Annotated in this window: 52 protein-coding genes and 1 pseudogene (2 of these 53 running past the window's edge); 19 read left to right on the top strand and 34 right to left on the bottom strand. The window is 72.5% G+C overall.

Translation table 11 applies throughout. From position 1 onward, the window contains the following. From HUN58_RS09030 to HUN58_RS09020, 3 genes are all read right to left on the bottom strand, one after another. On the bottom strand, positions 1–4,838 hold the 5' portion of the coding sequence (locus tag HUN58_RS09030) for a tandem-95 repeat protein (RefSeq protein WP_180225706.1). 82 nt of this gene lie to the left of the window's left edge; 4,838 of the gene's 4,920 nt are visible here — the first part of the coding sequence; it begins with the start codon at positions 4,836–4,838; the stop codon falls past the left edge of the window. Between the two features lie 180 nt (positions 4,839–5,018). After that, positions 5,019–5,807 carry an SOS response-associated peptidase gene (locus HUN58_RS09025; RefSeq protein WP_254631656.1) on the bottom strand — a complete coding sequence of 263 codons (789 nt, stop codon included), beginning with the start codon at positions 5,805–5,807 and terminating at the stop codon, positions 5,019–5,021. Between the two features lie 40 nt (positions 5,808–5,847). Continuing rightward, the gene (locus HUN58_RS09020; protein ID WP_180225705.1) at positions 5,848–6,492 is read right to left on the bottom strand and encodes a hypothetical protein; all 645 of its coding nucleotides are present in this window, start codon (positions 6,490–6,492) and stop codon (positions 5,848–5,850) included. 225 nt (positions 6,493–6,717) lie between these two features. Here HUN58_RS09020 and HUN58_RS09015 point away from each other — a divergent pair, with 225 nt between their 5' ends. Next, complete coding sequence (locus HUN58_RS09015) at positions 6,718–7,104, top strand: YchJ family protein (RefSeq protein ID WP_180225704.1); 387 nt, start codon at positions 6,718–6,720, stop codon at positions 7,102–7,104. A gap of 32 nt (positions 7,105–7,136) precedes the next feature. On the opposite strand, the gene HUN58_RS09010 is transcribed toward HUN58_RS09015, so the two are convergent. Beyond that, complete coding sequence (locus HUN58_RS09010; RefSeq protein ID WP_208745461.1) at positions 7,137–8,003, bottom strand: shikimate dehydrogenase; 867 nt, start codon at positions 8,001–8,003, stop codon at positions 7,137–7,139. A gap of 58 nt (positions 8,004–8,061) precedes the next feature. On the opposite strand from HUN58_RS09010, the gene HUN58_RS09005 reads away from it, so the two are divergent. Beyond that, positions 8,062–9,078, top strand: a complete 1,017-nt coding sequence (locus HUN58_RS09005) for an iron-siderophore ABC transporter substrate-binding protein (RefSeq protein WP_167509999.1) — start codon at positions 8,062–8,064, stop codon at positions 9,076–9,078. A 395-nt stretch (positions 9,079–9,473) separates the two neighbouring features. Here HUN58_RS09005 and HUN58_RS09000 read toward each other — a convergent pair whose 3' ends face one another. After that, positions 9,474–9,881, bottom strand: coding sequence for a DUF1304 domain-containing protein (locus HUN58_RS09000; protein WP_180225702.1), 408 nt, complete (start codon positions 9,879–9,881; stop codon positions 9,474–9,476). 92 nt (positions 9,882–9,973) lie between these two features. Here HUN58_RS09000 and HUN58_RS08995 point away from each other — a divergent pair, with 92 nt between their 5' ends. Genes HUN58_RS08995 through HUN58_RS08985 form a run of 3 tightly spaced genes read left to right on the top strand, consistent with a single transcriptional unit; the run spans position 9,974 to position 11,879 of the window. Next, a complete protein-coding gene (locus HUN58_RS08995; RefSeq protein ID WP_114850236.1) occupies positions 9,974–10,315 on the top strand; it encodes a chorismate mutase in 342 nt (113 codons plus the stop codon). A gap of 29 nt (positions 10,316–10,344) precedes the next feature. Next, the gene (locus HUN58_RS08990) at positions 10,345–11,433 is read left to right on the top strand and encodes a beta-propeller fold lactonase family protein (RefSeq protein ID WP_180225701.1); all 1,089 of its coding nucleotides are present in this window, start codon (positions 10,345–10,347) and stop codon (positions 11,431–11,433) included. A 56-nt stretch (positions 11,434–11,489) separates the two neighbouring features. Next, a complete protein-coding gene (locus HUN58_RS08985; protein ID WP_231050140.1) occupies positions 11,490–11,879 on the top strand; it encodes a GNAT family N-acetyltransferase in 390 nt (129 codons plus the stop codon). A 124-nt stretch (positions 11,880–12,003) separates the two neighbouring features. Here the strand turns inward: HUN58_RS08985 and HUN58_RS08980 are convergent, their stop codons facing one another. The 4 genes from HUN58_RS08980 to purS form a co-directional block, all read right to left on the bottom strand. After that, positions 12,004–12,921: a 2-hydroxyacid dehydrogenase gene (locus HUN58_RS08980; RefSeq protein ID WP_180225700.1), complete on the bottom strand. Its 918-nt coding sequence runs from the start codon at positions 12,919–12,921 to the stop codon at positions 12,004–12,006. Between the two features lie 61 nt (positions 12,922–12,982). After that, positions 12,983–15,364: a phosphoribosylformylglycinamidine synthase subunit PurL gene (gene purL / locus HUN58_RS08975; protein WP_254631655.1), complete on the bottom strand. Its 2,382-nt coding sequence runs from the start codon at positions 15,362–15,364 to the stop codon at positions 12,983–12,985. A 38-nt stretch (positions 15,365–15,402) separates the two neighbouring features. Then, positions 15,403–16,098: a phosphoribosylformylglycinamidine synthase subunit PurQ gene (gene purQ / locus HUN58_RS08970; protein ID WP_058742209.1), complete on the bottom strand. Its 696-nt coding sequence runs from the start codon at positions 16,096–16,098 to the stop codon at positions 15,403–15,405. Positions 16,099–16,103: 5 nt separating this feature from the next. Next, entirely contained in the window at positions 16,104–16,358 is a 255-nt protein-coding gene (gene purS, locus HUN58_RS08965; RefSeq protein WP_114850231.1) for a phosphoribosylformylglycinamidine synthase subunit PurS, read from the bottom strand. 220 nt (positions 16,359–16,578) lie between these two features. Here purS and HUN58_RS08960 point away from each other — a divergent pair, with 220 nt between their 5' ends. Together HUN58_RS08960 and HUN58_RS08955 are read left to right on the top strand one after the other, a co-directional pair. Further along, positions 16,579–17,184 carry a PadR family transcriptional regulator gene (locus HUN58_RS08960; RefSeq protein WP_114850230.1) on the top strand — a complete coding sequence of 202 codons (606 nt, stop codon included), beginning with the start codon at positions 16,579–16,581 and terminating at the stop codon, positions 17,182–17,184. Continuing rightward, positions 17,181–18,809 carry a DHA2 family efflux MFS transporter permease subunit gene (locus tag HUN58_RS08955; RefSeq protein ID WP_180225699.1) on the top strand — a complete coding sequence of 543 codons (1,629 nt, stop codon included), beginning with the start codon at positions 17,181–17,183 and terminating at the stop codon, positions 18,807–18,809. Before HUN58_RS08960 ends, HUN58_RS08955 begins: the two co-directional genes overlap by 4 nt. A gap of 119 nt (positions 18,810–18,928) precedes the next feature. Here the strand turns inward: HUN58_RS08955 and HUN58_RS08950 are convergent, their stop codons facing one another. Both HUN58_RS08950 and HUN58_RS08945 read right to left on the bottom strand, forming a co-directional pair. Then, entirely contained in the window at positions 18,929–19,849 is a 921-nt protein-coding gene (locus tag HUN58_RS08950) for a cytochrome c oxidase assembly protein (RefSeq protein WP_180225698.1), read from the bottom strand. A 54-nt stretch (positions 19,850–19,903) separates the two neighbouring features. After that, the gene (locus tag HUN58_RS08945; RefSeq protein ID WP_114850227.1) at positions 19,904–21,172 is read right to left on the bottom strand and encodes an acyltransferase; all 1,269 of its coding nucleotides are present in this window, start codon (positions 21,170–21,172) and stop codon (positions 19,904–19,906) included. A 162-nt stretch (positions 21,173–21,334) separates the two neighbouring features. Here HUN58_RS08945 and HUN58_RS08940 point away from each other — a divergent pair, with 162 nt between their 5' ends. Both HUN58_RS08940 and HUN58_RS08935 read left to right on the top strand, forming a co-directional pair. Then, the gene (locus tag HUN58_RS08940) at positions 21,335–21,811 is read left to right on the top strand and encodes a Fur family transcriptional regulator (protein WP_114850226.1); all 477 of its coding nucleotides are present in this window, start codon (positions 21,335–21,337) and stop codon (positions 21,809–21,811) included. A 140-nt stretch (positions 21,812–21,951) separates the two neighbouring features. Next, positions 21,952–23,390, top strand: a pseudogene (locus tag HUN58_RS08935) (catalase). Between the two features lie 66 nt (positions 23,391–23,456). Here HUN58_RS08935 and HUN58_RS08930 read toward each other — a convergent pair. The 3 genes from HUN58_RS08930 to HUN58_RS08920 form a co-directional block, all read right to left on the bottom strand. After that, positions 23,457–24,023, bottom strand: coding sequence for a GNAT family N-acetyltransferase (locus HUN58_RS08930; protein ID WP_180225697.1), 567 nt, complete (start codon positions 24,021–24,023; stop codon positions 23,457–23,459). A gap of 143 nt (positions 24,024–24,166) precedes the next feature. Beyond that, complete coding sequence (locus HUN58_RS08925; RefSeq protein ID WP_141860285.1) at positions 24,167–25,039, bottom strand: VOC family protein; 873 nt, start codon at positions 25,037–25,039, stop codon at positions 24,167–24,169. Between the two features lie 68 nt (positions 25,040–25,107). Further along, complete coding sequence (locus tag HUN58_RS08920) at positions 25,108–25,944, bottom strand: SDR family oxidoreductase (protein ID WP_180225696.1); 837 nt, start codon at positions 25,942–25,944, stop codon at positions 25,108–25,110. Positions 25,945–26,022: 78 nt separating this feature from the next. On the opposite strand from HUN58_RS08920, the gene HUN58_RS08915 reads away from it, so the two are divergent. Beyond that, entirely contained in the window at positions 26,023–26,562 is a 540-nt protein-coding gene (locus HUN58_RS08915; protein ID WP_180225695.1) for a hypothetical protein, read from the top strand. 30 nt (positions 26,563–26,592) lie between these two features. Here the strand turns inward: HUN58_RS08915 and HUN58_RS08910 are convergent, their stop codons facing one another. Genes HUN58_RS08910 through HUN58_RS08890 form a run of 5 tightly spaced genes read right to left on the bottom strand, consistent with a single transcriptional unit; the run spans position 26,593 to position 30,603 of the window. After that, positions 26,593–26,913: a hypothetical protein gene (locus HUN58_RS08910; protein ID WP_180224569.1), complete on the bottom strand. Its 321-nt coding sequence runs from the start codon at positions 26,911–26,913 to the stop codon at positions 26,593–26,595. Positions 26,914–26,922: 9 nt separating this feature from the next. Further along, a complete protein-coding gene (locus tag HUN58_RS08905; protein ID WP_058741533.1) occupies positions 26,923–27,546 on the bottom strand; it encodes a response regulator transcription factor in 624 nt (207 codons plus the stop codon). After that, the gene (locus HUN58_RS08900) at positions 27,543–28,790 is read right to left on the bottom strand and encodes a sensor histidine kinase (RefSeq protein WP_180225694.1); all 1,248 of its coding nucleotides are present in this window, start codon (positions 28,788–28,790) and stop codon (positions 27,543–27,545) included. Before HUN58_RS08900 ends, HUN58_RS08905 begins: the two co-directional genes overlap by 4 nt. A 29-nt stretch (positions 28,791–28,819) precedes the next feature. Next, positions 28,820–29,653 (bottom strand): ABC transporter permease, encoded by an 834-nt coding sequence (locus HUN58_RS08895; RefSeq protein WP_180225693.1) that lies wholly within the window; start codon positions 29,651–29,653, stop codon positions 28,820–28,822. Next, positions 29,650–30,603, bottom strand: coding sequence for an ABC transporter ATP-binding protein (locus HUN58_RS08890; protein ID WP_180225692.1), 954 nt, complete (start codon positions 30,601–30,603; stop codon positions 29,650–29,652). Before HUN58_RS08890 ends, HUN58_RS08895 begins: the two co-directional genes overlap by 4 nt. A gap of 193 nt (positions 30,604–30,796) precedes the next feature. Between HUN58_RS08890 and HUN58_RS08885 the strand changes: the two genes are divergently transcribed. Next, positions 30,797–31,993 carry a PP2C family protein-serine/threonine phosphatase gene (locus tag HUN58_RS08885; protein ID WP_114850216.1) on the top strand — a complete coding sequence of 399 codons (1,197 nt, stop codon included), beginning with the start codon at positions 30,797–30,799 and terminating at the stop codon, positions 31,991–31,993. An 11-nt stretch (positions 31,994–32,004) separates the two neighbouring features. Here HUN58_RS08885 and HUN58_RS08880 read toward each other — a convergent pair whose 3' ends face one another. Beyond that, positions 32,005–32,874, bottom strand: coding sequence for a phosphoribosylaminoimidazolesuccinocarboxamide synthase (locus HUN58_RS08880; protein WP_058741529.1), 870 nt, complete (start codon positions 32,872–32,874; stop codon positions 32,005–32,007). Further along, the gene (purD, locus tag HUN58_RS08875; RefSeq protein ID WP_141860293.1) at positions 32,871–34,139 is read right to left on the bottom strand and encodes a phosphoribosylamine--glycine ligase; all 1,269 of its coding nucleotides are present in this window, start codon (positions 34,137–34,139) and stop codon (positions 32,871–32,873) included. The genes HUN58_RS08880 and purD overlap by 4 nt, the downstream gene beginning before the upstream one ends. 57 nt (positions 34,140–34,196) lie before the next feature. Between purD and HUN58_RS08870 the strand changes: the two genes are divergently transcribed. Then, entirely contained in the window at positions 34,197–34,559 is a 363-nt protein-coding gene (locus HUN58_RS08870) for a sterol carrier family protein (RefSeq protein WP_114850424.1), read from the top strand. Positions 34,560–34,852: 293 nt separating this feature from the next. Here HUN58_RS08870 and HUN58_RS08865 read toward each other — a convergent pair whose 3' ends face one another. Continuing rightward, on the bottom strand, positions 34,853–37,393 hold the full coding sequence (locus tag HUN58_RS08865; RefSeq protein ID WP_208745460.1) for a LuxR C-terminal-related transcriptional regulator: 2,541 nt from the start codon (positions 37,391–37,393) through the stop codon (positions 34,853–34,855). A 146-nt stretch (positions 37,394–37,539) separates the two neighbouring features. Here HUN58_RS08865 and HUN58_RS08860 point away from each other — a divergent pair, with 146 nt between their 5' ends. After that, on the top strand, positions 37,540–37,968 hold the full coding sequence (locus tag HUN58_RS08860; protein WP_180225690.1) for a hypothetical protein: 429 nt from the start codon (positions 37,540–37,542) through the stop codon (positions 37,966–37,968). A gap of 121 nt (positions 37,969–38,089) precedes the next feature. Here the strand turns inward: HUN58_RS08860 and purF are convergent, their stop codons facing one another. Continuing rightward, a complete protein-coding gene (gene purF, locus HUN58_RS08855) occupies positions 38,090–39,547 on the bottom strand; it encodes an amidophosphoribosyltransferase (RefSeq protein WP_141860299.1) in 1,458 nt (485 codons plus the stop codon). Positions 39,548–39,618: 71 nt separating this feature from the next. Between purF and purM the strand changes: the two genes are divergently transcribed. Further along, the gene (gene purM / locus HUN58_RS08850; RefSeq protein ID WP_180225689.1) at positions 39,619–40,719 is read left to right on the top strand and encodes a phosphoribosylformylglycinamidine cyclo-ligase; all 1,101 of its coding nucleotides are present in this window, start codon (positions 39,619–39,621) and stop codon (positions 40,717–40,719) included. 435 nt (positions 40,720–41,154) lie between these two features. On the opposite strand, the gene HUN58_RS08845 is transcribed toward purM, so the two are convergent. The 4 genes from HUN58_RS08845 to HUN58_RS08830 form a co-directional block, all read right to left on the bottom strand. Next, positions 41,155–41,367, bottom strand: a complete 213-nt coding sequence (locus HUN58_RS08845) for a DUF3073 domain-containing protein (RefSeq protein ID WP_180225688.1) — start codon at positions 41,365–41,367, stop codon at positions 41,155–41,157. 157 nt (positions 41,368–41,524) lie between these two features. Then, entirely contained in the window at positions 41,525–41,965 is a 441-nt protein-coding gene (locus HUN58_RS08840; protein WP_180225687.1) for a DoxX family protein, read from the bottom strand. 124 nt (positions 41,966–42,089) lie between these two features. Next, positions 42,090–42,356, bottom strand: a complete 267-nt coding sequence (locus tag HUN58_RS08835) for a DUF3072 domain-containing protein (RefSeq protein ID WP_114850423.1) — start codon at positions 42,354–42,356, stop codon at positions 42,090–42,092. Between the two features lie 155 nt (positions 42,357–42,511). Continuing rightward, on the bottom strand, positions 42,512–43,267 hold the full coding sequence (locus tag HUN58_RS08830) for a hypothetical protein (protein ID WP_180225686.1): 756 nt from the start codon (positions 43,265–43,267) through the stop codon (positions 42,512–42,514). 117 nt (positions 43,268–43,384) lie between these two features. On the opposite strand from HUN58_RS08830, the gene HUN58_RS08825 reads away from it, so the two are divergent. Beyond that, the gene (locus tag HUN58_RS08825; RefSeq protein ID WP_180225685.1) at positions 43,385–45,466 is read left to right on the top strand and encodes an acyltransferase family protein; all 2,082 of its coding nucleotides are present in this window, start codon (positions 43,385–43,387) and stop codon (positions 45,464–45,466) included. 74 nt (positions 45,467–45,540) lie between these two features. Here the strand turns inward: HUN58_RS08825 and HUN58_RS08820 are convergent, their stop codons facing one another. The 5 genes from HUN58_RS08820 to HUN58_RS08800 form a co-directional block, all read right to left on the bottom strand. Further along, a complete protein-coding gene (locus HUN58_RS08820) occupies positions 45,541–46,122 on the bottom strand; it encodes a PadR family transcriptional regulator (protein ID WP_114850206.1) in 582 nt (193 codons plus the stop codon). After that, positions 46,119–46,979 (bottom strand): DUF4097 family beta strand repeat-containing protein, encoded by an 861-nt coding sequence (locus HUN58_RS08815; protein ID WP_114850205.1) that lies wholly within the window; start codon positions 46,977–46,979, stop codon positions 46,119–46,121. The genes HUN58_RS08820 and HUN58_RS08815 overlap by 4 nt, the downstream gene beginning before the upstream one ends. Before the next feature lie 133 nt (positions 46,980–47,112). Beyond that, on the bottom strand, positions 47,113–48,420 hold the full coding sequence (locus tag HUN58_RS08810; protein ID WP_058743232.1) for an ABC transporter substrate-binding protein: 1,308 nt from the start codon (positions 48,418–48,420) through the stop codon (positions 47,113–47,115). 77 nt (positions 48,421–48,497) lie between these two features. Then, entirely contained in the window at positions 48,498–49,400 is a 903-nt protein-coding gene (locus HUN58_RS08805; protein WP_180225684.1) for a carbohydrate ABC transporter permease, read from the bottom strand. 9 nt (positions 49,401–49,409) lie between these two features. Next, entirely contained in the window at positions 49,410–50,366 is a 957-nt protein-coding gene (locus HUN58_RS08800; RefSeq protein WP_083520143.1) for a carbohydrate ABC transporter permease, read from the bottom strand. A 139-nt stretch (positions 50,367–50,505) separates the two neighbouring features. Between HUN58_RS08800 and HUN58_RS08795 the strand changes: the two genes are divergently transcribed. Genes HUN58_RS08795 through HUN58_RS08780 form a run of 4 tightly spaced genes read left to right on the top strand, consistent with a single transcriptional unit; the run spans position 50,506 to position 54,945 of the window. Next, entirely contained in the window at positions 50,506–51,726 is a 1,221-nt protein-coding gene (locus tag HUN58_RS08795; RefSeq protein WP_114850204.1) for an ROK family transcriptional regulator, read from the top strand. Continuing rightward, on the top strand, positions 51,723–52,904 hold the full coding sequence (locus HUN58_RS08790) for an ROK family protein (RefSeq protein WP_180225683.1): 1,182 nt from the start codon (positions 51,723–51,725) through the stop codon (positions 52,902–52,904). Before HUN58_RS08795 ends, HUN58_RS08790 begins: the two co-directional genes overlap by 4 nt. Continuing rightward, the gene (locus HUN58_RS08785) at positions 52,901–53,917 is read left to right on the top strand and encodes a Gfo/Idh/MocA family protein (RefSeq protein WP_114850202.1); all 1,017 of its coding nucleotides are present in this window, start codon (positions 52,901–52,903) and stop codon (positions 53,915–53,917) included. The genes HUN58_RS08790 and HUN58_RS08785 overlap by 4 nt, the downstream gene beginning before the upstream one ends. Beyond that, complete coding sequence (locus tag HUN58_RS08780; RefSeq protein WP_180225682.1) at positions 53,914–54,945, top strand: Gfo/Idh/MocA family protein; 1,032 nt, start codon at positions 53,914–53,916, stop codon at positions 54,943–54,945. The genes HUN58_RS08785 and HUN58_RS08780 overlap by 4 nt, the downstream gene beginning before the upstream one ends. A 71-nt stretch (positions 54,946–55,016) precedes the next feature. Here HUN58_RS08780 and HUN58_RS08775 read toward each other — a convergent pair whose 3' ends face one another. After that, positions 55,017–55,886 carry a sugar phosphate isomerase/epimerase gene (locus HUN58_RS08775; RefSeq protein ID WP_141860315.1) on the bottom strand — a complete coding sequence of 290 codons (870 nt, stop codon included), beginning with the start codon at positions 55,884–55,886 and terminating at the stop codon, positions 55,017–55,019. Next, a protein-coding gene (locus HUN58_RS08770; protein ID WP_217488593.1) for a YitT family protein crosses the window boundary here: on the bottom strand, positions 55,829–56,357 show its 3' portion. 200 nt of this gene lie beyond the right edge of the window; only the last 529 of its 729 coding nucleotides appear in the window; its start codon lies beyond the right edge, outside the window — the gene reads right to left on this strand; its stop codon occupies positions 55,829–55,831. Before HUN58_RS08770 ends, HUN58_RS08775 begins: the two co-directional genes overlap by 58 nt.

Genomic DNA, 56,357 nt, shown 5'->3' with positions numbered 1-56,357 from the left:
CCGGGCCACAGCACGTCGCTGCCGGTGAAGGCCAGGCGGTCGCCGCTCGGGGTGGTGACGATGACGCCGCCGCCCTTCGCCGGGTTCTGCGTGATGCCGGGCACGACCGGGATCGTGACCGAGACCGTCGCGGTGGCGCGGCTGCCGTCCTCGCCGGCGACCGAGTAGTCGACGTGCGCGGTGCCGGCGTAGCCGTCGACCGGGGTGAAGGTGACCGTGCCCGAGGGCTGGACCGTGAAGGTGCCCTCGCCGGCGATCGTCACGGTGTCGACGAGCTTGCCCGTCTTCGGGTCGACCAGACGGACCGACGCGGGGTCGATCGGCGCGGTGCCGGGGCCGTCGTTGCCGAGGACGTCGACGACGGTCGCGGTGCCGGGCTTGCCGTCGCGGTGGTCCGCCTTCGCGGTCGGCGGGGTGCCGACGACGACGGTCATGACGGCGTCGCTCGTGTGCCCGTCGGTGTCCGTGATCCGGTAGTTCCCCTGCGTCGGACCCGAGAACCCCGGTTCCGGCGTGAAGGTCACGGTCCCGTCCGCGTCGTTCACCGACCAGACACCGTTCCGGGGCACCGCGATGCGGGACACCGAGGCGCCGGAGCCGTCGATCAGCCGGACGGTGGTCCGGACGATCGGCGTCGCGGCGTTCCCGGCGTCGTCGTTGCTCAGGACCGACATCGTCACCGGGGTGTCCATCGCGGTGCTCGCCCAGTCGTCGTGCGCGGCGGGCGCGACCGAGGTGACCGTGACGGTGATCGTCGCAGCAGCGGACACCCCGCCCGTGTCGGCGACGCGGTAGGTCACCGGTGCGGCAGCGCCACCGAAGCCCTGCGCCGGGGCGAACGTCACCTTCCCGGTCGCCGGGTCGACGGTGTAGGTGCCCTGGCCGGCGACGGTCAGCTGCTTGCCGTCCGTGCTGACCGCGGCGCCGTCCGGCTGGCCCGTCGCCGGGAACACCACGCTGGCGGGATCGAGCGGCGTGCCGTCCTCGACGCCGGGGCCGTCGTTGCTCAGGACCGTGATCGAGACCGGGGTGTTCTGCTCGGTCGTCGCGCTGTCGTCCTTCGCCGCCGGGCCGACCGGGGTGACCGTGGCGGTGATCGTCGCCGTGGCGGTGTGCCTGTCGACGTCGGCGACCTGGTAGGTCACCGGCGACGCGGTGCCGCGGAACGTCGGCTCGGGGGTGAAGGTGACCGTGCCCGACTCCGGGTCGATCACGTACGTGCCCTGGCCCGGGACGGTGAGCTGCTTCGCGCTCTCGGTGCCGACGGCGCCCGCGGGCTGGCCGGCGGCCGGGAAGACGACGCTCTCCGGGTCGAGCGGGGTGGCCGCGTTGCCGCCGTGGTCGTTGCCGAGCACGTCGATCGTCGCGGAGTCGCCTTGCGCGAGGGTGGCGGTGTCCGGCTCGGCGGTCGGCGAGACCGCGGTGACCGTGGTGGTCAGCTGACCGTTCGACGTCTGCCCGCCGGTGTCGCTCACCTGGTAGGTCACCGGGGTGGTGGTGCCGGAGAACCCGGGCGCCGGTGTGAACGTGACCACGCCCGTCTTCGGGTCGACCGTGTAGGTGCCCTCACCGGGGACGGTGAGCTGCTTGCCGTCGTCCGACACCGTGGCGCCGGTCGGCTGGCCGTCCTTCGGGAAGACGACGCTCGTCGGGTCGACGGGCGTGCCGCTCTTGACGCCGGGGCTCGCGGCACCGGCGACGTCGAAGGTCGCCGGGGTGTTCTGCGACGTGGTCGCGGTGGTGTCCTTCGCGACCTTCGGGCCGACCGGCTTCGCCGTCACGGTGATCGTCGCCGTGGCCGTCGTGCCGTCGGAGTCCGCGACCTGGTACGTCACCGGGGTGGCGGTGCCGCGGAACGTGGCCTCGGGCGTGAAGGTGACCTTGCCGGTGGTCGGGTCGATCGTGTACGTGCCCTCGCCGGGGACGGTCAGCTGCTTGCCGTCTGCGCTCGTCGTGCCCGTCTTGGTGCTGGGGAACGTCACGGTGGTGGGGTCGAGCGGGGTCTGGGCGTTGCCGGCGGTGTCGTTCGCCAGGACGTCGACGGTGGTCGCGCTGCCCTGGTCGGTCGTCGCGGTGTCGTCCTTCGCGGTCGGGCTGACGGCGCTGACCGTCACGCTGATCGTCGCGGTGCCCGTGGCCTTGCCGGTGTCGGCGACCTGGTAGGTCACCGGCGCGGTGGTGCCGGTGAAGCCCTGCGCCGGGGTGATGGTGACCTTCCCGGTGGTCGGGTCGATCACGTACGTCGCCTGGCCGGGGACGGTGAGCTGCTTGCCGTCCGTCGACACGGTGGAACCGTTCGGCTGGCCGGAGGTCGGGAAGACCACGCTGGTCGGGTCGACCGGGGTGCCGTTCGCGACACCGGGCTGGTCGTTCGCGGTGACGTCCACGACGACCGGAGCGTTCTGCTCGGTCTTCGCGGTGTCGTCCTGCGCCGCGGGGCCGACCGGGGTGACCGTCGCGGTGATCGTCGCCGACGCGGTGTGGCCATCGACGTCGGCGACCTGGTAGGTCACGGGCGTCGTCGTGCCGCGGAAGGTCGGCTCGGGGGTGAAGGTGACCTTGCCGGACTTCGGGTCGATCGCGTACGAGCCCTCGCCCGGGACGGTGAGCTGCTTCGTGCCGTTGCCGGGGAACGTCACGCTGGTGGGGTCGAGCGGGGTCGCCGCGTTGCCCGGGGTGTCGTTGCCCAGGACGTCGACCGTCGCCGTGTCGCCCTGCGCGAGCGTGACGGTGTCGTCCTTCGCGGTCGGGGTGACGGCCGTGACGGTGACGGTCAGCGTGCCGGTGCCGGTCGCGCCGCCGGTGTCACCGACCTGGTACGTGACCGGGGTGGTCGTGCCGGTGGAGCCCTGCGCCGGGGTGAACGTGATCTCCCCGGTGGTCGGGTCAGCGGTGTAGGTGCCCTGACCGGGGACGGTCAGCTGGCGGCCGTCGGTGCTCGTGGTGGCACCGGCGGGCTGGCCCGTGGTCGGGAAGGTGACCGTCGTCGGGTCGACGGGGGTGCCGCCCTGCACGCCCGGGGCGGTGTCGCGGACGACGTCGACCGTGGTTGGGGTGTTCTGCTGCGTCGTGGCGGTCTCGTTCTTCGCCGTCGGGCCGACCGCGGCGACCTGCACCGTGATCGTCGCCGTGGACGTCGCGCCGTCGGCGTCGGCGACCTGGTAGGACACGGGCGAGGTGGTGCCGCGGAACGCGGGGTCCGGGGTGAACGTGACCTTGCCGGTGCTCTGGTCGATCGTGTACGTGCCTTCGCCGGCGACCGTGAGCTGCTTGCCGTCGGTGCTCACGGTGGCGCCCTTCGGCTGGCCGGAGGTCGGGAAGACGACGCTCGAGGCGACGGTGCCGCCCTCGTCGTTCGCCAGGACGTCGACCGTCACGGCCGTGCCCTGCGTGGTCTTCGCGGTGTCGGGCTGCGCGTTCCCCTTGTACGTCACGGCGATCTGGCCGGAGGTCTGGTTGCCGCGGGTGTCGTCCACCGTGTACGTGACCGGCGTCGGGTTCTTCGTGGAGCCGCTCTCCGGCGTGAAGGTGACCTCGCCGGACTGCGGGTCGACGGTCCAGGTGCCCTCACCGGGGACGGTGAGCTGCTTGCCGCCGTTCGACACGATCGAGTCCGGCGTGTTCGGGGTCAGCGTGACGGTGGTCGGGTCAATGGAGCCCGTTGAGCCCGCGAGCGGGTCGACGGTCACCGGCTGGCCGGGTGCGTTGCCCGTCGACGAGGTGTTCGTCACGGTCGGCTTGAGCGGGTTCGAGAACACGCACTGCACGTCGCCGCCACCCGCGGGGACGGTGAACGGCGCCGAGGTGCCCGTGCCCTGTGCGACGACCGAGCCGTCGACCAGGTTGATGCACTTGTACGTCGTGTCGTACGCGTTCGGGTCGGTCGTGGTGTTCCCCGGGGTCTGGTCGACCGTGTAGCTCTGCCCGGGCAGCAGGATGATCGGGCCCACCGTGACGGTGTCCTTGCCGGTCGACGTCGTCGCGCTCACCGGGGTCGGGATGTCACCGCCGCTGATGGTCGTCGTGAGCTGGTCGCTCGGCTTCGCGCGACCGTCGGTGAAGCCGCCCTGCGACTGGCCGGTCGACGGCACCGCGTTCGACGCCATGTCGGTGATCGAGACGCCGACGGTCTTGGTGTCGACGGTCTTGCCGTTCACCGGGTTGACCTTGAGGAACGAGTTCGTCCCGTTGCCCGCGATGTACAGGTAGCCGTCGTCACCGAAGGCCAGCGAGTTCAGGATCGGGGTGTTGCTGATCAGCGGACCGACCGCGGTCGCCGTCGTGTTGCCACCGCCGAGGTCGGATGCGTTGACGCGGTAGAGCTGCGCGGTGTTCGAGTTGTTGTTCGCGCCCGAGCTGGACACGAAGTACAGGTTGCCCTGCCGGTCGAACGCCAGGTCGCCGCTGCCGCCGGGTGCTCCCGCCGCGGAGACGGTGACCGGGGTGGTGGAGATCTTGTTCGTCGCCGGGTCGTACGAGTCGAAGAGGAACTTGCCGTTGGTCTGCCCGCCGAAGAAGAACAGCTGCGTCTTCGGATTGACGCCACCCATGGTGGTTCCGACGGTCGCGCCCGTGGAGCGCTGCGTCGACTCCCAGGTGTTCGTCGACGCGGTGTACTCGCGGACCGTCGCACTGTCGGTCATGTAGAGCTTGTCGCCGTCGGCGGAGATGCCGAGCTGGTTGAAGCTGCCGTTGTTCGCCGGACCGGTGGGGGCGGTCAGGACGGTCGTCGCCGCCCCGGTCGTCCGGTCGATCGTCACGACGTTCGACGACGAGCTCTGGACGGCGTAGAGCTTCGACGCGTCGAAGGCCGGGGCCGCGAACGCGGCGTGCGGCAACAGGAGCGCGGCGCTCCCTGCGACGAGTGTCGTTGCGACGGATCCGGCGACCAGCCGGAGGGTTCGACGGCGCGGTCGAGCGCGGTGCAATGAGGGCACGGGTGTCCTTCGGGAAGAGCGGTCGTGTCGGGTACACGGCCGTTGATCACGATATTGGGGACACCGGTTCCCAGCTGCGACTCAGACGGGGGGTTCTTTGTCCCCAAAGAGGGGGACCGGTTCGTCCGCTCGGTCGGCTCGGCGCACGGGGTCGATGAGCTGCGGGCCCTGGTTCCGCACGTTGTTGACCGCCCGCGAGACCTCGTACTGCTCGAGCCCCGCCGCGACTGCGAGCGACTCGTGGTCGAGCAGTGCGAGCAGGTCGTCCGTGCCCAGGCTGCCGTCGAGCCAGTCGTCGTAGCCGTCCGGGGTCAGGAACGCCGGCATGCGGTCGTGGACCTCGCCCGGAGCGACGTGGGCGTCCCGGGTGATGATCGCCAGGGATAGCCGCCACTTGTCCGGGTCGTCCTCGGGCTTGGTCGGGTCCGGCCAGGCGCTCACCACCCCGGCCATCGCCAGGGCACCGCCCGGCTCGTGCACGAAGTGCGGCTCCTTGCCGTCCTCGCGCACCACCCACTCGTAGTACCCGAGCGCGGGGACGATGCACCGGTGCGTCGCGAACGCCCGCTTGAACATCCCGCTCGTTGCGACCGTCTCGATCCGGGCGTTGATCGGCTTCGGGCGCTGCTTCTGGAAGTCCTTCGCCCAGCTCGGCACGAAGCCCCAGCTGATCTGCGGGAGCTCGCGCTGCCCGTTCCGCTGCCGGACGGCGTACACGGGGTCCGTCGGGGCGACGTTCCAGCTCGGGGCGAGGCCGGCGTGCACCTCGCCTGTCTCCTGGTCGACGTGCTCGGTGCGCGCGGCGAGCTCACCGACGAGCTCGGGCAGCAGATCGGCCGTGGTGTCGGAGACGACGAACCTTCCACACATGCGCCCAGTGTGCCCGCCCGGACCGACACCCGGCCGGCGGTCACTCCCCGGGCAGGCCCAGCTTCGAGCCGCTCGGGTCCCGACGCCACTGCGGCCGCTGCTCCGGGGCCGCGGGCGGCGTCGCGAGGGCGTCCCGCCGTGCCCGTTCGGATCGTCCGATCCGGAGCACCATGTCGGGCAGTGTGAAGAGGTACACGAACGGCCACAGGACCGCGAACACCTGAGCGCGTCCTGTCGTGAGCACCACGGCTGCGCCGATCGCCACGGCGAGCAGCAGCGGGGCGAGCCGGGTCAGCCGGCGCACCAGGCCGCGCTGCAGCAGGGGCACGTCGTTCAGGATCGCCTCGCGGTGCTCCGGGTGCACCGGGCGCCGGACGCGGTCCAGGTAGGGGCGGACCTCCCACCGGACCGCCAACGCAGTGTTCGGCCGGACCTGCCGTCCGTTGATCCGCAGCTCCGGGCCGACCTCGCGCGCCGTGGGGCAGCAGGCGTAGACGAGCAGGAACACGCTGGCCGTCACGGCCGCGACCACGAGCCCCGGTCGCAGGCTCCCCGTCCCGGCCCAACCGTTCACCAGGTGCAGGGCGACGAGCGCGCCGAGCACCACGGCAGCGACGGCACCGGCGATCCACAGGGCACGGCGGACCCGCGCGAGGTCGACGACCTGGCCGAGGAGCCCCCGCATCACCTGCCACCCGAGCCGCAACACTCCTCACTCTTACCCCCACGCCCTGCGTGCGCGGACGTGCTGCGCCCTCAGAACGCCCTCGCCTCACTCGTGCACCGCCTTCGATGGAGCAGAGGCCGTCGCGTCGGGGCCGGGCACCCGACGTCTTCTGCTCCATCGACCGACGGACGGGCGGACGGGCGCGGGCAGTCAGTGCGAGCGCACCGCTGCTACCGTGCCGGGGTGCTCCCCGACGACCAGCGCTGCCCCTGCCTGAGCGGCAACCCCTACGGCGAGTGCTGCGGCCCCCTGCACGCCGGCGCCGCGGCCCCGACCGCCGAGCGGCTCATGCGCTCCCGGTTCAGCGCGTTCGCCCTCGGCCTGCCGGAGTACCTGCTGCGCAGCTGGCACCCGAGGACCCGGCCGGACGAGCTGACGCTCGACCCGGCCCAGCGCTGGACCCGGTTGGACATCGTCGCGACCCGGTCTGGAGGCCCGTTCGACTCCGCAGGTCAGGTCGCCTTCCGCGCGTGGTGGCGCACCGACGACGAGCGCGGGACGCTCGAGGAGACGAGCGAGTTCGTCCGCGAGCAGGGCCGCTGGTTCTACGTCGACCGCGTCGTCGCCTGATCGGTGCGACGGCTGATGTCCCCGTCGTGCGCTCAGCCCGCGATCGCGTCCGGCAGCCCGACGGAGCGCCGCATCGCCCGGCGCACGGCAGCCTCGTCGGGCAGCAGCTCGTCCTGGTCCCCGGTCAGGAAGAACCGGATCTGCCCGATCGCCTGCTCGGTGAGCATGTCGAGCCCGTTCAGCACGCGCCCGCCCGCGGCCGCCCATCGACTCGCGGCGACGGTCGGCCACGGCTCGTAGGCCACGTCGAACAGCACGGCGTCCGGGCCCGACGGCAGCAGGTCGAGCGAGTCCGCCGCGCCCCCGGGGAGCGTCGACACGAGGAACCCGTGCCGGGTGCCGGGCAGCGCGGACACGGGCAGGACCTCGAGTGTGACGCCCAGCCGCACCGCCAGGTCGACGAGGGCGCCGGCCTTCGCGGTGTCCCGCAGGAACAGCCGGACGTCGACGGCCCCGAGCCGGACGGCCGCCGTGAGGGCGCTCGCCGCGGTGGCGCCGCCGCCGAGGATGCTCGCCTGACCGGGCACGTGCCCGAGGGCCTCGACGGGTCGGACGATCCCCTCGACGTCGGTGTTCGCGCCCGCGAGGACGACCCGGTCGCCCTCCTGCCGGAACGCGACGGTGTTCGCGACGCCGAGTGCATCGACGAGCGGGGTCGTGCGGTCGAGCATCGGCACGACGTCCCGCTTCAACGGCATGGTCAGGCTCAGCCCGCGCCACTCCGGACCCAGCCCCGCGACGAACGCGTCGAGCCCGCCGGACGCGACCTCGTGCCTCCCGTACGTCCAGCCGACCCCGAGCACGTCGTAGGCCGCTGCGTGCAGGGTGGGCGAGAGCGAGTGCGCGATGGGGGAGCCGAGCACGGCGAGGCGGGTGCGGTGGGGGTCCGAGTACTCCACGCACGCGAGCCTATCCACGGCGCGGCGCCCGGTCAGCGCTTAGGGTAGCCTTACCTACGTGATCCGTACCTCCCCCTCCTCGCGTCGCGTCCGGCGCGTGCTCGCGGCTGCCGGCGTCGTCGTCGCCGCGTCCCTCGTCCTCGCCGGCTGCAGCGGCGGCTCCCCGTCCGGCTCGGCCTCCGGCGACGCGTCCGGTTCGTCCGGCGCCTTCCCGGTGTCCATCACCACCGCGCTCGGCACCACCGAGATCCCCTCGCAGCCGAAGCGCGTCGTCGCCCTCGGCTGGGGTGACGCCGAGACGGCGCTCGAGCTCGGTGTGCAGCCCGTCGGCGCCAGCGACTGGCTCGCCTTCGGTGGTGACGGCGTCGGGCCGTGGCTCAAGGACGCCTACACGAAGAAGCCCGAGATCATCCAGACGCTCGAGCCGAGCTACGAGCAGATCCTGAAGCTCAAGCCGGACCTGATCCTCGACACCAAGAGCTCGGGCGACAAGGACCGCTACAGCAAGCTCTCCGCGATCGCCCCGACCGTGGCGATCCCCAAGGGCGGCGCGAACTACCTCACCACCACCGAGCAGCAGGTCGACATGATCGCGAAGGCGCTCGGCAAGGAGTCCGAGGGCAAGAAGCTGCTCAGCGGCCTCGACGACGCGTACGCCGCCGCGAAGAAGGCGCACCCGGAGTTCCAGGGCAAGACCGCCGTCGTCGGCTCGTACACGTCCGAGGGCTTCGGCGCCTACGCCTCGAGCGACAGCCGCTCCGAGTTCCTCAAGAACCTTGGGTTCACGATCCCGAAGGCCATCGACGAGCAGGCCGGGGACGCCTTCTCGGTCAAGCTGTCGGAGGAGAACCTCGACCTGCTGAACGCCGACCTGACGCTGATCCTGCCGATCTACGTCGACGCGTCCAAGGCCGAGGCCGACCCGCTGTTCCAGAAGGTGCCGTCCGTGCAGGAGGGCCACTCCATCGTCGTCAGCGACGCGAACGTCTCGTCTGCGTTCTCGCTCGGGACGACCGCGGCGATCGAGTGGGCACTCGAGCGGCTGCCGGACGAGATGGCGAAGAAGGTCGGCTGAGTCCGGTTCGTCGTACCGCTCGGCTCGGTGCTCCCCCGGATTCCTGGGTGAGCAGAAGACGTCGGGTTGCCTCGTGCGACCCGACGTCTTCTGCTCCACGGAAGAGGGGTGCCGGAGGTGACCGGCTGACGGACGGGAGGCGCGGTGCCAGCCGGCACCGCGCCTCCCGTCCGTCTCGGGGTGCGCCCGGCGCTCTTCCGGGCATGGGTGCTCGGGGTGCCGATCCGCGCGTGGGGTGCCGATCCGCGTGTGGGAGGCCGATCCGCTCGAAGGAGACCGTTCCTTCCTGCTCCCGATGCGCGTTCCGTCCTCCGATCGCACGCGCGATGGGACGGAACGACGCCGGCGTTCGGCGAGCCGGGGGTGCGTCGGGCGTGCGTCCGGCGTGCGTCGGGCTAGGACGCGGGGAAGGTCGAGCCGAGGAACGCGAAGATGAGGGCGATCAGCGGCAGCGAGCCCTGCACGAACGCCGAGTTGAGGTACCGGCGCCCCGTTCCCGCGAGGACCACGGCGGCGCCGAGCATGCTCACGGTCGAGAACACGACGAGCGGCCAGCCGGTGGCGCCGTTGCCGACCGCGACCAGGGCGACGCCGACGATCGCACCGATCGCGAGGAACAGGTTGTAGAAGCCCTGGTTGAACGCGAGGGCGCGGGTGGCCTGCGCCTCGGTCTCGCTCGCGATGCCGAAGGCGCGGCGCACGCGGGGGCTGGTCCAGGCGACGGACTCGAGGAAGAAGATGTACACGTGGACGAGGCCCGCGAGGACCGCACACACGCTCGAGATCACGAGCAGGACCGACATGGCCTCCATTCTCGCAGCCCGGGAGTGGTGCTCCGTCCGCTGGGGCGCTCCGACCGCTGGGGACCCGTGGGCCTCGCCGGTAGGCTCGGGACATGAGCGCCGTCGAGCCCGAGTCCGTGCCTGCCGCCGTCGATCCTGCCGCTCCGGATCCCGTCGCCGAGCTGACGAGCATCCGGCAGAGCATCGACAACATCGACGCCGCCGTGATCCACATGCTGGCGGAGCGGTTCAAGTACACGCAGCGCGTCGGGTACCTCAAGGCCTCGGCCGGCATGCCCGCCGCCGACCCGAACCGTGAGCAGGTGCAGGTCGCCCGGCTCCGGCAGCTCGCGGCGGAGTCGCACCTCGACCCGGCGTTCGCGGAGAAGTTCCTGAACTTCATCGTCGCCGAGGTCATCCACCACCACGAGCGCATCGCGGGCGGCGCGAAGTGAGTGGGGCGGGGTCGCTCGACGAGCTGGCTGTGCTCGACGACCTACACGTGCTCGTGGGGTCCTACACGGCGACGGGTGGCGGGTCGGCGACCGGCATCTCGATCGTGCACGGCACCACCGCCCACACCGCGGCCGTGATGGACGATCCGTCGTTCCTCGCCCTCGACGGCGATCGGGTCTACGCCGTGTCCGAGACCGCCGACGGCAGCGTCTCGGCCTTCCGCCACGCCGACGGCGCACTCGAGCACCGCTGGGACGCGAGCGCCGGCGGCGACGCCCCCTGCCACGTCCGGGTCGACCCGTCCGGCGCGCTCGTCGTCACGAACTACGTCTCCGGGACGGTCACGGCGATCGGGCTCGCGGCAGCGGAGGCGCACGCGTCCGCAGTGCTCGACGGCAGCTCCGTCGGTTCCGGCGCCGCCGAGCCGCACGGGCTGGGCGACCGCGTCGTCGTGCCGGACTCCGCGATCGTCACCGGCGTGCTGCCCGACGTCGAGGGTCCCGTCGAGGACCGGCAGGAGGGGCCGCACGCACACCAGTCCATCGGGACGCCCGACGGCACCGTGCTGGTGGCGGACCTCGGCGGTGACGCGCTGCACGAGTTCCGCGTGACGGACGAGCCCGCGATCGACCTGGTCCGCGTGCACCACCTCGGTCCCGGCATCGGGCCGCGGCACATGGTGTGGCTCGGCGACGACCTGATCGTCGCGGGCGAGCTCGACGGGCGCGTGTACCGACTCCGCCGGGACGACTCCGGGTCGCTCGTGCCCATCGCCTCGGCCGCGACCTTCCAGGGCCCGGTGGGGGAGTCGCTCCTGTCCCACATCGAGGTCGACGACGCCGGGCGGGTGCTCGTCGCCGTCCGTGGCCGGGACCTGATCGTCGTGCTGGACACCACCGGGGACGAGCTGGCCGTGGTCGGCAGCGCATCCTCGGGCGGGGTGTGGCCGCGGCACTTCGCGCAGGTCCCCGGGTTCCTGCTCGTCGCCAACCAGATGTCGGACGCCGTGGCGGTGCTGCCCGTGGGCGAGGACGGCGTGCCCGGCGGACCCGTGGCGCAGATCGCCGTCGGGAGCCCGGCGTGCGTCCTGCCGATCGCACCGTCGGCGAAGGGCTGACCGTGTCCGGGGGAGTGCTCGCCGACGGGCCCCTCGCCGACGGGTACGGGCTCGTCGTGGGTCCGCCCCCGCTCGACGACTACCTGCGCCTCCGACGGGACTCGGGACTGTCGCCGAAGGAGCCCGAGCAGGGTGCCGGGGCGATCGCCGGGTCGTGGTCGGCGTGCCACGTCGTGGACCCCGAGGGTGTGCCGGTCGCGATGGGCCGCACCATCGGGGACGGCGGGTGGTACTTCCACATCGCGGACATCGCCACCGATCCCGCGCACCAGCGCCGCGGGCTCGGACGTGCGGTCGTCGAGTGGCTCGTCGCGGACGTCCGTGCCCGAGCGCCCCGAGGGGCCTACATCACGCTCGTCGGGGATCCGCCCGGGCAGCGGCTGTACCGGTCGCTCGGGTTCGAGGACGTGGCGCCGAGCCTGGGCATGGCGCTGCCGATCGACTGAGCGGTGCGCGGTGCGGCGCGGCCCGAGACTCGGGTCGGCGGACGCTTCCGCTGTCGCCGACCCACGGAACCGCCCGCGGGGACGAGTCTCGCGACGCCCGCCGGCCCGACGGCGGCCTCGCCGGTCAGCGGGGGATGACGTTCCGGAAGGGGCTGCCCTCGGCCAGCGCGGTGACCTGCTGCCGCATCAGCTCGAGGGTGCGCGGCACGCTGAGGTCGGTGTTGCCGCCGACGTGCGGCGTGAGCACGGTGTTCGGCGTCGTCCACAGCGGGTGTCCGGCCGGCAGCGGTTCGGGGTCGGTGACGTCGAGCGCCGCACTCAGACGGCCCGAGGTGAGTTCCGCCACCAGGGCGTCGGTGTCGACGACCTTGCCGCGGGCGACGTTCACCACGAGGGCACCGTCCGGCAGCGCGGCGAGCAGGTCCGAGTCGACGAGCCGTTCGGTCTCGTCGGTCAGCGGGGTGATGAGCACGAGGACGTCCGTGTCGGCGGCGAGGGACGGCAGGTCGCCAAAGGCGTGCACCTGCCGACCGTCCTGCTCCCGAGCCGTCCGTGCGACGACGGTCACCGGGCACCGCATCGCCTCGAACCGGGTCGCGATCGCGGCGCCGATCGCCCCGTAGCCGACCACGGTGACGCGACGGTCCGCGAGGGAGCGGGTCTGCCGTGCATCCCACACCCCGGCGGCACGGTCGGCCTGGAACGCCGCGATCTCCCGCAGCGAGGTCAGTGCGAGCCCGACCGCGAGTTCGGCGGTCTCGTCGTCGTGGATGCCGCGGCCGTTCGCGAGCTCGGCGTGCTCCGGGACGTGCGGCACCGCGTGCTCGTAGCCGGCGCTCGGGAGCTGCAGCAGCCGCAGGTTCGGCAGTTCGTGCACGTACTGCCAGCGGTGCCGTCCGCCGAAGTAGAACGGCAGCAGCGTGAGGGCCACCTCGTCGGGGCGGCCGTACGGGCCCTCGACGTCCCACACGTCGAGCTCGACGCCGTCCGGCACGGGGCCGAAGCGGTCGACGAGCTCGGCGAACGGCAGGGTGACGATCACCGCGCGACCCGGGTGACCGGGCCGGAGGCGACCACCGCCGCTGCCGTCCGCCGGATCGACATCAGCTGTCGGTCCGCGGCGAGAACGCGCCGTCGGTGTCGAGCGGGCCGCGGCCGACGTAGCCCTCGGTCACGTCCTCGGTGATGACGTCGCCGAAACGCGCCGGCAGCGTCGCGGCGTGCGTGCCGCGGAGCTCGTCGAGCGTTGCCTCGAACGCGCCCTGGACCTCGAGCGTGCCCGACGCGGCGTCGGTCACGCCGATGCGCAGCACCGGGAAGCCCCGGCCCTCGCACAGGCCCTGGAAGCGCACGTCGTCCTCGCGCCGGACGGTCACGATGACGCGGCCGGTCGACTCCGAGAACAGTGCGGTCGCGGTGTCGACGCCGTCGCGGGCCTCGAGCTCGTCGAGCACCACCCGGGCGCCGAGGCCGAACCGCAGCACCGACTCGGCGAGGGCCTGGCCGAGGCCGCCGTCCGCCAGATCGTGGGCGCTGGTCAGCAGCTGCTCGCCGGAGGCCGCGTACAGCAACTCCGCCAGGGCCTTCTCGCGCTCGAGGTCCACCGCCGGCGGGCGTCCGCCGAGGTGCCCGTGCACCGTGCCGGCCCACGCCGACCCGTCGAGCTCCAGGCTCGTCGTGCCGAGCAGGTAGATGTTGTGGCCGTCGTCCTGCCAACCCGAGGGCACCCGCAGCGCGACGTCGTCGATGATGCCGAGCACGCCGACGACGGGGGTCGGGTGGATCGGGGTGGTGCCGGTCTGGTTGTAGAACGACACGTTGCCGCCGGTGACCGGGATGCCGAGCTCCATGCAGCCGTCCGCCAGGCCCTCGACCGCCTCGGAGAACTGCCACATGACCTCGGGGTTCTCGGGGGAGCCGAAGTTCAGGCAGTCGGTGACCGCGGCCGGGACGGCACCGGTGACGGCGACGTTCCGGTACGCCTCGGCCAGGGCCAGCCGTGCGCCCTGCTTCGGGTCGAGCTGGCAGTACCGGCCGTTGGCGTCGGTCGCGATGGCGACGCCGAGTCCGGTCTCCTCGTCGACGCGGATCATGCCGCCGTCGTCGGGGAAGGACAGCGCGGTGTTGCCGAGCACGTAGGTGTCGTACTGGTTGGTGACCCAGTTCTTCGACGCCAGGTTCGGCGAACCGAGCAGCTGCAGGAACTGCGCCTTGAGCGCCGGGCCGTCGGTCGGACGGTCGAGCGAGGCCGCGGTGTCGGCCTGCAGGGCGTCGATCCACGTCGGGTAGGCGACCGGGCGGTCGTAAACGGGCCCGTCGACGGCCACGGTGCGCGGGTCGACGTTGACGATCTCCTGGCCCTGCCAGTCGATGACGAGACGGCCGGTGCCGGTGACCTCGCCCAGGACGCTGGTCTCGACCTCCCACTTGCCGACGACCGCGAGGAACTCGTCGAGCTTCTCGGGACGGACGACGGCCATCATGCGCTCCTGGCTCTCCGACATGAGGATCTCCTCTGCCGTGAGCGTGGGGTCGCGGAGCAGCACGTCGTCGAGCGAGATGTGCATGCCACCGTCGCCGTTGCTCGCGAGCTCCGACGTGGCGCACGAGATCCCGGCGGCGCCGAGGTCCTGGATGCCCTCGACCAGTTCCTTCTGGAACAGCTCGAGGCAGCACTCGATGAGCACCTTCTCGGCGAAGGGGTCGCCGACCTGGACCGCCGGACGCTTGGTCGGGCCGCCCTCGGTGAAGGTGTCGGACGCCAGGATCGACGCGCCGCCGATGCCGTCGCCACCCGTGCGGGCACCGAAGAGCACGACCTTGTTGCCGGCGCCGGAGGCGTTCGCCAGGTGCAGGTCCTCGTGCCGCAGGACACCGACCGCGAGGGCGTTCACCAGCGGGTTGCCCTGGTACACCGGGTCGAAGTAGGTCTCGCCGCCGATGTTCGGCAGACCGAGGCAGTTGCCGTAGAACGAGATGCCGCCGACGACACCGTGCACGACGCGGGCGGTGTCCTCGTGGTCGATCGCGCCGAAGCGGAGCTGGTCCATCACGGCGACCGGACGCGCGCCCATCGAGATGATGTCGCGGACGATGCCACCGACACCGGTCGCGGCGCCCTGGTACGGCTCGACGTAGGACGGGTGGTTGTGCGACTCGACCTTGAAGGTCACCGCCCAGCCGTTGCCCACGTCGACGACACCGGCGTTCTCGCCCATGCCGACCATGAGGTTCTTGGTCATCTCCGGCGTGACCTTCTTGCCGAACTGCCGCAGGTAGTTCTTGCTCGACTTGTACGAGCAGTGCTCCGACCACATCACGGAGTACATCGCGAGCTCGCCCGAGGTGGGGCGGCGCCCCAGGATCTCGCGGATCTTCGCGTACTCGTCGGCCTTGAGCCCGAGGGCCTCGTACGGCTGCTCCTTGTCGGGCGTCGCGGCGGCGTCCTGGACGGTGTCGGGCTTCGGGCGAACGTGGGTCGTCACGGTGTTGTCGTTCCCTGTCACTGGAGTCGTGGCCGCGGTCACTTGACCAGCGTCGACTCGATCACGGAGGTGAAGAAGGTGAGGCCGTCCGTGCCGGAGGCCATCGCCGCGGGGGTGTCCGGGCCGAACCCGGGCTCCGTCGCGTGCTCGGGGTGGGGCATCAGCCCGACGACGTTGCCGCGCTCGTTCGAGACGCCCGCGATGTCGTCGATCGACCCGTTCGGGTTCACGCCGACGTAGCGGAACACGACCTGACCGTTGTCCTCGATGCGCTTGATCTCGTCGGCGTCCGCGACGAAGCGGCCGTCGGCGTTCTTCAGCGGGATGGTGATCTCCTGCTGGGCGTCGAAGCCCGAGGTCCACGCGGTGCCGGCGTTCTCGACGCGGAGCTTCTGGTCGCGCCGGATGAACTGCTGGTGGGCGTTGCGGGTGTGCGCGCCCGGCACCAGTCGTGCCTCGGCCAACATCTGGAAGCCGTTGCAGATGCCGAGCACGGGCATGCCCTTGCCGGCGGCGTCGATGACCTCGGCCATGATCGGGGCTTTCGCCGCGATCGCACCGGCACGCAGGTAGTCGCCGTACGAGAACCCGCCGGGGAGGATGATCGCCTCGACCCCCTGCAGGTCGTGGTCGCCGTGCCAGAGCGCGACGGGTTCGCCGCCGGCCAGCCGGACCGCGCGCTGGGCGTCGCGGTCGTCGAGCGAGCCGGGGAAGGTGATGACGCCGATCCGCATGCGGCTCACGCCTGCTCGGCGACGGTGACCGAGACGACGTCCTCGATCACGGCGTTCGAGAAGACGTCGGCCGCGATCTCGCGGACCTCGGCCAGCTTCGCGTCGTCGACGGGGCCGTCGACGGCGATCTCGAAGCGCTTGCCGATGCGGACGTCGGTCAGGTCGGCCTTGCCGAGACGGGCGAGCGCGTTGCCCACCGCCTTGCCCTGGGGATCGAGGATCTCTGCCTTGGGCATGACCTCGACGACGATGGTTGGCACGTGTTCACTCCAGCGCTTGGGTGGGTTGGGTGGGACGCGACCAGTCTACGGTCCGCGCGCGACGCGCCGGGACCGCACCGTGCCTCCTGTGCGGAACTGCACGCGCGGTGCGCGCCTGTGGAGGACGCGCCCGTCTGGTTGCCGATGGCTGCTCCAAGGCGTACATTCCAAGTCGAATGATCGGGACGGAGTAATCCGTCATGTCGGACTGGAGGCACGGATGGCGTCGCTCACGCCGCTCGCGTTCGCCGCGCTCGGGCTCCTCGCAGAGGGCCCCACGCACCCGTACGAGATGTTCCAGACGATGACCCACCGGCGCGACGGGCGGAACGTCAAGGTCCGGCCGGGCACCCTCTACCACCAGGTCGGCCGCCTCGTGGAGCTCGGCCTCGCCGAGGTCGTCGGCACCGACCGCGAGGGCAACCGACCGGAACGCACCACCTACGCGATCACGGAGAGCGGGTGGACGGTGCTGCACGACGGCCTGGTCGGCATGCTCGCCGACCCTGCCGACGAGTACCCGGTGTTCCACCTGGCGCTCGCCGAGGTCGAGAACCTGCCCCTCGCCGAGGCCGTCGACGCGCTCGGCCGGCGGGTGCACGCGCTCGAGCGGCAGCGGGACGAGGCCGACGAGATCCTCGACGTCGTCCGCGGCAAGGACCTGCCCGAGCGGTACTGGCTGGACGTGTCGTACGTCCGTGCCATGCTGACCGCCCAGATCGAGTGGCTCCGTGCCACGACGGAACGCCTCCGGAACGGCGCCGTCCCCTGGACCGACCCGGTCCTCCCCGACACCACCACCAGCAGCAAGGAACACACTCGATGACCTCCGCCACCACCACTGGCGCCCCGACCACGCACGAGAAGAAGCCCTGGCCCGCGCTCTGGGCCCTCGTCGTCGGGTTCTTCATGATCCTCGTCGACTCGACCATCGTGTCGGTCGCGACCCCCACCATCGCCTCGGCGCTCGACGCGGACATCAACGCCGTGATCTGGGTGACCAGCGCCTACCTGCTCGCGTACGCGGTGCCGCTGCTCATCACGGGCCGGCTCGGCGACCGCTTCGGTCCGAAGGTGCTGTACCAGGTCGGGCTCGTCGTCTTCACGCTCGCCAGCCTGTGGTGCGGCCTGGCCGGCTCGATCGAGGTGCTCATCGTCGCCCGCGTCGTGCAGGGCCTCGGCGCCGCCATGATGACCCCGCAGACGATGGCCGTCATCACCCGCATCTTCCCGCCCCAGAACCGCGGCGCTGCGATGGGCCTGTGGGGTGCCGTCGCCGGTGTCGCCTCGCTCGTCGGCCCGATCGTCGGCGGCCTGCTCGTCGACGGCTTCGGCTGGGAGTGGATCTTCTTCGTGAACGTCCCCGTCGGCGTCGTCGCGTTCGTGCTCGCGCAGCGGTTCGTCCCGACCTTCGAGCGCCGCCGGCACCGCTTCGACTACCTCGGCATCGTGCTGTCCGCCGTCGGCATGTTCCTGCTCGTCTTCGGCATCCAGGAGGGCGAGACCTACGACTGGGGCACCATCACCGGGCCGATCTCCGTCTGGTCGCTGATCATCACCGGGATCGTCGTCCTCGCCGCGTTCGTCGTGTGGCAGGGCACGCAGAAGGGCGAGCCGCTGCTGCCCCTCGGGCTGTTCAAGGACCGCAACTTCACGCTCGCGAACATCGCGATCACCGCGGTGGGCGTCGCGATCTCGTCGTTCGCGCTCCCGATCATGCTGTGGGCGCAGGACGTGCTCCGCTTCACCCCGACCCAGGCCGCGCTGCTCCTCGTGCCGCAGGCCGTCATCTCCGCCGGGCTCGCGCCGCTCGTCGGCAAGAACCTGAACAAGTGGAGCCCGCGGTGGGTCGGGGCGTTCGGTCTCGCCTGCTTCTCCGGCGCCCTCTTCTGGTTCGGGTCGCTCCTGTGGTCCGGTGCCGACTGGGGCTGGACGCTGCTGCCGAGTGCGCTGCTCGGGCTCGCGAACGCGTGCATGTGGGGGCCGCTCTCGGTCTCCGCGACGCGGAACCTGCCGCCGGCGCTCGCGGGTGCCGGGTCGGGCGTCTACAACACCACCCGGCAGATCGGTGCGGTGCTCGGCTCCGCGGGGATCGCGGCGCTGATCGAGGCCCGGATCACGGCGAACTTCCCGTCCGGAGCGGGCTCGTCGTCGGGCGGCGGCGCCGAGCAGCAAGTCGGTGCGCTGCCGGCGTTCCTGCAGCAGCCGTTCGCCACGGCGATGGGGCAGTCGCTCGTGCTGCCGGCCCTGGTGCTCGTCGTGGCGATCGTCGCGGCCCTGTTCCTGGCGAAGCCGAAGCAGACCGTGCAGTGGCAGCAGACCGGGGCGGTGCCGACGCAGCCCGAGGCCGAGCGGGTCGGCGCGGGTGCGCATGCTGCGGTTCCGGCGCCGGCCACCGCGGAGGAGGAGCTGGCAGCCACCGACCACCACGGTCGTCACGCGGACGCCTGACCCGCGCTGCGCCGATCCCGGCCCAGCCCGGCCCCGCGCCGCCCCCGATCACGGGGCGGTGCGGGGCCGGTCCTGCGTGGGGGCGGCTCCCGCTCGCCAGCGCCACCGCCGCACCGGGCTCAGCCGCGGCGCTGCAGGTGCTCGCGGGTGAGCGCCTCCATCTCCTCGTCGGAGAGCGCGTCGACGGACCGAGCCTCGCGGCGGTCGGTCCGCTGCCACCGGATGAACAGCATGATGAGGACGGGGACGTCGGCCACCTCGGCGATGAACCACAGCAGGTCGCCGGCGAGGTGCTGGTCCTCGAGGGGGTTCGGGAACCACGGCTGCCCGAGGACGTGCACGAGCGACCCGTCGAGCACGTGGTTCGTCACGCGCAGCACGATGCCGGGGACCGCGTCGAGCAGGAGCTCGACGAAGGCGAGCAGGAACTCGACCGTGACGAACGTCGAGCTCCGCAGCACGCCCGGCTCGGACAGCGGCGCGAGCAACCCGAAGCCGAGCACGGGCACGAGGACGGTGATCGCGACCGCCCACCCCGAGGATTCCCGGATGGTCGCCGCGAGCGGGGTCAGCAGCACCGCGAACAGCACGAGCCCCACGACCGGGGCGACGATCGCGTTGCCGAGGACCCGGATCGGGCGGGACCCCATCGCGCGATCGGCGAGCTGTGCCAGGCGTCCAGGGCCGCCGAGCCGCAGCAGCGAGACCGGTGCGGCGAGGGCGGCGAACGTCGGGACGGCGAAGAAGAGCAGGGCGAGCCGGAGGGTGAAGGCCCAGCGGAGCAGTTGGTCGTACCGCCCGACGACGCCGAACTGCAGGAGCCCGAACAGTACGAGCGCGAGCAGGAACGACAGCGTCCGCCATCCGGACCAGCGCGCGCCTCGACGGCGTGCTCCGACGATCCACCACCCGTACGCGACGGCGGCGACGGCGAGCAGCACGGCGGCGAGGGGGTCGAACTGCCAGGTGCTCCAGAACTCGGCGGGCTGCGGCGTGGGGAACCTCCGGGGGAGAACAGGGCGTGGTCGGTGCCCCGCCATCCTCTGCCGTCGACGCCTCGGTGTGCCCGCGCACGGGCCCCGGCGCGGTGAGGATCAGTTCAGCCGCACGGTCCGCCCGAGCAGCACGACCCCGAGCGGTACGAGCACCGCGCCGACCACGGCGGTCCCGAGCGACAGGTGCAGCTGCATCACCGCGAAGGCGGGGCCGATCGTGCAGAGTGCCGCGACGGCGAGGACCGGCCAGCCCGGACGGTCCGTGCCGGGCTCCAGGCGGGGGAGCGGCCGGTCGAACCACCGGAGCCCACGGGCGATCCCGATCGCGACGGCGAGCACCACCACGAGCGCCACGGGCCGGGTCGCCCACCACACCGTTGAGCCGGGCTCGGGGAACGGCGCACCGAGGAGCAGGGCGATGCCGTTCAGGGCGATGAACAGCGGCAGGTGCCAGAGGTACACCACCATGCCGTCCCGGCCGACCACGAACACGGCGGCCTGGGCGCCCCGGGTCCGCATGAGTCGCGAGAGCGGACCGTGGGCGAGCTGCACGAGGCACGCCTGCGCGACCGCGAGGAACGCCAGCGGGAGCATCGGCGGGTTGAGGTCCTGCAGCATGTCCGGCGCCCAGAGCCCGACCGAGGTGAGGGGGACGAGCGCCGCGTACCCGGCGACCGCCCCGCCGACGAGCACGAGCCGGGAGCGCCGGGCGAACCAGCCGTCTGCCCACAGGAAGCCGAGCTGCTGCGCGAAGAGCCACACCGGACCGAGGTTGAGCAGCCCGACCTCCGCGACGCCGGTGGCGAACCGGACCGCGTCGACCGCCGCGGCGAGCACGAGCAGTGCACCGAGGGTCCGCCACGGAGCCCGGGCGTGCAGCCGCGCCATGAGCGGGACGCAGCACTGGGTGATGCCGTACGCGGCGAGGAACCAGAGCGGGGAGCCGATGCCGAACGCGACCTCGCCGAGCAGCTCCGGCGGCGTGCCGAGGGCGGTCGCGGTACCGAGGGCGACCGCGAGCACGAGGAACAGCGGGATCGCCGGGCGGAACAGTCGCACGAGCCGGGTCGCGACGAAGTCCCGCGCCCCACCGCCCCGCGCGACTGTGCTCCGCCATCCCACCGCGCTCGCGAACCCGCCGACGACGAAGAACAGCGGCATCACCTGCCCGACCCACGTGGCGGCGACGTACCACGGCGCCTCCTGCAACGGGCTCGTCACCGCGATGCCGTCGGGGCCGACCGCGACGCCGACCATCGTGATGTGGACCACCACGACGAGGACCACGCACGTGGTCCGGACGAGGTCGACGACCAGGTCCCGCTGCGCGATCGCCTGCCGGACGAGTGTTCCCGCTGTTGCCCCCATGGAGGGACCGTACCGGCGCTCCCGCCCGGTCCAGCCGCGTCCCAGCTGATCGCGACCCGATCGTGACGACACGCGCGGACCCGGCCGGTGCTCGCGGCTCGGGGCGGTGGACCGCTACTGTTGTCTTGACCGATGCAAGACAGTGACCGACGAGGGGGCGGGATGGACACCGACGCGGAACTCCTGCGCACCGCCGGCCTGCGGGTGACGACCCCGCGACTGGCCGTCCTGCGCTCCCTCGGCACGATGCCGCACGCGACCGCCGACGACGTCCTCACGGCGCTCGCCGCCGAGCTCCCCACGACGAGCCACCAGGCGGTGTACGGCGTGCTGGGGGCCCTCACCGGCGCCGGGCTCGTGCGGCGGATCGAGCCGGCCGGCAGTCCGGCGCGCTACGAGCGGCGGACGGGCGACAACCACCACCACGTCGTCTGCACGATGTGCGGTGCGGTGCAGGACGTCGACTGCGCGGTCGGTCACGCACCCTGCCTGACCCCGTCCGAGACGCACGGATTCGCCGTCACGACGGCCGAGGTCACCTACTGGGGCATCTGCGAGCGCTGCGCCGCAGCCGAGCAGTCCGCAGCCGCCGACGGCACCGCCACCCCCGTGGCCCACGAGCAACCCGAGCATCCCTGACCGAACCAACGTTCCGAGGAGGAACCGTGTCCGACCAGAACACGACCGGCCAGCCGGCCGGCACCCCGACCGGCCAGCCGGCCGGCACCCCCACGACCACCACCAACAGCGGGGCCCCGGTCTCGAGCGACCAGCACTCGATGGGGGTCGGCGCCGACGGCCCCATCGCCCTGCACGACCACTACCTGGTCGAGAAGCTCGCCCAGTTCAACCGCGAGCGCATCCCGGAGCGGGTCGTGCACGCCAAGGGCGGCGGCGCCTTCGGTACCTTCACCGTCACGCACGACGTCAGCCGCTCTACACCCGCGCCGCGTTCCTGCAGCCGGGCCAGACCACCGAGATGCTCGCCCGCTTCTCGTCCGTCGCCGGCGAGCAGGGCTCCCCGGACACCTGGCGTGACCCCCGCGGCTTCGCGCTGAAGTTCTACACGTCCGAGGGCAACTACGACCTCGTCGGCAACAACACCCCCGTGTTCTTCCTGCGCGACGGCATCAAGTTCCCGGACTTCATCCGCTCGCAGAAGCGCCTGCCGGGCTCGCACCTCCGCGACCACGACATGCAGTGGGACTTCTGGACCCTCTCCCCGGAGTCGGCCCACCAGGTGACGTGGCTCATGGGCGACCGCGGTCTGCCGGCGAGCTGGCGCAACATGGACGGCTTCGGCTCGCACACGTACCAGTGGATCAACGCGGAGGGCGAGCGCTTCTGGGTGAAGTACCACTTCGAGACGCAGCAGGGCCACAAGACCCTGACCCAGGAAGACGCCGACCGCATCGCCGGCGAGGACGCGGACTTCCACATCCGCGACCTGCACGAGGCCATCGCGCGTCGTGACTTCCCGAAGTGGACGCTCAAGGTGCAGGTCATGCCGTACGCGGACGCCGAGAGCTACCGCTTCAACCCGTTCGACCTGACGAAGGTGTGGCCGCACGCGGACTACCCGCTCATCGAGGTCGGGACGATGGAGCTGAACCGCAACCCGGAGAACTACTTCGCGCAGATCGAGCAGGCGACCTTCGCGCCGTCGAACTTCGTCCCCGGCATCGCGGCGAGCCCGGACAAGATGCTCCTCGCGCGCATCTTCAGCTACGCGGACGCGCACCGCTACCGCGTCGGTACGAACCACGCCCAGCTGCCGGTGAACGCCCCGAAGAACGAGGTGCACTCGTACTCGAAGGACGGCGCCATGCGCTTCGACTTCCAGAAGTCCGAGGTCCCCGTCTACGCGCCGAACTCGCTCGGTGGGGCGCACGCCGACCCGTCCGCGACGGACGACGCTCCCGGCTGGGAGTCCGACGGCGCGCTGCAGCGTTCCGCCGCGACCCTCCACCCCGAGGACGACGACTTCGGTCAGGCGGGCACGCTCTACCGCGAGGTCCTCGACGACGCCGCCCGTGAGCGCCTGGTCGGCAACATCGCCGGCCACGTCTCGAAGGTGACGCGCGACGACCTGCGCGAGCGGGTGTTCGCCTACTGGACGAGCGTCGACGCCGACCTCGGGGCGCGCGTGCGCGCCGCCGTCGCGCCGAGCGCGCCGGGATCGAACGAGGACCCGGCGGAGGTCGCGGTCGAGGCGTAACGACAGAACGGACTGGAGGCGCGGTGCCAGCTGGCACCGCGCCTCCACTCCGTTGATGGGCCGGGACTAGACCTGCTGGCCGTTCAGCAGGATCTCCCCCGTCGGCCAGTCCTCGAGCGCCGCGGTGACTGGCCGGACCATCCAGCCGCCCTGCTCGGTCTCGGTGACCCCGGCCCCGTCGGCCGTGAAGGCCGAGAACGTGCCGACCGCACCCGCGATCTCGTGCCAGCCCATGCGTGCGTAGAAGGGGATGCGGTCCTCGCCGGCGCCGAGGAAGCCGTACGGGACGCGGAGTCCCTCGAGGACCGCGTGCGTGCGGTCGAGCAGCTCGCGGCCGATGCCGGTGCCCTGGAGTCGAGGCGTGACGGCGACGATGCCGGTGTCGCCGACCAGGACGTCCTGCCCGCCCACCGTGATGAACATGCGGCGGATCCCGACGTGGGCGAGCACCACACCGTCGGCGTCCCGGGCGACCACCCGGCGTTCGGGCTGCATGCCGGCGTAGTCCCGGCCGCCCACGTACCAGTGCGACCAGCTCGGGAAGGCCTGCCCGAGCATCGCCGCGATCGCCTCGTGGTCGGGGAGCGACAGCGCGCTCTCCTCGACCACCTCCCACCGGATGTCTTCGCTCACGTGCCCATCCTGCCGGGTGCGGCTGCGGGCCGAGCGCGAGACTCGTCCATGCGGACGCTTTCGCGGCGTCCGACCCGCGAACGTGTCCGGACAGCCGAGTCTCGCGGCCAGTCGGCGAGCCGGTCCGCGCGCGCCCGCGCCGCTCAGCCCCGACCGGGCGCCGTCACCTCGATGCGGTTCGCCCACGGGTCCTCGAACGCGACCGTCCGGCCGTCGTCGGCGGTCTGCACCCCGGTGTCGTGCATGCGGGACACGAGCGCGCCGAGGTCGTCGGCCCCGGGGACCTCGATCCGGACGAGTCCCAGCCCGAGCCCGAGCTGCCGGCGTCCGGCACCGCGGGAGTTCCACGTGTTCATCGCCATGTGGTGGTGGTAGCCGCCCGCGCTGACGAACAGCGCCTGGTCGCCCATCGCCGCGGTCGTCGCGAAGCCCAGCCGGTCGACGTAGAACGCCTTCGCGGTGGCCACGTCCCCGACGGACAGGTGCACGTGCCCGACCCGGCCGGGGCGGGACTGCGCGGACTCGAGCGCCGCGGCGGTCAGGTGTTCCTGCACGAAGGCGTTCGGGTCGACGTAGATGGTGGCCATGTCGACCATGCCGTGCGTCCACGACCACTCCGTGCGGTCGCGGTCCCAGTACAGCTCGACGCCGTTGCCCTCGGGGTCCTGGAAGTAGAACGCGTTGCTCACCAGGTGGTCGGCGCTGCCCGTGAACGTGCGCGGGTACTTCGTCGCGACCGAGTAGAGCGCTGCCGCCAGGTCGGCCTGCGTGTCGAACAGGATCGCGGTGTGGAACAACCCGGCCTCGTGCGGGGCGGCGTGCCGCATCGCCGGCGCGTGCTCGAGCACCACGATCGGGGTCGTCCCGCGGCCGAGCACCGCGACGCCGCCGTCCTGCGTCAGGACGGTGAGTCCGACGCCGTCGCGGTAGTACGCGACCATCGTGTCGAGGTCGGCGACCCGGAGCGTGACGGCGCCCATCCCGGTGTCCGCGGCGAGGAGATCCTGCGTGTGCATGCACCCAGTGTGCGCCGATTTGGTTGACGCGTCAACCAAATCGGCGTCGACCGGATCGGCAGGCGCGACTACCGGGCGCTGAACCCACCGTCCGTCTTGAGCAGCTGCCCGTTCACCCAGCCGCCGTCCGGACCGAGCAGGAACCCGATCAGCGCCGCGGTGTCCGCGGGCGTCGACGGGCGTCCGAGCGGGGTCTGCGCGACCACGGCCTCGCGGACCTCGTCGGTGAACCACCCGGTGTCGTTCGGTCCGGGGTTCACCGCGTTCGCGCTGACGTGCACGTCGCCGAGCTCCTGGGCCGCGCCGACCATCAGCCGGTCGAGCGCACCCTTGCTCGTGCCGTACGGCAGGTTGAAGCCGACGTGGTCGCTCGTCAGGGCCACGACCCGGCGGCGGTCCTCGGGGGCGGGTGCGCCCTCGCGGAGCCGCCTTGCGTACGCCTGCACGATCAGGAACGGCGCCCGGACGTTCACCGCCAGGTGCCGGTCGAAGGACTCGAGCGTCGTGGTCGCGTAGTCGGACTCGACCGATTCGCAGTGCGACATCACGACGGCCGTCACGGGGGCGCCCGCCTCCACCTCGGCGCGGCCGACGAGTGCGGCCGCCTGCTCCGGGTCGGCCAGGTCGACCGGGAGGCGCGTCACGCGTGCCCCCGCGCGCTCGGCTTCCGCGACGACCGCGTCCACCCCGTCGGGGTCGGCCCCGCCGTGCACGCGGGCGTCGTACGGACCCCACCAGGAGAGGGCGAGGTCCCAGCCGTCGGCGGCGAGCCGGGTGGCGATCGCCGCGCCGATTCCGGCGCGGCGGCCGACCCCGGTCACCAGGGCGAGAGGGCGCGGGGCGAGCTGGCGCTGGTCGAGTGGGCGCGGGTCGAGTGGGCGCGGGTCGAGTGGGCGCTGGGACATGTGTCGTGCCTCCTGTCCGTCGACGCTGCGGTGCGCCGACGCGCCCAGCCTGGCACCTCCGGGGGCCAGGATGGGACCGTGCTCCGCCGATCCCGACCCCGTCGCCAGCGTCCCGACCCGTCCACGTTCCCCCTGGAGCGCCTGCGCGACCGGATGTCGTCCTACATCTACGGCAACATCACCGTCCTGGCCGTCGCGATCGCGGTCTCCCCGGAGCAGATCGCGCACGGGGCGGCGGTGCTGACGGTCCTCGCGACGGCGGTGCTCACGTACCTGGCGCACGTGCTGTCCCACGTCGTCGCGCACGCGATCGGGGACACCGGAGACGACGAGGAGCACCGCGAGACCGTCGGGGCGATCCTGCGCGACGCGAACCCGATCGCGACCTCCGGGCTGATCCCGGCCGTGCTCTACGCGGTGGCGTGGGCCGGGTGGCTGCCGGCGCCGTGGGCGCAGACGGCCGCGATCGTCATCCTGGTCGTGCGCATCGGCCTGGTCGGGGTGTTCCTGCAGCGGTTCAGCGGGCGGCGCCCGTCGTTCCTCGGACTCTGGGGCGGGATCGTGCTCGCGGCCGTGGCGTTCGCGATCGGGCTCGTCAAGGTGCTGCTCACGCACTGACCGGGTCGTCGGCGCCCCGGTGCCGGGTCGTCAGCAGCCCGTGGTGGCGAGCGTCACCGTCGCGACGTGGTCGTCGGTGACGGTGGCCTTCGCCGAGCACAGGTCCGTCGCCCGGACCGTCACCCTGCCGAGCGGGACCCCCGCGAAGTCGGCGGTGCCGCCCGGGAACACCCGCTGGTGCTCGGAGAGCTTGCCGGTCGCCGCGTAGACCCGCACCTCGTAGGGGTGCTCGGCCGCGTTCCCCGAGACGGTCACGGCGATCTGCCCGGTCGAGTCGTGCGCACCGCACCCGGTCAGGGACAGCGCGCCGAGGGCGGCCACGGCGAGGGCGAGCAGGGGACGTCGGAGCACCGGTCCAGGTTACGTGCCGATCAGCCAGCCGTTGTCGGCGGCGACCCGTAGCGCCTCGGTCGCGTTCCGGGCCGCCGTCTTGCCGATCGCCGCGGACAGGTGGTTCCGCACCGTCCCCTCGGACAGGTGCAGCACCGCGGCGATCCCCGCGACGGTCGACGCCGTGCGGAACGCGACGAGCACGTCGGTCTCCCGCGGGGTGAGCGGCGACGGGCCGGCGGCCAGGGACTCGGCGGCGAGCACCGGGTCGACCACGCGGAAGCCCCCGGCGACCCGGCGGACGGCGTCGGCCAGCTGCTCGGCGGGGGTGTCCTTCACGACGAAGCCCGCGGCGCCCGCCTCGAGCGCTCGCCGCAGGTATCCCGGGCGGCCGAACGTCGTCACGATGAGGGACCGGCACGCCGGGAGCTCGCGGGCCAGGGTCGCGGCGGCGGTCAGGCCGTCGGCGCCGGGCATCTCGACGTCGAGCAGGGCCACGGCGGCCCGCGAGGTCCGGGCGGCCTCGAGCACCTCGTCTCCACGGGCGACCTGCGCCACGACGTCGATGTCCCGCTCGAGCGACAGCAGCGACGCCAGGGCCCCGCGGACGAGCGCCTGGTCGTCGGCGAGCAGGACGCGGATGGGGTCGGTCACCGTGGTCTCCTCTCGACCTGCAGCAGGAACCCGCCGAGGTCGCTCGTGCCCGTCGTCACGGTGGCCCCGACGGCGTCGGCTCGCTCGTGCAGTCCGCGCAGGCCGTTGCCGCCGACGTCGAGCGGTCCGGCGGGCGCCGGGGCGTCGACCGCTCCGGTGCCGTCGTCCTCGATCGTCAGGGTGGTCCGGGTCAGCGTCACCCGGGCCCGGCTGGCCGCTGCGTGGCGCACGACGTTCGTCACGCCCTCGCGGAGCACCCACGCGAACAGGCTCCGGACGTCCCCGGCCGCCGCGTCCCCCGTCGCGGGGAGCTCCGCGACGACCCCGGCCGCGTCCAGCGCCGAGCGCGCGGAGACGAGCTCGGCGTCCAGGTCGGCCTGGCGGTACCCGCTGACCGCCTGCCGGAGTCCCTGCAGCGCCTCGCGGGACAGCCGCTCGACGTCCTGCATCTCGGTCTTCGCGCGGGCCGGGTCGACGTCGACCAGCCGCGCCGCGAGCTCGGACTTCATCGTGACGACCGTCAGCGAGTGCCCGAGCACGTCGTGCAGGTCGCGGGAGAACCGTGCGCGCTCCTCGACCACCGCGAGCCGGGTGAGCTCGTCCTGCGCGACCCCGAGCTGGTCCTCGGCCTCGCGCTGGCGACCGAAGAACACCATCGAGGCCCCGATCGACACCGCCACGATCGGGGCGAACAGGATGCCCGTGCTCGACGCCGCGTCCCACCCGACGACCGCGGCGACGACGAGCTCGGCGGCGACGACGACCCCGAGGACGGCGAGGGCGACCCAGAGCCGCACCGCCACGAACCCGGACAGGGCGACGACGAGCAACCAGGACCACACCGCGGCCGGGCCGACGGGCACGAGCAGGAGTCCCGCGTAGGCGGCGAGCACGGCCAGGACGACCACGCGCCGGCGGAGTCCGTGCCGCCACATCGCCTCCGGGGCGAACAGGTACCCGACGTACAGCACCGCGAGCGCGAGGGTCGCCGAGACGTGCTCGTCGACCGTGCGGCCGTCGGTCCACACCGCGACGAGCAGCAGGGCCTGCCAGAGCAGGCCGAAGGCGGCGCCGCCGTACCAGCGGCGGCGGGCGACGCGGACCTCGGCGTCGTCGGCGCCCGGTGCGGCGGCCCACGGGAAGGCACGGGCGGACGGCCGGGAGGCGCGGGGCGCGTCGTCCGCGCCCCGCGCCTCGGTCGGGCTGGTGCTGTCCACCCCCGACACCTCCGACAGGTCCGTCACGTCGGTCAGCGTACGACCGTCGTGACCGGTCACCAGCGCGCCGCGTCGCGGCGGTAGCGCCACACGATGACCGCGGCGAGGACGACCGTCCACCCGACGAGCACCAGGGCCGGCTCGGTCATCCCCGCGGAACCGGTCGCCCCGGCACCCATCTGGCCGATCCGGTTGAGCCAGTACGACGGCAGCAGGTGCGCGATCGACCCCATCCAGGCGGGCATCACCGACAGCGGGACCCACAGTCCGCCGAGGATCGACAGGCCCATGAAGACGACCATGAACAGCGGCTGGGCGTACGCGGGCTTCGCGAACTGCCCGACCAGGATCGCGATGAGCGCGAAGGGCACGACCCCGGCCCAGATGCCGAGCCCTGCGGCGGCCCAGTGCCCGGCGCCGAGCGACGCGTGCATCCCGAGGATCGCGATCGCGAAGGTGACCACGACCGAGACGGCCGAGAAGGCCATCGCCGCGACGAGCTTCGAGACGAGGAACGCCCACCCGGACAGCGGCGTCACGCGGAGCTGGCGGTTCCAGCCGATCGAGCGTTCGGTCACGAGCGAGAACGCCTGGCTGAGCGCGGCCATCATCGCGCCGTACGCCGTCATCTGCAGCGTGGTGACGACCAGGAACGGCAGGTGCGTCACGGGGTCGACCTGGCCGCCGTACGCGGCACCGAAGACCAGGAGCATGACGACCGGGATCGCGAACGTGAAGACCATCGCCTTGACGTTGCGGAGCTGCCGACGCGTCTCGAGCACGACGTACCGGACCGGGAGCCGACCGGCGGTGGTGCGGGACGAGCCGACGGTGGACGGAGCGGTGGACGCGGTGGTGGTCGCGGCCGGGGTGGCGGTGGTGGTGGTCATGCGAGGACCCCTTCGGTCTCGGTGGTGCTCCCGCTCGTGCTCGTGGTCGTGGTGGCGGTGCGGTCGGCGGTGATGGCGAGGAAGGCGTCGTCCATGGTCGAGGCGACCACCTGCAGGTCGTGCGCCTCCGGGAACGCGGTGAGCAGGGCGCGGAGCGTGTCGTCGCTGCGGTCGGTGCGCAGCGTGACGGCGTCGTGCCGCGCCTCCAGTCCGACGACTCCCGGCAGACCGCGCAACGCGACGTGCCGGTCCTCCGCGACGCCCGCGAAGCGGACGGTGCGCGTCGCCGCTGTCGCCTTGACGGCTGCGGGGGTGCCGTCCGCGACGACCCGGCCGTCGCGGAGGATGACGATGCGGTCCGCGAAGGTGTCCGCCTCGTCCAGGTAGTGCGTCGCGAAGACGACCGTGCGGCCGGCGTCCGTGAACTCCCGCATCGACGACCAGAAGACGTGCCGGGCCTCGACGTCCATCGCCGCGGTCGGCTCGTCGAGCACCAGCAGGTCCGGGTCGGAGACGACGGCGACCGCGAAGCGTGCCCGCTGGAGCTGCCCGCCGGACAGCTTCGAGACCCGACGGGTCGCGATGTCCTCGCAGCGTGCCCGGCGCAGGGCCTCGGCGACGGGCATCGGGCGGCGGTGCGCCGCGGCGACGAGGGCGACCGCCTCGCGGACCGTCACGTCGGGCAGGAGCGCCCCGCCCTGCAGCATCGCGCCGACACGGCCGTCGACGACCGCGGAGCGGGGGTCGGTGCCGAACAGGCGTGCGTCGCCCTCGGTGGGGGTCGCCAGGCCGAGCAGCAGGTCCACCGTGGTGGTCTTGCCGGCGCCGTTCGGACCGAGGAGGGCGACGACCTCGCCCGGACGGATCGTCAGGTCGACGCCGTCGACCGCGGTGACGGCGCCGAAGCGCTTGCGGAGCCCGCGGAGCTGGATGACCGGTGTCTCGTTCATGGCTCCACGATCCCGTCGGGCGGGGCGGCACCCGGGTGCCGGTCGTCACGACTTCGGCGTGACATCTGTCAGGGGTCGGTGTCGCGGTGCCTCGGGTGCCGTCGTTCGGAGTCCGGCCCTCGGGACGCGGGTCTGAGGGGTCCTCCGTTCGGGGGACGCGGCACGGGTCGCCCGGAGGGATACCGTGGGGGGCATGCACCAGGGGACCTCACCAACCTCCGTCGGATCATCACCAGCTGCACTCCGTCGCGCCGCCCTCATCGCCGCGCTCGACGTCGTCGACGGCGGACCCGAGGAGCGCTTCGAGCGCATCACCCGGATCGCCCGGGACGCGTTCGGGGTCACCGGTTCCTTCCTCAACCTCGCGGGCACGGAGGTCGTCACGATCAAGTCGCAGTCGAGCGACACCGTCTTCGGTCCCACGATCCCGCTCCAGGACACGTTCTGCGGTCGGACCCTGGCGGAGTCCGGGCCCGTCGTGGTGCCGGACGCCCGGGCCGACGCCCGCTACTCGGACATGCCGATGGTGGTCGACGACCCGAACGTGCGGTTCTACGCCGGGGTCCCGCTGCGCGTCGGCGACGACGCCGTCAAGGTCGGCACGCTCTGCCTGATCGACCCGACGCCCCGCGCGCTCGACCCTGACGACCTCGCGCTGCTCGAGGAACTCGGGTTGTGGGCGGAGCGCGAACTCGCCGCGGGCGCCGACGAGGACCGGCTCCGCGACGTGCTGGCCGGGCTGCAGCCGACGCCCGTGGCGGTCCCCGGCTACCGGATCGGCGGGATGAGCGTCCCGCACGGCGTCGTCTCGGGCGACCTGCACGACTGGCACCTGACCGGGACGGACCTGCACCTCACCGTCGCCGACGTGATGGGCAAGGGGATGTCGGCCGGCCTCCTCGCGGCGACGATCCGCGGGGCGCTGCTCGCCCGTCCGGACGCCCACCCCCGGGACGTCGTCGCCGCGCTCGACGACCAGGTCGCACCCGAGCTCGGCCGGGCGTCGTCGTTCTCGACGATGTTCCACGGGCGGCTCACCCCGGCGACCGGGCGGTTGGACTTCGTCGACGCCGGGCACGGCCTCGTGCTGCAGATGCGCGCCGACGGCGCCGAGCGCACCCTGCTGTCGAGCGACCTGCCGATCGGGCTGCACCCGGCTGGGCTCGGGCGGACCCCGGGGGCGGTCGACCTCGCGCCTGGTGACGTCCTGATCATCGTGAGCGACGGCGCGCTCGAGCTCTGGGACTCGACGCTCGCCGCGTTGTCCCGGCTCGGGGCGCTCTGGCGCGAGGAGCCCGACGTCGAGGCGTTCCTCGCGCGGGTCCGGGCGCGGGCGCTCGAGCACGACCCGGGCGACGACCTGACCGTGGTGGTGCTGGCGCGCGACTGAGGCGCGGTGCGTCAGGCGCCGAGGCGCTCGATGAGCTCCCGGTAGCGCGCGGCCGTCCGCTCGACGATCGCGTCGGGGAGCACCGGCGGCGTGCCTTGGCGGTCCCAGTGCGCGCTGAGCCAGTCACGGACGATCTGCTTGTCGAACGAGTCCGTGCGGTTGCCCGAGCGGGCGTCCCAGTAGCGGCTCGAGTCGCTCGTCAGGACCTCGTCCGCGATCCGGACCACGCCGTCGGCGTCGCGACCGAACTCGAACTTCGTGTCGGCGATCACGACGTCGTGCTCGAGCGCGATCGCCGCCGCGGCACCGTAGACCCGCAGCGACAGGTCACGGAGGGTCGCCGCGTCCTCGGCCCCGACGAGCTCGACGGTCTGCTCGTACGAGATGTTCTCGTCGTGCTCGCCCTGCGGTGCCTTGTACGCCGGCGTGTAGATCGGCTCGGGCAGGCGGTCGCCCTCGGACAGGCCGTCGGGGAGCGGCACGCCGCACACGCTGCCCGACTCCCGGTACTCGGCCCAGCCGCTGCCGACGAGGTACCCGCGCACGACGCACTCGACCGGGAACATGTCGAGCGGGAGCACGTGCATCGACCGCGCGGCGACGGACTCGGGGACGGGCGTCCCGCCGGAGCCGTCCGGGATCAGGTGGTTCGGGACGTCCGCGAGCCGGTCGAACCAGTGGCGGGACAGCCGCGTCAGCAGTTCGCCCTTGCCCGGGATCGGCGGCTCGAGCGCGAAGTCGTACGCGCTGACCCGGTCGGACGCGACGAGCAGCAGCTCGGTCGCGTCGGCGACGTCGGCCGTGCCCTCGGGGACGTAGAGCTCGCGGACCTTGCCCGACGAGACGTGCCGCCAGCCGGGCAGGACGGGTGCGGCGGTCACCGGGCGACCTTCGCGGCGATGTCGGTGCGGTACTGCGCGCCCTCGAGCGCGATGTCGCCGAGGCCGGCGTACGCGCGCTCCCGCGCCTGGGCGAAGTCGGTGCCGACCGCGACGACGCTGAGCACCCGGCCGCCGGTGGCGACGAGCTCGTCGTCGAGCACGGCGGTCGCGGCGTGGGCGACGGAGACGCCGTCCCGGGCGTTCGCGGCGTCGATGCCCGTGATCACCCGACCGGTGCGGGGGTTCTCCGGGTAGCCCTCGCTCGCGAGGACGACCGTCACGGCGACCTCCGGCCGGAACTCCGGACGCGGCGCCGATGCGAGCTGTCCGGTCGCCGCCGCGGCCATCAGTCCGCTCAGCGGCGTGGCGAGGCGGGGGAGCACGACCTGGGTCTCCGGGTCGCCGAACCGCGCGTTGAACTCGATGACCCGGACGCCCTGCTCGGTGACGATCAGCCCGCAGTAGAGCAGCCCGACGAACGGCGTGCCCTCGTGCTCGAGCCGGCGGACCGTGGGCAGCGCCACCAGGTCGGTGACCTCGTCGACGAAGGCCTGCTCCGAGGCCCAGCGCTCGTCGAGCCAGGGCAGCGGGGAGTAGGCGCCCATGCCGCCGGTGTTCGGGCCGGCGTCGCCGTCGCCCAGGCGCTTGTAGTCCTGCGCGGGGCTGAGCGGGCGGACGTCGTGCCCGTCGCTCAGGAAGAACAGCGAGACCTCTTCGCCGTCGAGGAACTCCTCGACCACCACCGGGCCGTGCTGCAGCCAGTACGTGGCGTGGTCGATCGCGGCCTGACGGTCCTCGGTCACCAGGACGCCCTTGCCGGCGGCCAGCCCGTCGGCCTTGACGACGTGCGGCGCCCCGAGCTCGTCGAACGCGGCCACGGCCTGCTCGACACTGCCGGCGGACACCGGGCGTCCGGTCGGCACCCCGGCCTCGGCCATGATCCGCTTCGCGAACGCCTTGGAGCCCTCGAGCTGTGCGGCGGCCTTGCTCGGGCCGAACACCGGGATGCCCCGGGTCCGGAGCGGGTCCGCGACACCGGCGATCAGCGGTGCCTCCGGTCCGACGACGACGAGCTCGACGCCGTTCTCGATCGCGTACTCGGCGACGAGCGCGCCGTTCGTGGGGTCGAGCGACACCGTCTCGACGTCGGCCGCGATGCCGGCGTTGCCGGGGGCCACCGTGATGACGTGCCCTGCGCGTTCAGCGAGGAGGGCCGTGATGATCGCGTGCTCGCGGGCACCGGAACCGAGGACGAGGATTCGCACCCGATCACCCTACCGAGCGCGACACGCCGCCCGCGATGCGACGGCTAGCCTGTGGACATGCCGCCGAAGAGGATCGAGGACGCCGTCGGCCGTGTTGCGCTCACCGCGGTGCTCGGGGGCTCCACGGTCCGGACGGACGTCGCGACCGCGGTCCGGTGGACCCTGCAGCGACTCGCCGACGACGTCCCGGGCAACAGCGTCGAGGTCCGCGTCCCGCCGTTCGCTGCCGTCCAGGCGGTGCCCGGTCCACGGCACACCCGGGGGACCCCGCCGAACGTGGTGGAGACGGACGCTGCGACCTGGATCGCACTGGCGACCGGGTCCCTGCGGTGGAGCGAGGCCGTCGCCGCCGCGCGGGTGAGCGCCTCGGGCTCGCGCGCGGACATCACGGCGTTCCTGCCAGTCCGCACCGCCACCTGAACGACGACGTCACGGAACGTCACCGCCGGGAGCAGCCGGCTCGACCGACGAGTTGTTCGACGAGGCTCACGGGATTAGGTAGGTCCTACCGATGTGCCCTGCGTGGCCGTCCCCGTAGCGTGGAAGTCGCCGGGATTCGGACCCGACCCGAACGGGTCCGAACCCGGCGACGGACTCCAAGGTACGCGACTTGCGGGTTGCGTTGTCAACCATCGCGGCGCGTCGTGCTGCAATCCACAACGAACCCTGGGTTTCGTTGTCGACGATTTCGTGACGGGGCGACACGAGAACCGTCAGCGCGGCCCGAGCATCTCCGCGAGCTCCGACCGCGCGTGCAGGTCCCACTTCGCGAAGACCCGCGACAGGTGGGCGTCGATCGTCCGGACGGACAGGCCGAGCGACTCCGCGATCCGCCGGTTGCTCAGCCCGCGTGCCGCGAGCTCCGCCACCTCGTACTCCCGGTGGGTCAGTGGGGGTTTCAGTCGGCCGGCCGTGACCGCCATGCCGTGCGTCGCGAGGACCGCAGCTGCCTCGGCGATCCGCGACCGGTCCTCGGCGCGCAGGGCGTCGGCGTACTCGACGACCGCGTTCGCGAGCGGCCCGTCCACCCGGGCCGCGGCGGCTCGCATGCGCTCCCGCGAGACCGTGGCGTCGTGCCCGCGCATGACGTCGTCGGCGAAGTGCAGCGTCTCGGCGTACATCACGTGCAGCCACGCGCCGCTCGCCGTCGCCCGCGCGGTGATCTCGTCCGCGTGCCGGAGCCCGGCCGGGTTGCCGAGCACGGCCTCGGTCCACGCGATCGACATCGCGACCTGCTCGCCGGTGATCCGCATCGCCCGCAGCGGGGTGCTCCGTGCCCGGTCGAGTGCGGCAGCGGCCTGCTCGGCGTGCCCGGCGTAGGCGTTCGCCATCGCGAGCCGGGCCCACGGGTAGGCCGCGAACCCGCCGTGGTCGGCCACGTCGTACCGCTCGCACGCGGCCGAGAGCGCAGCGATCGCGTCGTCCCAGCGCCGCTGGCCGATCGCCTGGTTGCCGACGCCGATCAGCTCGAGGGTGAAGTCGTACTTCAGGAACGGGCTCGCCCGGCGGACCGGGATCTCGGTGAGCATCGTGGCGACGTCCCCGCGCCAGACCTGGAGCTGGTGCGTCACGGAGACCACCTCGCCGACGGCCCACGGGGCCTCCTCGATGTGCTCGACCGCGGTCGCCAGCGCCCGTCGTGCCAGCCCGGCGGCGTCGTCGAGCCGTCCGGCGGTGGCGAGGGCCATCACGGCGCAGGGGGCGAGCGCGAGGAACGCGACGGACACCGTGGGCTGCTGCAGGACCCCGGAGCGCTCGACCTCGGCGCGGACCTCCTCGAACCGGCCGCCCCACCCGAGGTGCGCCAGGCGCAGGATCCGCAGGCGTTCGGCCGTCTCCGGACCGACGAGGCCGGCCGCCGCCTCGGCCAGGGCCACCGCGGCGTCGACGTCGTCGTCGTGGAACTGCCGGATGTTCGCGAGCGTCTCGCAGGCCTCGACGACCATCGCGTCGCCGACCTCGGCAGGACGGGAGCGCGCGAGGGACCAGGCGGCCTCGGCGTCGACGCGGCCGGCCTCGCGCCCGCTGCTGTACGAGTGCGCGATCGACCGCAGGCAGCGCGCCGTCACCCGCTCGCGCGCGGTCAGGGCGGTGCGGAGTGCGGCGGACGCCAGGGCGATCGCGCTCTCGTGCTCCTGCAGCCGGACGGCGACCTGGGTCGCGTCGAGCAGCTGCCCGACGGGTGGCAGCACGCCGCAGTCGAGCGCCCAGAGCGCGGCACGGAGTCGAGCGGCGGGCGGGGCGCCCTCGGGGCTGTCGGTCCGGAAGGCGTTGGCGCGCGCGAACAGGGCCGCACGCCGGGCGACCGGCACGAGCGCCCGGACGACCTCGCCGACGAGCGGGTGCGACGGACGGACGACCCGGGCGCAGTCGTCCGCCGTGTCGATCGTGACGAGGCCGAGCGCGACCACCCGGTCGACGTCCCCGCCCGACACCAGCCGCAGCAGCCGCTCGAGGGGGATCGGGTCGGCGAGCGCCACGATGTCGACGACGTCCCGCAGGTCCTCCGGCAGGGCGCCGAGCTCCGAGCGGTACATGTCCGCCAGGCTGTTCGACGCCGTCACGCGGCCGCGCCAGTACCACCCGGACGCGGTCTGCTCGAGCGCGCCGGACGCCAGGGCGGCCCGGACGACCTCGCGCAGGTACAGCGGGTTGCCCGCGGTCGCCCGGTGCACGCGCTCGGTGGACGCCGTCTCGAGCTGGGCGCCGAGTGCCGCGGCCACGATCTCGCCGGTCTCGCGCAGGTCGAGCGGTGCCAGGTCGATCCGTTCGAGCAGGTCGTCCTGCCACAGGGCGCGCAGCGGGTCGGGCAGTGCGGTGAAGTCCCTGCAGGTCAGGACGAGCCGGGCGCCCTGGTCGCGGACCAGCCACGCGACGTACCGGGCGGAGATCGCGTCGAGGTGGTCGGCGTCGTCGACGCGGAGCAGCACGTCCCGGTCGGCGAGGTCGGTCGTCTCGCGCAGGCGCTGGGCGGCGACGGCGTCGTCGACGAGCTCGGCCAGGGCGGCCGGGAGCTCCCCGAAGCGGTCCGCCACGGCGCCGAACGGCATCGAGCGTCCGGCGGCGACGGCCGTGATCGGGACGACGAGGGTCCGTCCGGTCGCGTCGCGTCGGGCGACCCGGTCCGTCACACGCGCCGCCGTCGAGGTCTTGCCGAGTCCGGGGGCACCGACGATCGCGACGCTCCAGCGGTGCTCGGCGACGACCGCGACCGCACGGTCCTCCTCGCGCCGCGGCACGATCGGCCACGGCACCCTCGCCGGGGTCCGTGGGCGACGACGGTCGTCGACGGGTCGGTCTCGCACCCCACCACCTCCCGCTCCTCGTCTGGACCATCTTGCCCCGGCCGCGGGGGACAGGACAGACCGGACCACCACCCACAGTGGGGGACAATGGACGCGTGAGCGACTCCGCCCGATCCGAACCCCGACCCGACGACGGTCCCGACGAGCGCACGCCCGCGCCCGCCGCGCCGGCCCCGAACGCCGTCTCCACCCCGGACGAGGTCACCATCCGCCGGGCACCGAAGTTCGGCGTGTTCATCCTCGGCGGTGCGGTCCTCGGCTTCCTGGCGACCCTCGTCGTCGTGTCGGTCACCATGGACATCGACCGCGGCGACCAGCAGGACGCCAGCTTCGGCACCCTGGTCGGCTACTTCTCGCTGTGGGGCGTCACGATCGGTGCTGCGATCGGCGCGATCGTCGCGGTCGTGCTCGACCGCGTCCTCGCGAAGCGGGCCGCCCGCCTCACGGCGGAGCGCGTCGAGGTCGAGCCCGTGCCGGACACGGTCGACGGCGAGATCGAGCACCCGGACGGCGACCGTCCCTGAAAGACAGGAGACGGACAGGCGGACGGCACCACCGGCGGTGGTGACCGGATGACGGACGGGAGGCACGGTGCCAGCCGGCACCGTGCCTCCCGTCCGTCTCCTGGTCGCGTCGCGACCGGACCTAGCTGAGCTGGTTCGCCTCGACCCAGGCGAGGTACTCGGGCGTGACCGAGCCGGTCACGTACTCACCGGTGAAGCAGCTCATCTCGAGGTCGGTGACGTCCGAGCCCTCGATGATCGCGTCCCGCATGTCGGCGACCTCCTGGTAGATCAGGTGGTCGCTGCCGAGCACGCGGTTGATCTCCGGGATCTTCCGGTCGTGCGCGATGAGCTCCGCACGGGTCGGCATGTTGATGCCGTAGACGTGCGGGAACCGGACCGGGGGAGCGGCGCTCGTGAAGGTGACCTCGTTCGCACCGGCAGCCCGCGCCATCTCGACGATCTCGCGGCTCGTCGTGCCGCGCACGATCGAGTCGTCGACGATCAGGATGTTCTTGCCCTTGAACTCCGACGACATCGCGTTGAGCTTCTGCCGGACCGAGCGCTTCCGCTCCGCCTGCCCGGGCATGATGAACGTCCGGCCGACGTAGCGGTTCTTGAAGAAGCCCTCGCGGTAGTCGATGCCGAGCTTCTGGGCGACCTGCATCGCGGCCGGACGCGACGAGTCCGGGATCGGCATCACGACGTCGATGTCGCCGGTCGGCGCGTACTGCGCGATGGTGTCCGCGAGCCGGTTGCCGAGCCGCAGTCGTGCGTCGTAGACCGAGATGCCGTTCATCACCGAGTCGGGACGGGCCAGGTAGACGTACTCGAACGAGCACGGCACCAGGCGGGGGTCCTTCGCGCACTGGCGCGCGTGCATCTGGCCGTTCATCTCGATGAAGACGGCCTCGCCCGGGGCGATGTCGCGGACGATCTCGTAGCCGCCGGACTCGAGCACGAGCGACTCGCTCGCGACGATCCACTCCGGCTGGCCGGCCTCGTCGAACTTGTGGCCCAGGATGAGCGGCCGGATGCCGTACGGGTCGCGGAACGCGAGCAGCCCGTGTCCGGCGATGGTCGCGATCGTGGCGTAGGAGCCCTCGACGCGCTCGTGCACGCGCTCGACGGCGTCGAACACCTGCCCGGGGTCGAGCTCGCTGCCGCGGACCTGGCCTTGCAGCTCGTGCGCCAGGACGTTCACCAGGAGCTCGGTGTCGGAGCTCGTGTTGAGGTGCCGGCGATCGATGTCGAACAGCTCGCGGGTGAGCTCCCGCGTGTTCGTGAGGTTGCCGTTGTGCACCAGGACGATGCCGTACGGGGCGTTCACGTAGAAGGGCTGGGCTTCTTCCTCGTTGCTCGCGACGCCCTTCGTGGCGTAGCGCACGTGGCCGAGGCCCATCGTGCCGAGCAGCGCCCGCATGTCACGGGTGCGGAAGCCCTCGCGGACGTGGCCGCGTGTCTTGTGCATGTGGTGCACGCGACCCTCGACCGTGGCGATGCCCGTCGAGTCCTGGCCCCGGTGCTGCAGGAGCAGCAGGGCGTCGTAGATGGATTGGTTGACGGGCCCCTGCGCAACGAGGCCGACGATGCCGCACATTCGCGGAGTGCTCCAGACCGTAGGATCGGGTGGTACCGAACAAGTCTGCCATGCCCCGCGGAGGACAACGCATGCCGAACCCGTACGCAGCCGCCGGCGTCGACACCGCCGCCGGTGACCTGGCCGTCGAGCTCATGAAGTCCGCCGTCTCGGCGACGCACAACGCCTCGGTGCTGGGGGGAGTGGGCGGGTTCGCGGGTCTCTACGACGTCTCGTTCCTGAAGGACTTCGAACGGCCGCTGCTCGCGACCTCGACCGACGGCGTCGGCACGAAGGTCGCCATCGCGCAGGCGATCGACAAGCACGACACCATCGGCCAGGACCTCGTCGGCATGGTCGTCGACGACATCGTGGTGGTCGGGGCGAAGCCGCTCTTCATGACGGACTACATCGCCTGCGGCCGGGTCGTCCCGAACCGCATCGCGGACATCGTCGCCGGCGTCGCCCGCGGCTGCTCGGCGACCGGCACGGCGCTCGTCGGTGGCGAGACCGCGGAGCACCCGGGGCTGCTCGGCCCGGACGACTACGACGTCGCCGGTGCCGCGACGGGCGTGGTCGAGGCCGACCGGCAGCTCGGCGCGCACCTGGTCGAGGACGGGGACGTCGTCGTCGCGATCGAGTCCTCCGGCCTGCACTCGAACGGCTACTCGCTCGTCCGGCACATCCTGTCGACGAAGGGCGTCGGCTACACCGACCAGCTGCCGGAGTTCGGCGCCGGGGTGTCCGTCGGCGAAGCACTGCTCGAGCCCACCCGCCTGTACACCGCACCGCTGCTCGACCTGCTCGACGCCCAGCCCGGCGCCGTGCACTCGCTGTCGCACGTGACCGGCGGTGGCATCGCCGCGAACCTGGCGCGCGTGCTGCCGGTCGGCACCTGGGTCGAGGTCGACCGGGCCACCTGGACGCCCCCGTCGGTGTTCCGGGTGCTCGCGGACATGGCCGGCACCCCGGTCGAGGACACCGAGGGCACGTGGAACCTCGGCATCGGGATGTTCGCGGTCGTCGCGGCGTCGGCTGCCGATTCGGTCGTCGCGGCGCTCGGTGCCGCTGGGCTGCCGGCGTGGACCGTCGGGACGATCTCGACATCGGCGCGCGACCTGGACGGCTTCGAGCAGGGCGCGAAGGGCGTCGACGGCGGCGCCGTCCGGCTCGTCGGGAGCTACGCGGGCTGAGGCCGCGTGGCGCGGGGGTCTCGCGCCGGGTTGCCCTGGTCGGTGGCGGTGCTCGGGGGCCGGCGGCGGTCGAGCGGGCAGGACACGCCGCGTGCGTGACGCCGAGCGTGCAGAAGACGTCGGCGGGACGGCCCGAGTGTGCCAGATCTGGCCCGCCCGTTGAGCGCCCTCGACGAGGGACGCTGGGCCGGTGCGCTGCGTCCCCTCGGCCGGAAGGCGTGTCGAGCGTGCGCGGAACGCCGCGCGCGTGTTGCCCGGCGGGCATGATGTGTCGCGTCGGCGCCACGAGCGCGCCAGATCTGGCCCGTTCGTGCGGAGCCCGGCGCGTGGGACGGTTGCGAGCCCGAGCCCGAGCCCGAGCCCGAGCCCGAGCCCGCGCACGCGCACGCGGAAACGCCGCGCGACCCCGGAGGGTGCGCGGCGTCGACGGTGAGGTCAGGCGGACTTGTTCTGGTCCTGCTGGGTCTCGAGCTCGTCGTCGTCCTCGTCGCCGTACTGGTCTGCCCAGCGGTCGACGTAGGAGTTCTCGTCCGAGTGTTGCCCGGCGGAGAGCTCGCGTTCGAGTGCACCGTAGTTCGTCTCCGGGCTGAAGTACTTCAGCTCCCGGGCGACCTTGGTGTGCTTTGCCTTCTGACGGCCGCGCCCCATGCGTGACCCCCTCGTGTTCGGCTCTGGTCCGGTCCTGGCGGGTGGGGGATGCCACCCGGGGAACCAGACGGTTCGTGGTTTGAAATCTGCCGATCACTCTACCATGTACCCCGATCCCGACACCCCGCACGGCGTCCCCCGGACCGCGGCTCCGGCGTCAGGCCGGCAGGGGTTCCGCGACGCCCCGCTTCCGGCGCGAGGAACGCAGGACGAGGGCGTCGACGGAGAACCGACCGGGGCCGGTCAGTGCGACGGCGACCGAGGCGACGGCCAGGACGAGCACGTACTCGAATCCGCCGTCCTGGGCGAAGAAGCCGGCCGTGGCGTGGGCGAGCAGGCCGGCCACGACCATGTCGACCGCGAGCAGGAGCCCCACGACCCGGGTGGCGACACCGGCGACGAGGAGCACGCCGCCGGTCAGCTCGAGGCCGGCGACCACGGGGGCCGCGACCTCGGCGAGCGGGACGCCCATGCCGGCGAAGCCCTGGGTCACGTTCGGGATGCCCTGGGCGAACTTCTGGGCACCGTGGGCGATGAACACCACGCCGAGTACGATGCGGAGCGCGGTCAGGCCGATGGATGTCGATGTCGTTCGCATGGCGACGACGGTATCCAGTGACGTGTCATCGATCCCCCTCGTCCGGGGGACTTGCCGGACTTCGCCAGGGGTCCCCCAGACAACGGTCCGCCGAACCGCGGACACGCCTTCAGGGTCGGGAGCGTCAGGAGTCGGCGCCGCGCCCGGTCTGCTGCTGCAGGCGGTCGATGTGCTCGGACGCCTCGGCCTTGGTGAGGTCGGCGGGCAGTTCCTCGCCGGCCTCGCGCGCGAGGGTGTCCAGGTAGCTGCGCTGCGGACCGGTCATCGGCTCGTCGCCGGTCACCCAGTCCTCGGGGTCCTTGCTCGCGGTCGTCGAGGGGTCGGGTCGCTCGCCGCCCAGCGTCTCGCCGGTGTGGGCGTCGTCGGGGGTCTGATCTGCTGCGTCGGTCATGGCGCCGACCGTACGCGCGGGACCGTCCGGCCAGCGCAGCACGTCGTCCCCCGACAGCGCGAGCGGGACAGAAGGAACTCCACGGCGCGAGCGGGACGGGCGGGACCCGGCAGTGCGAGCGGGACGGGCGGAACCGGACGGCGCGAGCGGCGCGCTCAGGTGGGGACGACCGTGTACCGCACCAGGTCGGCGCCCACGGCGCTCGACGCGACGGGGACCTCGGCGTCGCCCTGCCGCAGCCAGATCGTCGCGGCGCGCTCGTCGATGCGCACCACATGGTGGAGGGACCCGTCCAGCAGCACGGCGGCACGGACCTCGACGGTCCCCGAGGACGGGCGCGGCGGGAGTCCGACCACGTCGTCGTCGTACGCCCGGTGCTGCCCTGGTGACAGGAACGGTGAGACCGGCGTCGTGACGACCTCGAACCCCTCGTCGACCTCGCGGACCGCGACCAGGCGGACCGCCTGGTCCGTGGGGAGTCGGACGTCGACGACCGGGGCGTCCGCCGGGCCGGCCAGTGCGCGGAAGGCGGGCCGACCGTCGGGGGCGAGCAGTGCCTCCAGGCCGTCGATCCGGACGCGACCGCGTCCGCGCGAATCGGCGTACAGGCCGGGCTCGAGCCCGGAGTGGCGCGCCTCGAGCCGGGACACCACGACGCGGTCCGGGCGGTACCAGTCGCGGAGCGTGGCGGGGTCGACCCAGCCGATGCTCGCGACCCCGCGGGCGAGGTCGGCGCCGTCGTCGGCCGGACGCTCGTCGACTGCGCCGAGGGGGTGCTCGCCGCGCACCGCGACGAGGCCGGCGTACGGGCCGGCCGGGGAGGGTTCGTGGTCGAGCACCTCGACGCGCTTCGACACCTTGCCGCCGTGGCCGTCGAACGTCGCGAAGGTGCGCAGGTCGGAGATCGTCATGTCGAGGACCGATGCTACGACCGACCGCCGCCGGTGTCCGCGGGATCCGACGCCGGTCGCCTGCTGACATGATCACATGTAGTATTGCAATACGGACCATCGACATCAGGGGAGCCAGTGGACGCCGCACGACCGAAGAACTTCCGCGAGGACATCGCCGGCCTCCGCGGGATCGCCGTCCTGCTCGTGGTCGCCTACCACGCGTTCGCGTTCCCGAGCGGTGGCTACGTGGGCGTGGACGTGTTCTTCGTGCTGTCCGGGTTCCTGATCACCGGCATCCTGCTGCGGGACCTGCAGGACAACGCGCAGCTGTCGATCGCCCGCTTCTACGTGCGTCGTGCCCGCCGTGTCCTGCCCGCCGCGCTCGTCGTGCTCGGCGTGACCTGCGTCGCTGCGGCCCTCGTCTGGTTCGCTCCCCGCGCCGTCGCGACGTGGTGGGACGCGGTCGCGTCGCTCTCCTTCGTCGAGAACGTCAGGCTGATCCGGACCGGGGCGGACTACCTGCAGTCCGGTGCTGCCTCGTCCCCGCTCCAGCACTTCTGGTCGCTCGCGGTCGAGGAACAGTTCTACGCGGTGTGGCCACTCCTGCTGCTGATGGCGGTACCGATCCTCCGGCGATGGCTCCCGCCGAGGGGGAGCGTCGCGGTGTGCGCAGGGTTGATGATCGCTGGATCGATCGCGTGGGCCGTCGTCTCAGCCACGACCAGGCCGGACGCGTCCTACTTCGACCCGGTGGTCCGTGCGTGGGAGCTCGGCGCGGGGGCGTTGCTCGCGACCGCCGCACCCGTCGTCGGTCGCCTTCCGCGGTGGCTGCGCGAGTCGGCCTTCGTGCTCGGCCTCGTCGCGATCGTCCTCGCGGCGTGCGTCCTCGACGACGGCGCCGCCTTCCCGTGGCCCGGGGCCGCGCTCCCCGTCGTCGGGACCGTGCTGGTCCTCGGGACCGGGGCTTCGGTCGTCGCCGCGCTCCCGCTGCGGTGGCGAGGGCTCCGCTACCTCGGGCGCACGTCGTACTCGCTCTACCTCTGGCACCTCCCGGTCCTGGTCGTCGCTGCATCGCTCGCCGGACCGTCACCGCTGGTCGCCCTCCTGGCCGTCGGCATCTCGTTCCTCTTCGCTGTCCTGACCGAACGGTACGTCGAACGGCCGTTCCTCCGGCCGTCAGCCCGCCGGTCCTCGCCTGTTCGCGGCCCCGGCTCGCTCGCGTTGGGGGGACTCGTGACGACGGTGCTCGTGCTGGCTGCCGGGGTGCAGTGGATGGAACCATCCCTCAGCGGCACCACGACACCCGCCAGGGCTGCGATCGCGGACCGTCATGACCGTTCGTCCGCGATCGACCCGGCAGACCTCAGCACGTTCGTCGCACGGGGATTGACGGAACCACCGGATCCCGTGGACGTCGAGCCTGGCATCGACCTTCCTGCTCGAGCGACCGTTGCCCCAGCCCTCGTTGATGGTGGCTGCAAGAACGATCTCCTGCCGGACGAACTGGACGATCCGTCCGTCTGCTCCTGGGGCGACGACGATGCTCCCCGTACGGCCGTCGTCGTGGGTGATTCCATCGCCCTGTCCTGGACTCCGGCGATCGTCGACGCGCTCGGTGCCGGTTGGCGGATCGAAGCGATGGGGTTCGCCTCGTGCTCGATGGTGTGGACGCCTGGTCAGACCAGTAGAGCAGTCGACCACACTGCGCGCTGTGCAACAGCACGCGACGTCATGCGCCACTGGGTCGATGATCGACGGCCCGACCTCGTCTTCACCTCGACGTCCGAGGGATCCTTCCGCAGCACCGAGGATGCGACGTCCGTGGAAGAGCGGTGGTACACGGGGGCAGTCGATGGCTACCGGCAGCTGGCCGGGCCGGGTCGTACGGTCGTCGCGCTCGGGGCGCCACCGGAAGGTGCTCCGGTCGACGCCTGTGCGACGCGGTTCACCGGAGTGAGCGCGTGTTCCGGCGCACTGCCGACCGCCGCGATCAAGAAGGATCGGGCTGAGGCATCCGCCGTGGCCACGCTGGTCGCATCCGGACAAGATGCCCGTCACGTCGCGGTGCTCGACTGGTTCTGCACCGTGGACGGAGCATGTCCCGCGACGATCGACAGGACCCTCGTCCGGAGCGACTCCGGGCACATGACGGGTCTCATGAGCGGACGCCTCGCGTTGGTCCTGCGCGACGCGCTCGGGTCTCTCGCCAGGTCTTGACGACGAACGAGGCCGGACGGGAGGCGCGTGGTGCGCCTGCCCGCCCGACCGGCCCGGTCCGTCGTCGCGCGCGGTCAGAGCGATCGGCGCAGCGCCTCGAGACCGTCGCGCAGGCGCGTCACGGTGTCGTCCGAGAGGGAACCGCGCGTCGCGTGGCGACGCAGGTCGGCGCGGACCTGCTGCCGGAACGACGACAGGACCATCTCGACCTCGCGGAGCGCCCGCGCCCCCTCGGACGGCACGTCCTGAGGCTCGTCCGCGGTCTGCCCGCGGGGTGCCTGCGCGCTCGCGGCGAGGTCGGCGCGGAGGGACCGCATGGCCTGGCCCACCGAGGCGCGGACGCCGTCGGCGAGGGACTTCACGGAGTCGGCGACGCCGTTCTGCACCGCGGCGATCTCGTCGGCGCGGGCGTCGAGCTCGGCGCGACCGGCCTCGGTGATCGCGTAGACGGTCTTGCGGCCGTCGACGGTCTTGGTGACGAGCCCCTCCGCCTCGAGCTTCGCCAGACGCGGGTACACCGTGCCGGCACTCGGGACGTAGGTGCCGCCGAAGCGGTCGCCGAGGGCCTGGATGACCTCGTACCCGTGCATCGGGTGGTCGGCCAGCAGGACGAGCAGGTACAGCCGCAGGTGGCCGTGGGCGAAGACCGGGCTCATGCGGGCGCCTCGCTCTCGTCGGTGACGGTCGTGGAGGCGGCGGGAGCCTGGGCGGCGGGCGCGGCCGGTGCGTGCAGCACCGCGATGTCGCCGGACACCGAGTTCACCTTGAGGTCGAGCCACTGTCCGGAGAGCTCGCCACCCTGCTTGACGTAGGAGCCGCGCACGCCGCGGATCTCGGAGTCGTCGAACTGCAGCTTGCCCGAGGCGGTGCTCACGGTGCAGCGGTAGGGGACGCCGTCCTCGAGCCGGACGCTCACCGACCCGGAGACCGTGTTGACCCGGGCGGTGTCGGGGGTGCCCTGCAGGTCGAGGACCACGTCGGCGTTGACCCCGTCGGCGGTGAAGCGCGGGATGGCGCCGGTCGCGACGACGTCGCCCGAGACCGTGCGGACCGTCAGGGCGCCGTCGAGCTCGCGGACCGTGGTGGTGCCGGACACCGCGTGCACGGCGAGGTCGCCCGTGAGGCCGTCGACGACGACGTCGCCGGACACCGTGTTGACCGAGGCGCCGCGGTTCGTGCCGGACAGCAGAACGCCGGCGGAGACGACGCCGATCGTGACGCGCGCGTCGCGGGGGACGAGCACGCTGACGTCGGCGGCGGCACGGCCGCGGAAGGACTTGAGGAAGCCGAGCGGGTCGTCCCAGCCGATCTGTGGGTGGTCGACGGTCAGGGTGTCGCCGTCGAGCTCGATCTTGAGGGGCTTGCCCGAGACGCTGTGCACCTCGATGCGGGCGGTCGGCTCGTCGTGTGCGACGACGTCGACCTGTCCACCGGCGAGCCCGACGCGCAGTGCGCGGACGATCCCGGTGTCGATCACCTTCGGCTCCTCGACGAGCCACTTCTCCTGGGCCATGTTGCCTCCTGAAACTCGCGATGTATCGCGTTGGTGGAAGTCACGATACATCGCGAGACCGAGGTTGTCACGGGGTGTGCACGACGGCCCCGCACCCTGGTGGGTGCGGGGCCGTCGTGGTTCGGCGGGGCGGTTACTTCGACGCGGAGTCGAGCGCCGCCTGTGCCTTCTCGGCCGCGGCGTCGAGCGCGTCCTTCGGGCTGGTCTTCAGCAGCATCGCGGACTGCAGCTGCGTGGACAGCGCCGCGCTCACCTCGCCGTAGGCAGTGATGGACGGACGGGCCTTCGCGTACTCGAGCTCGTCGGCGAAGGCCTTCAGGCGTGGGTTGTCGTCGAGGTACTTCTTCCAGGTCTCGTTGTCCGACGTGGCCTTGTTCGCGGGGAGCAGGCCGGTCGCGATGTCCCACTTCGCCTCGGTCTCGGGGCTGAGCCACCACTGCATGAACTTCCAGGACGCGTCCTGCTTCGCCTTGGTCGTCTTGATCAGGTACGAGTTGTTCGTGCCGAGGTTCATCGCCGGCTTCTCGATGCCGGGGAGCGCGAAGACGCCGACGTTGTCCTTGCCGAGCGTGCTGTCGATCGTGGACAGGTCGTACGCGCCGGTGATCGCCATCGCCGCCTTCTTCGACGTCAGGGCCGGGACGGCGCCGTTCGTCGAGGTGGTGAGGAGCGACTGCGGGTACGCGGTGCCGTCCTTGAGCATGTCGGTCCAGGCGGTGAGGGCCTTCACGCCCGCGTCGCTGTTGAACTCGACCTTGGTGTTGTCCTCGTTGAGGAAGTCACCGCCGGCGCCCCACAGCATCGACTGCCAGGTGAAGACCGGCCACTCGCCGGTGCCGATCGGCAGGTACGCGCCGTACTGGGTCGTGCCCTTCGTGAGCTTCTTCGCGTCGTCGGCGAGCTCGGCCCAGGTGGTCGGGGTGTCGGTGATCCCGGCCTCCTTGAACATCTCCTTGTTGTAGACGACGGCGTAGTCGCCGATGTCGGTCGGCAGCGTGTACTGCTTGCCGTCGAACTCGCCCGTCGAGAGCATGCCCTCGGTGAAGCTGTCCTTCGTGATGTCGCCGCTGGACAGGTAGTCCTCGAGCGGCAGGACCTTGCCGGTCTGGATGACCTCGCCGGTCTGCTGCGGCGTGCTGTCGCCGAGGACCATGTCGGGGCCGGTGTCGTTCTTCAACGCGTTGATGAGCTTCGCGTCGAACTGGTCGGACGAGGCGGCGTACTGGGGCTGGACCTCGATCTTGTCCTGCGAGGCGTTGTACTCGTCGATGAGCTTCTTCACCTCGGTGGCCTGCGGTCCCGTGTAGTTGTGCCACACGGTGATCGTCGTCTTGCCGCCGCTGCCGCCGGAGTTGCCGGTGACGGACCCACCGGAACACCCGGACAGGGCCAGAGCGGCGCCGACGGCGAGGGCCGTGACACCGAGCAGTCGCTTGCGCATGAGATCGTCCTTTCTCGGACTTCTGGGTGGTGCAGGGAGTGGTGCTGAGGGGGTGGAGCGGGGAGGGGTGGTCGGGATCAGCGGAGCCCGCCGGCCATGGCCGACACGATCTGCTTCTGGAAGATGATGAAGACGATGAACACCGGCAGGATCGCCAGCGTCGAACCGGCCATAAGCAGGTTGAAGCTCTGGCTCGCGTTCGCGGACTGCAGCTGCGTGAGGCCGACGGACACCGTGAAGAACTCGGTGCGGGACGCCACGAGGAACTGGAAGAAGAAGTTGTTCCAGTTGTAGACGAAGGACAGCACGGCGAAGGAGCCGATCATCGGCGTCGCCATCGGCGTCACGACGGACCACATCCGCCGCCAGACGCCGGCGCCGTCCACTCGGCTGGCGTCCTCGATCTCGCTCGGGAACGAGGTGAAGAACTGCCGGAACAGGAACGTGCCGAGGATCGACGGGATGTTCGGGACGATGAGCCCCTGGTAGCTGTTCAGCCAGTGCAGCGAGGACAGCAGGGTGATCAGCGGCGTGAACACGACCTCGAACGGCACGAGGAGTGCGGCGAGCAGGACGACGAACACGATGTTCTTGCCCTTGAACTTCAGCCGTGAGAACGCGAACCCGGCCGCCAGGCTCGTCACGATCTGCCCGGCGGTCGTCGCGATCGCCACGACGGTGGAGTTGAAGAAGTACAGGCCGAACGGCGCGACGGTGAAGATGTCGGTGTAGTTCGACAGCTCCCACTGCCTCGGCAGGAACGTCGGCGGGAAGGCCAGCGCCTCTTCCGAGGACTTGAAGCTCGTGAGCAGCATCCAGAGGAACGGGCCGAAGAACAGGACGACGGCGACGATCAGGATGACGTGGCGCAGGACGGCCGGCGAGTGCTTGCGGAACAGCACGCCGAAGGGTCGGCTGCGGTGCGGACGGGAGGCGCGGTGCGCGTCCGACGGGAGGGCGCGGGATGCGATCTGGGTCACGGTGCGGTCCTAGTTCAGCTCGATGGGGTCGCGGCGGTTGATGACCCGCAGCTGGACGACCGCGACGAGGATGCCGACGATGAGCAGGATCACGGCGGCGGCGCTGGCCGAGCCGCCGTGGAAGAACACGAAGCCCTGGTTGTAGATGTAGTAGAGGATCGTCTCGCTCGAGTTGATCGGGCCGCCCTGGGTCAGGACGTAGACCTGCGTGAACACCTGCAGGGCACCGATCACGCCGGTGATGGCGAGGAAGCCCGTGGTCGGTGCGACCAGGGGGAGCGAGATCCGGAAGAAACGGCGGATCGGTCCGGCGCCGTCGAGCGTCGCGGCCTCCATGTAGGACGCCGGGATGTTCGTGAGCGCGGCCGAGTAGATGATCATCGTGTAGCCGACGCCCTGCCAGATCGAGAACACGATCACCGAGACGAGCGCCCAGGGCTCCGAGGTCAGGAAGCCGATCGGGGGAGCGCCGAGCGCCGTGACGACGCCGTTCACCAGGCCGCCGAGCGGCGACAGGATGAAGCTGAAGATCAGGGCGCTGCCGACGATCGGGGCGATGTACGGCACGAAGAGCAGGGCGCGGTAGACGCCACGGCCGCGGAACGGCTGAGCGAGCAGCGCCGCGAAGAACAGTCCGAGCGCCATCGTGACGGGGACGACCACGACCACGTAGAGCGCGGTGTTGCCGGCGGCGCGCAGGAACTCGCCGTCGCGGAACAGGCCGGTGAAGTTCGACAGCCCGACGAAGCCGTTCGTCTCGCCCGACGCCGGGTTCCAGTTCGTGAACGAGTAGAAGACCGTCTGCGCCAGTGGGTACAGGTAGAACAGCGCCAGCAGCACCGTCGTGGGGGCGATCAGCACGTAGCCCGCCCGGCCTTCCCGTCGTTCCATCCGGCTGGCGTCCGCGGTGGACGACCGTCGACCGGGAACGGTCACCCTGGTCGGGTTCTGAACCGCACTCGTCATGCGGACCTCCTCTTGGCTCGTCGTTGAACGCTAGGAAACGGCTGTTTCGAGCAGATTACCGTTCGATCACCAAAAGTAAATAGTCGATTCTGCACCGACTTCGTTCGATCATCGATCGATCAGCCGCTACAGTGACGACATGCACGAGCAGCACTTCCAGGACATGGCGCGGAGCCCGGGGTCCGTCGGGGACGTCCTCCGACTCATCCGCGTATCCGACACGACCTCGCGCTCGAGCATCGCCCGGAGCACCGGACTCGCGCCGTCCACGGCGTCCGCCCGGGTCGACGCGCTGACGTCCCTCGGGCTCGTCCGCGAGAGCGGTGCCGAGGGGTCCCGAGGCGGACGCCGGGCCCGACGGCTCGAACTCGTCGCGGACGCCGGGTTCGTCGCCGCGGCCGACCTCGGTGCGCACCACGTGCGCATCGTCCTCACCGACCTGGCCGGGACCGTCCTGGCGGACACCGACGCCCTCGAGCACGGCGCCGGCACGGTCCCGGTCGCCGCCGGGCCCCGGGCGTCCGTCGCGGCGCTCTGGCAGCGGTTCGTCGAGCTCGCGCGGGACAGCGGTCTCGACATGGACCGGTTCCGCGGGGCGGCGATCAGCATCCCCGCGCCGGTGTCCTACCCGGGCGGCAGCATCGCGACCCCGTCGTTCGAGCCGTCCTGGCACGGGGCCGTGCTGCCCGAGCTCTTCGCGGAGTACACCGACGTCCCCGTGCTCGTCGAGAACGACGCCAACCTCATCGCCCTGGCCGAGCACCCCGAGCCGGACCGGTCGGGCACCCTCGTCGCGGTCAAGCTCGGCACCCGCATCGGTGCCGGCGTCCTGCTCGACGGTCGGCTGCACCGCGGCGTGAGCGGTGCCGCGGGCGAGATCAGCCACACCCCCGTCGACGGCGAGGCCGCGATCGGCTGCACGTGCGGCGTGCCGGACTGCCTGGAGTCCGTGGCGTCCGGCGGGGCCGTCGTCGCACGGCTCCGGGCCACTGGGCGCGAGGTCGGCAGCACGGGCGACGTCCTCGCCCTCGCCGCCCAGGGCGACCCGGTGGTCCTCGACGAGCTGCGCCGGGCCGGGGAGCACATCGGCCGGGTCCTGTCCGGGATCGTGAACTTCTGCAACCCGAGCGAGGTCGTGCTCGCGGGCGCGATGTCCGCGTCCTCGGTGCTCGTCGCCACCATCCGCGGCGAGCTCTACCGCTCGTGCCTGCCGATGGTCGCCGACGCGCTCGACGTCCGCGCGAGCCGGGAGCCCCGTGACGCCGGGATCCGCGGTGCGACGGTGCTCGCCGTGGACGAGGTCCTCGCCCCCACCCGCATCGACGAGATGGTCCGGACCGCGGCGGAGCGCACCGCATGAGCACCGCGGTCCGCGACCTCGAGCAGTCCGGCGCGGTCGTGGCGGTCGACGTCGGCGGCACGACGGTCAAGGGCATGCTGCGCATCGGCGACGTCGTGCTCGACCGGGCCGTCGTCCCGACCTTCGGGACCGTCGGACCCGCGGACGGGACGGTCTCCGGCACGGCGACGGCCGGCACTGCGACGGCCGGCACGGCGACGGCCGGCGCGGCGATGGCCGATGGGCCGTCGACCGGGGGCACGGCGGTCGGCGACCTGGCAGCCGGTGGGCCGGCGCTCGCCGCGGTCGTCGCCGTGGTCGACCGGCTCGCGGCCGCCGCCACGGGCGCCGGCCACCTGCTGGCCGCCATCGGCCTGTGCACCCCGGGGGTCGTCGACTCCGCGGCCGGCACGGTCGTCGTGGCGGTCAACCTCGACTGGCACGACCTGCCGATCGCCGACCTGCTGCGCGAGCGCTACGGCGTCCCCGTCGCCGTTGCGCACGATGCGCGTGCCGCGGCCACGGCCGAGATCGCCGCCCGCACCGCCGCCGGTCGGGACGTCACCGAGATGGTCTTCATCCCGATCGGCACGGGCATCTCCGCGAGCCTGGTCGTCGACGGCCGCCTGGTGGTCGGCGCCGCCGGGGGTGCCGGCGAGGTCGGGCACGTCTGCGTCCGACCCGGCGGGGAGCCCTGCACGTGCGGGCAGCGCGGGTGCGTCGAGGCCTACGCCTCGGCCCGGAACATCCGTCGGCGCTACCGTGCGGCCGGCGGCACCATCGACGGGGCCACCGACGAGATCGTCGCGGCGGTCGACACCGACCCGGTCGCGGCCGCGGTGTGGGCGGACGCGGTCGACGCGCTCGCCGCCGGGGTCGCGATCCTGTCCGCCGTGCTCGACCCCGCGGTCGTCGTCATCGGCGGCGGGCTCGGCGAGTCCGGGGAGCGCCTGCTCGCCCCGCTCCGCACGGCCGTCGACGCCCGACTCGGCTGGCGGCCGTCGCCCCGCATCGAGCAGTCGCTCGCGGGGGCCGGCGCCGGACTGGCGGGTGCCGCGCTCCTCGCCCGCACCGCCGCCGCGACCAGCACGACCGGCGCGACGAGCGCGACGAGCGCGCCCACGTCCAGCGCGCCCACGACCAGCACACCCGCGCCCGCCGCGGACCCAGCACCACACGGAACCAGGAGGACCCCATGACCGAACAGCGACTCCGGATCGGCCTCGTCGGCGCGGGGGTGATCGCCCACGCACACCTGCCGAACCTGCTCCGCCTCGGCGACGTCGTCGTCTTCTCCGAGGTCGGCGCCGAGGAGCTCGTGGCCACGCACGGCGGCGAGGTGGTGGGCTCGCTCGACGAGCTCCTCGCCCGCGTGGACGTGGTCGACGTCGTCGTCCCCACGTACGCGCACGCCGAGGTCGTGCGGGCAGCGCTCGCCGCCGGCAAGGACGTCATCAGCGAGAAGCCGCTCGCCCGCACCGACGCGGACGCCGACGACCTCGTCCGACGCGCCCACGAGGCCGGCCGACAGCTCTACCCGGCGCACGTCGTCCGGTACTTCCCCGAGTACGTCCGGCTGAAGGCCGCGGTCGAGGCCGGGCAGCTCGGCGAGCTCGCCGTCCTGCGCTTCGTCCGCTCCGGCGGCTTCCCGACGCGCTCCGCCTGGTTCGCCGACCCGGAGCTGTCCGGCGGCATCATCATGGACCAGATGATCCACGACCTGGACATCGCCCGGTGGATCGCCGGCGACGTCGTCCGGGTCAGCGCGGTGCACGTCCGGAAGGGCACCGTGGACCACCCGGTCGAGGCGGCGCACGTGCTGCTCACCCACGCGTCCGGTGCGATCAGCCACGTCGCGGGCATCTGGGGTCCGGCGCACCTGCCGTTCGTCACCGAGTTCTCGGCCACCGGCACGCTCGGCACCCTGTCGCACGACTCCCGCGCGGAGCGGAACTACACGGCCGAGCTCCTCGACGAGGCGGCCGTCGGCGGCGACCTGCCGGAGCTCGACCCGACCGAGGACCCCTACTTCCTCGAGATCCGCGAGTACCTCGGTGCGTTCCGGGGCGGTGCCGTCCCGCGCGTCTCCGCCGAGGACGGCGCGACCGCGGTCCGGATCGTCAACGCGGCGCTCCGGTCGGTCGAGACCGGGCAGCCCGTCGACCTGGAGCCCGCCCCCGCGGCCGGGACGCACGAGGGGGCGACGGCATGACCGCCCTGCGCATCGGCGTCCTGTCCTTCGCGCACACGCACGCGCTGTCGTACCTGACGGCGCTGCAGGCGATGCCCGACGCCGAGGTCGTCGGCACCGACCCGGACGGCACCTCCACGGGCACGGAGCTGACCGACCTGCGCGGTCGGGAGCTCGCCGACGCCCTCGGGGTCGCGTACGTCGACTCGGTCGAGGAGCTCCTCGCACAGGGCGTCGACGCCGTCGTGGTGACGAGCGAGAACGCCAGGCACCGCGCGCTCGTCGAGCAGGCCGCCGCCGCGGGTGTCCACGTGCTGTGCGAGAAGCCGCTCGCGACGACGTGGGAGGACGGCCTGGCGATGCGGGCCGCCGCCGAGGCCGCGGGCGTGCTGCTCATGGTCGCCTTCCCGGTGCGGTTCGCCGGGACCTTCGCCCGGCTCGCGGCGACGAAGCGGGCCGGCCGGCTCGGCGAGGTCTTCTCGGTCCGCGGTGCGAACAACGGCATGCTCCCGCTGACCCGCTCGTGGTTCACCGAGCCCGAGCTGTCCGGCGGCGGCGCGATCGTCGACCACGTGGTGCACATCGCGGACCTGCTCGACGAGCTCCTCGACGGCACGCCGGCCGTGACGGTGACGGCCGTCACGAACCGGGTGCTGCACGCCGCCCGCGCGCAGGCCGAGACCGCCGGGCTCGTGACGATCACCTACGCGGACGGCACGATCGCGGCCATCGACTGCTCGTGGAGCCGCCCGGACACCTCGCCGACGTGGGGTGGGCTCGCGCTCACCGTGGTCGGGTCGGAGGGATCCGTGGACGTCGACTTCTTCCGCCCGAGCGTGCGCGGGCTCGACGCCGCGACCGGCCGGTCGGTGGTGCTGCCGTACGGGCCGGACTTCGACCAGGCGATGCTCGAGACGTTCGTCACCGCGGTCCGGAGCGGCGAGCAGCCGCAGCCCGACGCCGCGGTCGGCCTCCGCACGCTGGCGGTCGTGCTGGCGGCGCAGGAGTCTGCGGCGAGCGGCGAGACGGTGCGGGTGCGGTCCGTCTGAGCGCACCGCACTGACGGACGGGAGGCGCGGTGCCGGCTGGCACCGCGCTTCCCGTCCGTCGCGGCACCGTCTCAGGAGCCGCCGGCCGCTGCCCACAGGTTGCGGGCGTTCGCGAGTCCGCGCTCGACCGCGTCGACGTCGTCCTCGAGCCCCTCGAACTCGATCGAGAGGGGGCCGTCGAACCCGCTCGCGACGATCCGCTCCACGATCCGGCCCAGGGGCAGGTCACCGTGCCCGACGACCGTGCCGAGCACCGCGCGACCCGCCAGGGTCGTGAGCCAGCCGTCCGCGGCAGGCGGGGTCTCGCGCACCAGGAAGTCCTTCAGGTGCACCACGGCCGCGACCGGCAGGGTCCGCTGCACCGCGCGGAGCGGGTCGTCGTCCAGGCAGACGAAGTTGCCGACGTCGAGCAGGGTGCGGAAGGCGGGGTGGCCGACCTCGTGGACGAGCCGCAGGATCCGCTCGCTGTCGTTGAAGGCGAAGCCGTGGTTCTCGACCATCGTCGTGATCCCGAGCGTGGCGGCGTGCTCGGCGACCGCGCGGCAGACCGGCACGACCTGCGCGAGCACCCGCTCGAACTCGGCGTGGTCGGCGTCCCGCCAGGCCCACGGCACGACGTCGTGCCGGAACCGGGTGATGCCGAGCCGGTGCGCGACGTCGAGGTGCTCGTGGACCCGCGCGACCTCGGCGTCGACGGTGGCGGGGTCGGAGAAGTCCGCGCCGATGACGTAGTTGGCGAGCCCGATGCCGCGCGCCGCGGCGTGACCCCGCAGCTGCTCGACCAGCTCGGGCTGCCGGGGCAGGTCGTCGCCGAAGCCACCCGCCGCGACCTCGAGGTGGTCGCCCCCGGCCGCGGCGACGCGGTCGACCACGTCGAAGATCGTCAGCGCACCGCGCTGGAGGGAGCGGGCGTAGCTGTAGGAGGACACTCCGAGTCGCATGGCGCGACCCTAGCCGCTCCGGTCTCGTCGCCACCAGGGGTGTGGACGGGCTCCGCGTCGCCCGTGCGGGTGGGGGACCACGGCAGGCGGCGGAAGAGCGGCATGAGCGGCTGCACCATCGGCCCGATCGCGAACGCGGCGACCACCGTGCCGACCCCCACGTCACCGCCGAGCAGCCAGCCGACCAGGACGACGGTGACCTCGATGACGGTGCGGGCGAGCCAGAGCGGCCAGCCGAAGCGCTCGTGCACGCCGACCATCAGCCCGTCCCGGGCGCCGGTCCCGAGCCCGGCGCCGATGTAGCAGGCCGTCGCGACCGCGAGGAGCGCCAGGCCCGCCGTGAACAGCAGCACACGGGGGACGAGTCCGTCCGGCTCCGGCACGAGCCAGAGCACCAGGTCGGCGGACGGGCCGATCGCCAGGACGTTGCACAGCGTGCCGATCCCGGGCTTCTGGCGGAGCGGGATCCAC

The organism is Curtobacterium sp. Csp1, from assembly GCF_013347185.1.
The sequence above is the reverse complement of the archived record's forward strand: the minus strand, read 5'-3'. Positions and strand labels throughout refer to the sequence as shown.

What these genes read in the sequence shown, in the direction of transcription:
- HUN58_RS08775 (WP_141860315.1), bottom strand. Translation starts at nt 55,886, where the DNA reads ATGCGACTCGGAGTGTCCTCCTACAGCTACGCCCGCTCCCTCCAGCGC.
- purF (WP_141860299.1), bottom strand. Translation starts at nt 39,547, where the DNA reads ATGTGCGGCATCGTCGGCCTCGTTGCGCAGGGGCCCGTCAACCAATCC.
- HUN58_RS08950 (WP_180225698.1), bottom strand. Translation starts at nt 19,849, where the DNA reads ATGGCGGGGCACCGACCACGCCCTGTTCTCCCCCGGAGGTTCCCCACG.
- HUN58_RS09020 (WP_180225705.1), bottom strand. Translation starts at nt 6,492, where the DNA reads ATGCGGGGGCTCCTCGGCCAGGTCGTCGACCTCGCGCGGGTCCGCCGT.
- HUN58_RS08820 (WP_114850206.1), bottom strand. Translation starts at nt 46,122, where the DNA reads ATGAGCCCGGTCTTCGCCCACGGCCACCTGCGGCTGTACCTGCTCGTC.
- HUN58_RS08835 (WP_114850423.1), bottom strand. Translation starts at nt 42,356, where the DNA reads ATGACCGACGCAGCAGATCAGACCCCCGACGACGCCCACACCGGCGAG.
- HUN58_RS08895 (WP_180225693.1), bottom strand. Translation starts at nt 29,653, where the DNA reads ATGACCACCACCACCGCCACCCCGGCCGCGACCACCACCGCGTCCACC.
- HUN58_RS09025 (WP_254631656.1), bottom strand. Translation starts at nt 5,807, where the DNA reads ATGTGTGGAAGGTTCGTCGTCTCCGACACCACGGCCGATCTGCTGCCC.
- HUN58_RS08785 (WP_114850202.1), top strand. Translation starts at nt 52,901, where the DNA reads ATGACCGAACAGCGACTCCGGATCGGCCTCGTCGGCGCGGGGGTGATC.
- HUN58_RS08920 (WP_180225696.1), bottom strand. Translation starts at nt 25,944, where the DNA reads ATGTCCCAGCGCCCACTCGACCCGCGCCCACTCGACCCGCGCCCACTC.
- HUN58_RS08845 (WP_180225688.1), bottom strand. Translation starts at nt 41,367, where the DNA reads ATGGGGCGCGGCCGTCAGAAGGCAAAGCACACCAAGGTCGCCCGGGAG.
- HUN58_RS09000 (WP_180225702.1), bottom strand. Translation starts at nt 9,881, where the DNA reads ATGTCGGTCCTGCTCGTGATCTCGAGCGTGTGTGCGGTCCTCGCGGGC.
- HUN58_RS08830 (WP_180225686.1), bottom strand. Translation starts at nt 43,267, where the DNA reads ATGACGATCTCCGACCTGCGCACCTTCGCGACGTTCGACGGCCACGGC.
- HUN58_RS08870 (WP_114850424.1), top strand. Translation starts at nt 34,197, where the DNA reads ATGCCGCCGAAGAGGATCGAGGACGCCGTCGGCCGTGTTGCGCTCACC.
- HUN58_RS08955 (WP_180225699.1), top strand. Translation starts at nt 17,181, where the DNA reads ATGACCTCCGCCACCACCACTGGCGCCCCGACCACGCACGAGAAGAAG.
- HUN58_RS08815 (WP_114850205.1), bottom strand. Translation starts at nt 46,979, where the DNA reads ATGGCCCAGGAGAAGTGGCTCGTCGAGGAGCCGAAGGTGATCGACACC.
- HUN58_RS08795 (WP_114850204.1), top strand. Translation starts at nt 50,506, where the DNA reads ATGCACGAGCAGCACTTCCAGGACATGGCGCGGAGCCCGGGGTCCGTC.
- HUN58_RS08810 (WP_058743232.1), bottom strand. Translation starts at nt 48,420, where the DNA reads ATGCGCAAGCGACTGCTCGGTGTCACGGCCCTCGCCGTCGGCGCCGCT.
- HUN58_RS08840 (WP_180225687.1), bottom strand. Translation starts at nt 41,965, where the DNA reads ATGCGAACGACATCGACATCCATCGGCCTGACCGCGCTCCGCATCGTA.
- HUN58_RS08885 (WP_114850216.1), top strand. Translation starts at nt 30,797, where the DNA reads ATGCACCAGGGGACCTCACCAACCTCCGTCGGATCATCACCAGCTGCA.
- HUN58_RS08890 (WP_180225692.1), bottom strand. Translation starts at nt 30,603, where the DNA reads ATGAACGAGACACCGGTCATCCAGCTCCGCGGGCTCCGCAAGCGCTTC.
- HUN58_RS08800 (WP_083520143.1), bottom strand. Translation starts at nt 50,366, where the DNA reads ATGACGAGTGCGGTTCAGAACCCGACCAGGGTGACCGTTCCCGGTCGA.
- HUN58_RS08780 (WP_180225682.1), top strand. Translation starts at nt 53,914, where the DNA reads ATGACCGCCCTGCGCATCGGCGTCCTGTCCTTCGCGCACACGCACGCG.
- HUN58_RS08940 (WP_114850226.1), top strand. Translation starts at nt 21,335, where the DNA reads ATGGACACCGACGCGGAACTCCTGCGCACCGCCGGCCTGCGGGTGACG.
- purQ (WP_058742209.1), bottom strand. Translation starts at nt 16,098, where the DNA reads ATGCGGATCGGCGTCATCACCTTCCCCGGCTCGCTCGACGACCGCGAC.
- HUN58_RS08995 (WP_114850236.1), top strand. Translation starts at nt 9,974, where the DNA reads ATGAGCGCCGTCGAGCCCGAGTCCGTGCCTGCCGCCGTCGATCCTGCC.
- HUN58_RS08790 (WP_180225683.1), top strand. Translation starts at nt 51,723, where the DNA reads ATGAGCACCGCGGTCCGCGACCTCGAGCAGTCCGGCGCGGTCGTGGCG.
- purM (WP_180225689.1), top strand. Translation starts at nt 39,619, where the DNA reads ATGCCGAACCCGTACGCAGCCGCCGGCGTCGACACCGCCGCCGGTGAC.
- HUN58_RS08945 (WP_114850227.1), bottom strand. Translation starts at nt 21,172, where the DNA reads ATGGGGGCAACAGCGGGAACACTCGTCCGGCAGGCGATCGCGCAGCGG.
- HUN58_RS08960 (WP_114850230.1), top strand. Translation starts at nt 16,579, where the DNA reads ATGGCGTCGCTCACGCCGCTCGCGTTCGCCGCGCTCGGGCTCCTCGCA.
- HUN58_RS08925 (WP_141860285.1), bottom strand. Translation starts at nt 25,039, where the DNA reads ATGCACACGCAGGATCTCCTCGCCGCGGACACCGGGATGGGCGCCGTC.